Below are 57671 nucleotides of genomic sequence, written 5' to 3'. Positions count from 1 at the left end.
ATCAAAGTTGGGTAAGCACCTTTTATAGAAAAGAAAGGCATAAGAGAGTTATCTAATATTAAAAGTAATAACGAAATTAAAACTAAAATCCACTTCTTCATAAGCTACCCTCTAATTCTCATATTTTACTTCCCTAGTTTCTGTAGGAATAATAACAAATAAATCCTCAAGATTACTAAAGTCAACATACGGCTTTACTATTGCAGTCTTCATAACTCTAATATCATCTGTTTCTACTGACACTACTTCACCAATTCTGACTTCCTTAGGATAAATCTGTCCAAGCCCTGAAGTTAATATAACATCCCCTTCTTTTATAGCAGAATTAACAGGTAAATTGGTAACCTTAGTTAACCCATCATTACTACGAGTTACATATCCTTCTAATATACCTGTAGTTTCTCTAGTACTACTTACCATAACAGATACAGCTATATTTTCATTTAATAGGCTTTCGACTATTGCCCAATTAGACCCTGTACTGGTAACCTGTCCCACAAGACCTTTATCAGCAACTACTACCATGCCTTTTTTAAGTCCATGATTTTCACCCTTATTTATAACATATCCTTGAGTATAGCTTTCTCCGCTATATCCTATAATTTCACATCCAATATATTCATAACTGCTTTTAGAATCTGTAAAATTAAGCACTTCTCTTAATCTATCATTTTCTTCCTTAAGCTTATCATACTCTAATAACTTATTTTTAAGTTCAATATTTTCCTTTGTTAACTCTTTATTTTCATCTTTTACTTCTGAGAAATTAAGAAAAAAGTCTAAAGTTTCTTTTACCTTATCACTAATAGAGTAAACAACTTTTTGCAATGGATTTATTGTACTACCTGCACCACTTGACAGAGCACCTTTACTATCACTATTAACTGTGTAAATAATTATTCCTAAAAAGGCAACTGACAGCACTATTACAGTTACTGCCAGTTTATTCTTAAAGAGCTTCATTATTGACCTCTTTGAGTTCTACTTAGTTCATCAAAATTATCTAATGCTTTTCCTGCTCCTAAAACAACACAATCAAGTGGTGATTCTGCAATGTGAACAGGCATATTTGTTTCATAGTTAATTAGTGAATCTAATCCTCTAAGTAAAGCTCCGCCACCAGCTAACATTATTCCTTTTTCCATTATGTCTGCTGCTAATTCAGGTGGTGTCTTTTCTAAAGTTGTCTTAATTGATTCTATGATAGCATAAACAGGTTCCTTTAATGCTTCTCTAATTTGATCTTCTGAAACTTTAACAGTCTTTGGAAGACCAGTTATCATATCTCTTCCCTTTATGTCCATTTCTCTTACTTCATCATCTACTTTATAAGCTGAACCTAATTCCATCTTTACTTGTTCTGCTGTTCTTTCACCTATCATTAAGTTAAATTCTTTCTTTATATAAGCGATAATTGCTTGGTCTAATTCGTCCCCAGCAACTCTTAATGATTTGCTTGTAACTATTCCCCCTAAAGAAATTATAGCTACTTCTGTAGTTCCTCCACCGATATCAACTATCATGCTACCAGTAGGCTCTCCTACAGGAAGTCCTGCTCCAATAGCTGCAGCCATTGGCTCTTCCATTAAAACTACATCTCTAGCTCCAGCAAACTTTGCTGCTTCTTCTATAGCCCTTCTTTCAACTTCTGTTACACCTGATGGATAACATACTATTATTCTTGGGCTAGTAAAAGCACTTTTGCTAGCAACCTTTTCTATTAATTTCTTAAGCATTGTTTGTGCTATGTCAAAATCTGCTATAACACCATCTTTTAATGGTCTAATAGCAACTATATTTCCTGGAGTTCTTCCTATCATTAATTTAGCTTCAGCACCTACTGCTAAAGGTTTTCTAGTTGTACTATTTATTGCTACAACTGAAGGTTCACTTAAAACTACACCTTTACCTTTTACAAAAACAAGCGTATTTGCTGTTCCTAAATCTATTCCCATATCCTTATTACTACTGAAAAATCCCATTTGAATTCCCCTTTCGCTTATATTATTCCTTTTTCTTTCAAACTTACATACTGATTTTTTCCAATTATTAAATGATCTAATAGATCAATTCCTATTATCTTACCACATTCTTTTAACCTAATAGTTATATCAATATCTTCCTTGCTTGGAGTTGGATCCCCTGAAGGATGATTGTGACAAACTATTATACTAGAACTACTTCTTTTAAGAGCTTCTTTAAAAATCTCCCTTGGATGAACTATTGACGTATTTAAACTCCCAACAAAGACATCCTTTAGTCCTATTATGTTATTCTTAGTGTCTAGCATTACTAATCTTAAAACCTCTTGCTTTAAAAACACCATATCCTTCATTAAAATTTTTGCTATATCATTTGGAGAAGAAATCTTATCTCTTTCTTTAAGTAAAGCTGCTTTACTTATTCTCCTAACTAGTTCTCCTACAGCTAAAATTTGACTAGCTTTTTTATTTTTAATACCTTTTATCTTAGTTATTTCTTCAATACCAGCATCTAATAAACCTTCTAGTCCATCTAATTCAGATATTATTCTATTGCTCAAAGTGATTATATTTTCCTCTTTAGTCCCTGTCCTTAAAATAATTGCAAGAAGTTCTGCATTATTTAAAGATTCAGGCCCACTAATTAAGAGCTTTTCAACAGGTCTTTCCTCTTCTGGCATATCTATAACTTTAACATTACTCATTTTACACCTCAAAATTGTAATTTATTATAAATATTGCCAAATTACCTATTCCTTAATCTTTTTAAGCATTTTATTTAAAAGGTTCAATGGTAATCCTACTACATTATAGTAGCATCCATTTATACCTTCAACAAACACTCCACCGAATCCTTGAATTCCATAAGCTCCAGCTTTATCTAGTGGCTCTCTAGTTATTATGTAATCTCTTATTTCCTCATCTGATAAATTAGATATTCTAACCTCAGTATAAAGAGAAGCTTCCTCTACCTTATTATTGTACATATTTATAAGTACTATACCTGAATATACTCTATGAGTTTTACCACTTAGATTTTTTAACATATTATAGGCATCTTCCTCATTTTTAGGTTTTCCTAAAATCTCATCTTCTAGTACAACTATTGTATCTCCTGCAATTATTATTGCATCTTCTTGAAGACATTCTTTAGTGCTTAAAGCTTTTCCTTTAGCTAAATTTATTACATATTCTTCAACATTCCCATTAAAAACAACAGAGTCCTCATCAAAATTACTTACTAATATTTCAAAGTCATCTACTATCCTATGTAATAATTCTTGTCTTCTTAAAGATCCAGAAGCTAATACATATTTCAAACTTATCACTTCCTAAATTGTGCATATTTTTAGTCTCTACAAAAGGTTTAACTAAAACACAAAAACAAAGACAAAGATATTTGTCCTTACCTTATATCTAATATAGTTTATCATTATATAAGCTTTGAAACAAGTAGCTTTGCCCCTCTTTATTCAATTTTTATTTAATTGTAATAGTTTTGTTATTTTTTTCTAAAATGACATTTTTATACTTTTATTTTACTTAGTACTGAATAAATATACTCTAGTTCAGCTGCTATATTTTCCTTACTAATATTTTCATTTAATGTATCTATATGTGCCTTATATTCCTTTAATATTTCTATTTTTTCTCCTTCAGATAACGCTGGAAGTTCTTTGGACCAAGCTTTAAAGTCATTAGTATTAACTTCCTTAACATCATCCTTTTTTGCAGTATTTAATATTTCTAAATATCCTTCTGTAATTGCAAGTATTTGTCCTTCAACTTCATTATTTTTATCTAATGGTAAATTTACTTTGATTGCCTCAAGACCCTTTCCTTTTAATCCTTCAATAACCTCACTACTATCTGATTCTTTTGTTATTCCTGCTATTACTCTATACTTTCCATCTGAATCTTTTGCAATAAAAGAGTCATAATCTGAAGGAATCTTCCCTAAAACTTGCTTTGCATTTTCTTCCTTAGAGAAGTATCCACATTGAATTAAAGAGTAATTTTCAATTTCTTTCTCATTATTGCTTACATTTTCTTCTATAGGGATATTAGCATCTGCAGCTTTTAATTTATTTAAGTCAGGAATAATTTTAAGTAAAAGCCAAGCTGCTATTAAACCTATAGCAATAGCTGATAGAGTAGTTATCATTAAAGAAGTAAGAAGTTTCGCTCCATGATTCTTCCTTTTGTAATTATACTTTGTGTACTTCATTTTACCATCCCCCTCTTTCTATACTTATATATATTCCTAGTGCTCTTATTATATTCATTATGTAAAACAAAAAAATATTGATGTAATTTTTTCCTAATCACATCAATAATTATTCATTTTCATTATCTCTATTTGTGCAACAGTGCCATCCTATAGCTAATTACCCTAATTAATTTAATTCTTTTAACACTTCTAATAAATAATCCCAAAGATTTTCAACTGATGTTATGCTCATTAATATTTACTTTGATCCCTAGAATTATATTTCTTCTATACTACAAACTCCCTCTGCTTTTCCTAGCAACTCTATAACATCCACATATTGAGTTTTTTCAAGTAATTTCAATGTAAATACTCCACCTACTATAGTTTCAGTTAACTCATTAGATTTTATTAATTCTAACTCAACAACTTTCATATTATGATGTTTTACATACCCTAAAAAGGCACTTAAGTTCTTTATGCTAGAAAACTCTATATATACCGTAACCTCTTTAGTCAATAATGTAATTCTATTATCAACTCCATGTAATAATGCCATAGCTATATAAATCATGCCACATCCTATTATGGCTCCTGAATAAAAACCAACACCTATAGTAAGACCTATACATGCTGATGCCCACAGTCCTGCTGCTGTAGTTAATCCTGTAACTTTATTTCTACCAGTTACAATAATTGTACCTGCCCCTAAAAAACCAATTCCACTTATCACCTGAGCCCCCATTCTAGAAGGATCTCCTGTAGAATACATATCGGCTATATATTGATTAGTAATCATAACCATAGCAGATGCAACACAAACCAACATATATGTTCTAAATCCTGCTGGCCTATTTTTCTTCCCTCTTTCAATCCCTAAAATCCCTCCACAAATTAAAGCTAATAATAGCCTAAAAAATGTTGATATCATATTTATTTCATATAAACCTTCCATAAGCACCCACTTCCTTAATAATTAAAATATTTGTCTCCATATTCTTTTAAAAGACTTGAGCAGTCTGTTTAGATTATATAAATTTTCTTAACACCTTTTAAAAAAAGACTTTGAGAAAATATTAATTATAATATTTCGCAAAGTCCATTTTTATTTAGCAATCTTATTAAATTATTTTAATTCTTTTAATACTTCTAATAAATAATCCCAAACATTTTTAACTGATGTTATGCTCATATGCTCCTCTGGAGTATGAACATCATAAAGGTTAGGTCCAAAGCTTATCATATCTAGCTTACCTAATCTTTCATTGAATAATCCACATTCAACACCAGCATGAATAGCAACTATTTCAGCATCTTTTCCATACATTCTCTTATATACTTCTTGGCATATCCCTCTAACTTTTGATTCGCTATCATATTGCCATTCTGGATATCCTGCTGTAGTTTCAAATTCAGCTCCAAGTAAATCTGCTATAGTCTTACTTCTAAGTACTATTTCATCCTTTAAAGATGCTACTGAACTTCTAATAGCACTATCATACTCTACAGTATCACCATTAGTAATTACTACTCCTAAGTTAGTTGAACTTTCAACTAATCCAGCTATTTCAACACTATTAGTATTAATGCTATTTGGTATTAAGTAAAGTAAGTTTACTGCTTTTTCAGTATCTACTCTTGTAAATACCTTTTCAACCTTTTCTGTATCTTCTAAAATTGATACTTTAACTCCTGGATCTTGAGTTTTTAACTCATTTAATAAAATTGGATTCCATGAATTAATTATTTCTTTAGCCTTTTCTAAATCAGCTGATTTTAATGCTATGATTGCATCAGCTTCTCTTGGAATAGCATTATTTTTAGATCCACCATGAACCTCTGCTAGCTTATAATCTAATTCTAATAAGGATTTAAGAATTCTACCCATAATCTTATTAGAGTTTCCTCTTTCCTTATTAATTTCCATTCCAGAGTGGCCACCCTTTAGGCCTCTTACAGCAATATGTAAGAAATTGTTGTATTCATTAACTTCTTCTAAGTTTGCCTTTAATAAATGCTTACTTCTTACTCCACCAGCACAGCTTACTAATAAATGGCCTTCTTCTTCATTATCTAGATTTAGAAGTATCTTACCAGTAACATTTTCCTTAGAAATAGCCATAGCTCCAGTCATTCCTGTTTCTTCATCTGTAGTTACTAAAACCTCTAATGGTGGATGAGGAATATCTGTAGAATCTAATATTGCTAGTGAATAAGCAACTGCAATTCCGTTATCAGCTCCTAATGTAGTATCTGTAGCATACACCATATCATCTATAACTCTTAATTTTAATGGATCTTTTTCAAAATCATGGTCAGTTCCCTTATTTTTTTCACAAACCATATCCATATGTCCTTGAAGAATTACTGTAGGTGAATTTTCATAACCCTTAGTTCCTGGCTTTTTTATTATTACATTTAATGCTTCATCTTGAATTACTTCTAAACTTAACTTCTTGGCAACTCCTACTAAGTAATCACTTATAGCTTTCTCATTTCCTGATCCTCTTGGTATTTGAGAAATTTCCTCGAAATATTGAAAAACCTTTTTAGGTTCTAAATTTTGTAAAACATTCATAATCTTCTCTCCTTTGCTTCCTAATATATGTTAGAATTATATTATAAAATAAGTATATCATAGTATATATGATACTTAAATTTTATTTTTTTATTATACTTATTCAGAAAATTCCTAATTTTTAATAATCGAGGTGGTATTATGCAAAAAACCAAAATGATCTTTACTATTGGCCCAGCCAGTGATAATGAAGAAATCATCAGAAAATTTATCAAAATAGGTATGAGTGCAGCCAGATTAAACTTTTCTCACGGTACTCATGAAACTCATAAGGATAAAATAGATTTAATAAAAAAAGTAAGAGAAGATTTAAACTCTCCTACTGCAATAATATTAGATATTAAGGGTCCTAAAATTAGAACTCACAACTTTGTTAATGATGGAGTTGAGCTTGTAGAAGGCCAAGATTTCTCTTTCATATGTGGAGATGAAATCCTTGGTGATAAAGAAAAATGTTCAGTTTCATATAAGGATTTGTATAAAGACGTTAAAGTTGGTGGAGAAATCTTAGTAGACGATGGTCTATTAAGATTTAAAATTAAAGAAGTTAATGGAATTGAAATTAAATGTGTAGTTACTGTAGGAGGATTAATTAAAAACCATAAAGGTGTTAATGTTCCTAATGTTAGGATTAATCTTCCCTCAATAACTGAAAAGGATAAAGAAGATCTTATCTTTGGTTGTGAAAATAAAATAGATTTTGTAGCAGCTTCTTTCATAAGAAAAGCTTCTGATATCCAAGATGTTAGAGATGTTTTAGAAGCTCATGGTGGAGATTATATTCAAATAATAGCTAAGATAGAAAACCAAGAAGGTGTAGATAATATAGACGAAATAATAGAAGTATCTGACGCAATAATGGTTGCTAGAGGTGATATGGGGGTTGAAATTCCTATAGAGAAAGTTCCTATAATTCAAAAGAACATCATTAGAAAATGTAATGAAGCGGGTAAGATAGTTATAACAGCTACTCAAATGCTTGATTCTATGATAAGAAATTCTCTTCCAACTAGAGCTGAAGCTTGTGACATATGTAATGCTATCTTCGATGGAACTGATGCCATTATGTTAAGTGGAGAAAGTGCAAGTGGTAACTATCCAATAGAAGCTGCTGAAACTATGTCAAGAATATCAATAGAAACTGAAGAAAACCTTGATTATAACTATTTAAATAGAAGACTTAAGGAACCTTCACTTACTTCCTTCTCTGAAGCTATTAGTTACTCAGCTTGTAGAAGTTCAAACCTTCTAGATACAAAGGCAATAGTAGCAGCAACTAGTAGTGGTGCAACTGCAAAACTTATTTCAAAATATAGACCTAAGTGTCCAATAATTGCAATAACTCCTCACGAAGAAGTAAGGAGAGGATTGAACTTAAACTTTGGTATATTCCCACTTAAATGTGAGATGTTCACTACAACTGATGAAATATTAGTTGAAGCTAAAAAGGTAGTAACTACATTATCCTTTGCAGAAAAAGGTGATGATATAGTAGTTGCAGCAGGTATGCCAAATGCAGTAACTGGTGGAACTAATATGTTAAAAATAGAGAAGTTATAAAATTCTAAGCATTTTATAATGAAAAAATTATTATATAAAAAATGAGGCTTTGCAGTGCAAAACCTCATTTCTTCATTTTTTCATTGTGCGATAGCACTTTCATTCTTTCATTATTTAAAAAAGTCCTTGAATAGGTCTCCTAAAGAAACTCCATCATCAATATCATTATATTTTAAGTATTCCTTAGATTTTTCTTCTGCATCTTTTATAGTTAAAGATACTCTCTTATTTGTCTTATCAACATCTAAAACTTTAACCTTTACTTTTTGACCTAAAGTTAAAACATCAGAAGGTTTAGCTATGTTTTCATCTGTAATTTCATTTATATGAACTAGTCCTTCAACTCCTGGATATAATTCAACAAAAGCACCGAAGTTTAAGAATTTAACTACTTTACCTTCAATTACAGCTCCTATTTTTAATTTATCTTCATTAGTAGTCCAAGGATCTTCGTTTATATCTTTTAGGATTAATGATACTCTTTCATTCTTAGCATCTACTTCTCCTACAAATACTTCTACCTTATCTCCTTCTTTAACTACATCTTCAGCTCTATTTACTCTTCCCCAAGATAAATCAGTTAAATGAATAAGTCCTGTTATTCCTCCAATATCAACAATTGCTCCTGCTTTAATAAGCTTCTTAACAACTCCTGCTCTCTTTTCACCAGACTTTACTGATTTCCATAATTCCTTCTTGTTATTTTCAAAGATAGCATCTTCTAAAACTCTTCTTGAAGCAACTATTTTTCTTGATTTGAAGTCTAATTCTATTATTTTAACTTCTAATTCTTTTCCTATTAAATCAGATAAGATAACTCTTTCTCTAGATGCTAAGGATGCTGGTATAAATACTCTTATATTTCCATAATAAGCTACTAATCCACCCTTTACTTCTTCTTTTACATATACCTTTATAACTTCATCATTATTAAAAGCCTTCTTTATATCTTCTCTTTCAGTAATTTCTAAAGCTTTAACTCTTGATAACTGAACATATCCTTCTCCATCATTAGGTGATAAAACATACACCTTAAGCTTATCTCCTTGCTGCACTACTTCTCTTGGATCCTTATCAATGTTTGTTAATTCAGCTTTTTCTATAACACCATCAAAGGCATAATTAATATTTACTGTAACTTCCTTATCGTTAACATCAATAACCTCTCCATCAAGAATATCTCCAGATTTAATTCTTTTAACATCAAAGTCCTGTAATAAAGCCCCCATGCTTTCTTCTATATTTTGATTTGTCATGTTTCTTCACTCCTTCAAAACTAGTATCTATGTTTCAATAAATAATTTACATCTTGTATATTATAAAATTTAAAGTAAAAAAATATTTATAAAGTAAACTACATCAATTGAAATCATCGATCTTTTAATTTTTATATAAGTTATAATAAATTAATTTTAGATTATTCTGATATTGATTACAAGTCAAATTGTTTTAAATTGCGCAGGAGTTTTTAACATATTATGCTCGGACTCCGTCGCCAGCTCCAAGTCGTCTTACGCACAATATGTTAAAAACTCCTTGAATAATTTAAATTTATGGATGTAGGTCAACTAAAGGAAGAAATTCAGACGAGCTGAATTTCAATAAAAATTAGTGTAATCGCCTAAAATATTTTAAATGCTGAATTACTAGCAAGGATAAATTGACGGTGAAATAAGCATATGGCGAAAAATTAGAAATTCTTGGTGAAGTAAAATCTGCTGGACCTTAGAGTTGTTGGTTTGTCTGAGCGCATGCGAGTTTTACCAAAACTCTTGGTCTAGTAGTTTTTACGAGCCTATAACTTCTTTTTGCAGCCATTTGTCTTATGAGCCGTCCATTTATCTTTGCGGTTATATTCGCATTTTAAAGCTATTCCTCATCTATTTTTTATCAACTATGATATAATAAATAATAAAAGAACTTTGATTTAAATTAACAGTTATTAATTAACTCTTAATAAGATAGTATTAACTATTAAATGATAGATAATAAACGATTTACTTAGATTGATTTATCTATTTAGGTAAATATTACTTATTTGATTATAATTTAGACTTAAATGAAGTTTGTAAATTATATATTTTCTATATAAAATAATATCATAATCTTTTTTCTTGGGGGTGAACTTTATAAAAAGAAACAATAATAAAAAAATAATATTTACTTTATTTTTAGCCTTTATCTTTTTAACTTCTAGTTTCCTTATAGATACTATTCCTATTTTTGATAGTATTACTCAAGGTGAAACCGTAGTACTAGCAAAATCAAAGGGATCTAGTAGTTTTAAAAGTTCAGGAGGATTTAAAAGTTCTAGTAGTAAGAGTTCTAGTAGTAGTTTTAAATCAAGTGGAGGAAAATCTAATGTAAGCAAATCTACTAGTGGTTTTAAAAGTGGTTCTTTTAGTAGCGGTAGTTCTAATAAAAGTTCTAGTTCTTCTAGTAGTAATAAAAGCTCTAGCTCTTCTTCCAGTAATAACAAGAGCTCTAGTAGCTCATCTACATCTGGTAACTTCAAAAGTGGATCTTTTAGCTCAAGCACAGATAAAGGTAAGTCTGGGACTTCAAAAGCTTTTTCTTCAGGGTCTTACAGTTCTACGAATGATACAAATAAAACTCAAGACAAAGATTATAATAACAATACTAGCTACGATGATTATGACGATTCAGGTGGTTCATTCTTTGGAGACATGATGTTTGGTCTTAATTCCTTAAGAATGTTTGGCTTTGGTTCTAGTAGGGGGAGTGGATTCTCTATAGGATCAATTGTAATAATGGCAATCATCTTTATGGTTGTAATCAGACTAATAAGATTATATTTAAAAAATAGAAAATACTAATTAATTCTAGGAGGATGGATATGGGAATATTCACAAGAATGTCAAATATGTTAAAATCAAAGGTTAATTCTACTTTAGATGAAATGGAAAATCCAATTGAATTACTAGATCAAAAAATAAGAGATATGGAATCACAATTAAATACAGCTAAGCTTAACTCTGCACAAATCATCGGTAATGCACATGAAATCAAGAAAAAACTTGATGCAAGTGAAATTGAAGTTAAGGATTACGAAGATAAAGTTAAACTTGCTCTATCTAAAAACAATGAAGATTTAGCAAAAAGAGCTTTAGCTAGAAAGATTGAATCTGAAAAGAAACGTGACTCATTAAAGACAAGTTATGATGCTGCCAGAACTCAAGCTGATGCTATCAAGAAAAACTTAGCTGCTTTAGAAGCTGAGTTAAATAAAACAAGAAATTACAGAGATGAAGCTGCTGCAAGATATAGTAATGCTGAAGCTAGCCAAAAAATCAATGAAGTTCTTACTAATGTACAAACTAAATCTAATTCAATTCAAATTGATAGCATAGAAAGAAAGATTCAAAAGAAGGAATCTTTAGCTAATGGCCTAGGTGAACTTAGAGATATTGATACATTTGATAGTGAATTTGAATCTTTAGATGCAGTTGACTTAGATTTAGAACTTGAAAAATATAAGAATAATAACTAGGTGCTTATATGGCTAATACAATTGAATTTATAACTAAAGAAAGGGAAACTGTAGGTAAAACTTATACAGATGTAACTTATGCTATAAGTGAAGTTTCACCCTTTCTTGATGACAGTATATTAAAGAAAAGAAAGTATTATTCTAAGTTGCCTATCTTAACAAAATATATAGAATTGCTTAATGATGCTGAATATAAGGATAAAAATAAAAAGTTTAGTCTTTTTAAAAAGGATGATACAGTATCTCAATTAACAAGATATAAGCAAGATAATTTAGAAGCTTTTAACCAATTAAGCAATTGTTCTAAATGTACTTGCCTAAATTGTATAAAAGAATGTAGTTTTAGAAGCTGCAGTGGTTGTAGATCAAGCTCCTTTATAAAAAGTTGTGATAAATCTAAAATTAACGTTAGACTTCATAAAGACTTTATTTTAAACTTAACTAACAATGATACTGGGAGATCTAGTAGATATAAAGTATTAGCTACAATTGAAAACTGTGAATTAGATAGACTATATATAGCTCTTGAAAACTTAATGGATTCAAATGATAAGCTAATATTATATTACTATCCTGGAATCTCATCTGATGACTTCGGTGAAATCACTGATGAAGATGAATTCAACTTAGTTGTAGAAGCATATGAACAAGCGTCATAAAATGCGAAGCATTTTATGGATGAAAGAATGAAAAAATTAAAAAATGAAAGAATGCCTATAAAAAATCCTTACAGATTTTTTATAAGTAAATCTTTAAAACAAAAGAGGTTTTGCATTGCAAAACCTCTTCCTTCATTTTTTCATTCTATTAATTTTTTCATTTTAAAATGCTAAGCATTTTAAAACTATTCCCTAGTAAATACTAGTTCCTTCTCTGTAGATAGTTCTTCATTGAATGCATAGTTATCCACATCAAACTTCTTAAGTTCTTCAATATCTTCTATTTCATTTTGAATTATATATCTACTCATCATTCCTCTAGCTTTTTTAGCATTAAAGGCTATTATCTTATATTCATCTCCTCTAAGCTCTTTAAAAACTGGAATTATAATATTAACATTAGGATTATTTTCTATATTTTCTACTGACTTAAAGTACTCATATGAAGCTAAATTGATAATAGTCTTATTCTTATGATTTTTTAAATCATTTACTAAACATTCTACTAATTCATTTTTCCAAAATCCATATAAATCTTTTGAATCATTTACTTTAAGTTTAGTTCCCATTTCTAGTCTATATTCTTTTATTCCATCAAAAGGTCTTAATACTCCATAAAGACCCGATAATATTCTTAAATGATCATTTGCATAAAACAAATTGGAATCACTAAAGCTTCCTACATCCATCCCCATATAAACATCACCTTTAAAGGCTAATAATGCTTGTTTAGCAGTATCTAAAGATGGTGTCCATTTCCCAAATCTTTCTTCATTTAACGTAGCTAACTTTGTACTTATTTTCATAAGTTTTTCTAATTCATAGCTACTGTAGTTTTTTATTTCATTTATTATTTCCTGCGATCTTTCTAAAAACCTAGGTTCAGTCATAGGTAAATTACTATTCTTTTCTTTAAAGTCTAAAGTTTTTGCAGGAGAAACAACAATTATCATAATTAATCTCCTTTTATTCTCTATTATTTTTTCTTATTCATTTCATTGTAGCAATAATTTATTATATCACTTCTTTTTATTATTCCAATAAATATTCCCTCATCATCTACTACAGGGACGAAATTTTGGCTTGTTGCAAGTGAAATAAGACTTTCTACATTTGAATTAATTGAAACGCTTTTATGTTTTCTTTTCATTGGTATATCTATTATTCTAACATTTTCTGTATTCTTAAAGTTTAAATCTGGAGTATTCTTAAGCTTCCAAAGTAAATCTCCCTCAGTTAATGTCCCAACATACTTTCCATCCTTATCAATTAAAGGAATTGCTGTATACCCGTGATGTTCCATTCTTTCAATAACTTGTCTCATGGTTGCATCTAAATATTCATATATAACCTCATTTTTAGGCGTTAAAAAAAATGCTATATTCATATTTCATCATTCCCCCATACTCTTATTTAAAACAAAGTCATATAAGTTGTAATAAAGCTTATACTTTTTATTAATTTATTTTTTATGTTAAAAGTATTCAATATATAAAGTTATCTTAACAACTTATATAGAATCAAAAGATATAGTTTCAATTGATATAATTTACTTTTAAAATATTTTTTACTTATAATTTATAAAATTTAAAGCGTAGATTATTAATTGAAACTTATCTCTATTTTAACATATTTACAATGTAATTGTTTTATGCTCACTGAATTTTAAGATTTAATTAATTTATTGTCCACTTTTTTAACTTTATAGTTATAGTTCATATATTCTATTTCATCTACAATAGTAGAAACTTCTTTATACACTTCTTCTCCACTAAAGGTCTTTTTAACTACAATCTCATTAACAACTCTATTATTGCACTTGGGACATTTTCCTATAGATAAAAATCTCCATTTTAATGGAACAAAATCATGTTCAATTTCTAGATTCACATTACACCTTGGACACTTTGCTATTATCTTTTCTCTATCTAACTTATATTCATTTATATTCTCAATATCTACTGCTGGCATATTATAAATATCTTTAATAATATAATTTTTCAATACCCTAGAGTTATAAATTCTCTTAAATACTTCTGAGGTATATACTGCATCATTTAAGGCATCATGTAATTTGCTATTATCAACTTTAATTTTTAATTCATCTAAAGCACTTTTCAAACTTAATGATTTTTTCTTTCCTAAAATCTTTGTAGAGTACTCTTGCAAATCTAAATAATTTTTTAGCCAATTTAAATTATTATACTTAAAGAAAACTGCATTATTAATAATTTCAATAATATCATCCTTTGCCCAAGAACATATAATATCACCTTCGTCTATTAGCTCCTGGAGTTTTTCTATTCCCTCTTCGAATGTTAATCCATCTTTTAAATCATCTTCGGTAATATTTGTTATTTCAGAAATTTTAGGATTAAGAATTGGAATTACCTCAGGCTTTATATACGCCTTAAATTCCTTTAAAGGTTTCATATAGTTATCTAATTTAATTGCCCCTATTTCTATAATTTCATTATCTAACTCTAAACTTTTCAGCTCAGGTTTTTCAGCAAAAATATTTGGATAATATCTATGTATTCCCTCTAAGTTGTTAAATTCTAAATCAATTACTATAAATGCCATCTTTATACCTCACATACATTACTCATATGTATATTATGCCATATTTTTCAATTTTCTTCACTTATTTTTGCATAAATCCTCTAAAAAAATAAAAGAAGTTGTTGATAAGGAAGATAATCCATTATTCAACAACTCCAATATTTAATCATTTAAAATCTATTCCTGCTAATTTCATTAAATGAACTGCATTTTGAGTTTCACTTCTACCTTCTCTAAGTTTATAATCGAACTTAATATTATTATTTTCATAATGCTCTTGGAAGTTATAATTCTTAAGCCATGGCCTTGTTAGCTCTAAGTCACATAACTCCAAATCATGTGTGGATACTAATCCCATTGCCTTATTATTCACTAATTGATTTATTAGAACCTTAGCACCTTCATGTCTATCCTTAGAGTTAGTTCCTTTAAAAATCTCATCTAGTAAGAAGAATACTTTTTCTCCATTTTTAGCTGCTTCTATTAATAATTTTATTCTTAATATTTCAGCATAGAAAGAAGATATACTTTCTTCTAAATTGTCCTTAGTCCTCATGCAAGTATATATATTAAATATCCCACAGCTAAATTTATTAGAGCAAGTTGGCGCTCCTATATAGCTTAAAACTAAATTTAATCCAACAGTTCTTAAGAAGGTACTTTTACCAGACATATTGGATCCAGTAATTAAAGCAACCTTTCTATACTTCCCATTTACCCTAGCTAATGAAAAGCTATTAGATACAGCCCTTTCACCAAGCATTGGATGAGCCATTTTAGTCCCCATAACTATATCAGTATCTTCTATAGTAGGGTAAGACCAACTTTCAAAATCAAAATCTAAATTTGCAATACTACTTAAAGCCTCAAACTCTCCCATTATCTTAAGCCAAACTTCAAGCTTCTTACCATTTTTCATTCTCCACTCTTCAAGGTTTCTTAATATAAATGCATCTGATAATATAGTTACATTTAATAGTAAGTAGTAAGCATTAGCACTACTATCCCCTATCCAATCAACTAAACTCTTTAATCCTTGCATCTCCTTATAGCTTGGAGTTCCTTCTACTTTTAATTCTTCCTTTAAGCCCTTTAATAGCTTTGATTCAAAATTTTCATCTTCTATAAGCTTTAATAAATTAGTAAAGGCTTCTATATCTTTTTTATGGCTGCTAAATAAATTTATAACGCTTTTTAAATCCTTAGTTATAACATTAACTACAGCATAATTTATAATAAATACTAGTATTAAATAACTTACAGGTAACATTCTTAAAATAACTAGAATAATAGATGCTACAGTAAGTGCAATAAACATATATGGAACTATCTTAAACCACAACTTAACTGGACTTGAATTTTTGCTCCACTCTATTAAATCACTTACATCCTTAACTCCACTTTTTCTTAAAGTAGCTTGAGCTTCAAGATTTTGTCTCCATTTAACTTTTTTCCCTAGCTCTTTTATGGCTTCTTGTCTTTTATTGATTTCTTCTCTAGAAACTTTATCCTTAATGGATAGTATTTCAAATAATTTATTTCTACCAAATTTAGTTTTAGTCGAATTAATCATTTGGAATAATGAATTCCTTCCGAAGATATCTAAATCACTAGTAAAGTTATGATCATCATTTATAAATTCTTTTCCCTGATCTTCTTCTTTAAAGTTTCCATTAATTCTATTTATTCCTCTTTTATTTATAGCTAAAAATATTTCTTCATAATTTTTCTCATTAATCTTTTTATTGTGGAAAAATGCAACTACAATAAAAATTAAAAATCCAATTATTATTGCTGCCCCCATGAATAATAAATTCTCTTGTTTATAAAAATAATATCCTGCCCCCACTATTAAAAGCATAATAATTAACCTTAAAATAGATAATTTAGATATTATTGAATTTAACTCATTAACCTTCTTTTCACCCTTTAATATTTCTTCTTCATAAAAATTAAGAGCCTTACTCATATTCTCACATCACCTCACTGTAGTTATTTAAGCAAATTTTACATTTCATCTAACACTATAGTTATTTTACCATATTTTATATTCTATCTAATAGTTAATTTAAATTTTACTTTATAAAGTGGTTCTTATCTTCAGGTGGAGTTTTCTTAAAAAGTAGATAACCAAAATCTTGTATTTTGTGTGAATCACTTTCACAGAGTACAGGATGCCTACTCCATCTGAAGGTTAGAAGAACTAATCCCCTACTTATAGATTATTGACAATAAACTAAAAATTAATAATAAAAAAAACTAGAATAATGGATAATTGATAATTATGATGCATTAATGATAATTAACAAAAAAAACTCCCGAAGGAGTTTTTAAAATCAATATATTTTTCAGTAATTCCGTAGGAATTACCTCCATAATTATTCATTATTAATTTCTAATTGTTAATTGCTCAAGTTGCTGTATATAGTTTCAAGATTATACTTCATGCCTTCTAAGTAGCTCATATTATCTTCCTTAGTTTCTAAGCTATATATCTTAACTACCTTTGCTCCTACTTCTTTAGCTAATGTCTCAGCTTCTTTTTCACTTGCTGTAGCTTCACTAAATATAGTTTTTACATTATTAGTCTTAGAATAATTAATTAAAGCTTCTAAGTTCTTAGGAGTTAATTCACCTTCTCCAAAAACATCAGCTATACTTTTTTGAGTTAGACCAAAATCCCTACAAAGATATCCAAAAGCTGCATGTCCAGTTACAAAGTCCTTGTTAGTTAAAGTATTAAACTTATTAACATATTCACTATTTAAATCTGTAAACTCTTTTTTTAACTTTTCGAAGTTATCTTCATAATAGTTTTTATTGTCTGGATCTACTTCAACAAAAGCGTCTTTTATGTTTTCAGCTTGCTTTATTGCATCAATTAAGCTAAGCCAAACATGGGGGTCTTTTCCTCCATGATTATGTTCTTCTGAAGATTCTTCATCCATATCTTCATGAGAATGGTCATCTTCTTCTGATATGTTCATAGCATCTATATTTTTGCTAGTTTCAACTATTTTTATATCTTTTCCTTCAATTGTTCCTAATACCGAGTCTATCCACTCTTCCATTTCAAGACCGTTATATAAAAACATATCTGTATTTATTAAATCCTTTAGGTCCTTAGGTTTTGGATCAAAGCTGTGAGCATCACTACCATCTGGAATTATAGAAAAAACTTCTACCTTATCTCCACCTATTGCTTCAGCAAAATCTTTAAGTGGATTAATAGTTACTCCAACCCTTAATCTTTCTCCATCATTTTTTTCTAAATCTTTACTTTCACATGCTGATAATGAAAATAATAGTACTAGTATAAACCCAAGGCTTATAATTTTTTTCTTCATATTACACCTCTTTGCAAATGATTTGCATTTTCTAATATAATTCTATAATCTTTGCCTCTTCTTGTCAATACTATTATTCCCATTATTATAAATTAATATAATTGAATTTAACCTTCTTATTATTAAATATATTTTCTTCTCTTTGCTGACATGTAAATATAATTAGCTGAGCAAAATTAGTACTAAGCAACATATCTAATGCTCTTTCTATTCTAAAATCATCATATTGAACGAAGGCCTCATCTACTATAAGAGGATATTCTACCCCCTTATAAATCATATCAATAAATGAAAGTCTTAAAGATAAGTATAGCTGATCATTAGCTCCATTACTTAATACCCCTCCTGGAAGTATTTCTTTTCCTTTTCTTACTTTCATATCATAAGAATCTGCTACCATAACATCGCTATATTCATTATTCGTTATCTTTTTAAAGTAATCTATAACATTAGAGTTTAAAACACTTCCAAAGTTCCCCCTAACTTCTCTTATAGTTTCATTCATATTTTCAATTGCTATTTCACAGGATTTTAATAGTAGTTCTAGCTTCTTTATTTTATCTTTAACTTCATTTATTTCTTCTTCAATTTGAGGTATTGTCCTCTTCCCAATAAACCTATTATTTAAATAATTTTCAACATCCTTAATTTCTTTTTCTATTTCTATTAAATCATTAGATTTTATAGAAACTTGATTATCTATTTCTTCTTCTGATGAGTAAGAGTAATTAATATTTTCATTAATTATATCTTTTAGCTCTTCTTTTATAGAATCTATATCCTTATCTTTAGTTAATGCTTCATAAGCAGCATTTATACTTTCTAAGCTTTTTAATATATCTTCTCTTTGTTTAAGCTTTTCCTTTAGCTCTAATAATTTTTCTTCTACTTCAGATAATTCTATATCAGAAAGTCCAACATTATCTAATTTTTCTCTTATTCTCTTTTCCCTTATATCTAATTCATTCTTTAACTTCTCAATTGATTTTTCTTCTTTTTCTATATCTATTTTTAAAGCCAATACTTCCTTATTTACTTCCTCATACTTGGCAAACATAAGTATAACTTCATTTATATCCTTTGCCTCTGATACTTCCAAAATATTACTTATATATTTTTCATTAATTAAAAAATTCTCTTTAGCCAGGTCTATATTTAGTACACTAATTTGTGCTTCTTTTTCTCTTATCTTTACATTTTGCTTTTCAACATATAAATTGTAATCATCAAAAAGCTTTAACTTCTTAATAAAGTTTTCATAGGAACTAGCAGAAACTAACTTAGTATATTTAAAGATTTCTCTTTCTAAGTCTTCTATTTCATCTTTTAATTCTTTAATACTAATATTAACATTATTCTTACTACTAGAATTAATTTTTAAGGATATTATTCTAAATAAAACTAAGGCTAATGCCCCTAATGATCCTATTGAAATAAATATATTTATCTTAAAAATAATAAGTACAGCTGAAATAATAACTAGTACTACTGCTAAATAGGTAAGGTTTTTAGAAGTGCCTACAGAACTACTGGCTTCTTCTTTATTATTATAACTTTCTGCCTTAAACTTAAGCTCTTTTAATTTTTCCTCATACTTAATTAAAACATCTCTAATTTCTTCTCTAACATCCTTAAAATTTATAGACTCCCCTATTAACTTTTCTTTATTTCCTATATCATTTTTTATTTCTTCAATAGACTTATTTAAAACTTCAAATGTATCTATTTTTTCTTTTAATGCATCCCTCTCCATGGTTGCCTTTATAAACTTATTTTTTTCTTCACTAGTTAAACTATCTATAAAAGATAAGCCTTTAAAACTTTCCATAGTATTAGAATACATTTCTTTATTTTCTTTTAATTTTCTTTCTTCTTCAGCCTTCATATCTAATAATCTTAAGTATAAAGAATTTTCATTTTTTATATCGCTTATTATTCCCTCATCAATTATTCCACTTCTTGATGAAATGCTCTTTTCAATTGACTTCTCTTTTAATTTTAATTCTTCTTTTCTTCGTAAATACTCTGTTATATCTTCATACTCCTTACGAAGTTTCACTTTCTTTATATATTTTTTATAAATATCTAGATTATTTATTTCTCTTCTAGTTTCTTTTCTTCTTTCCCTTAATGATATTAAAAGTTCTTCCTTATCTATATTTTCTTTTGATAATCTATATCCCTCGTACCTTTCAGTATTTAATGATTCAAGCTTATTTCTTAAAATATCTAACTCTCCAGTCTTCCTTGGTGTAGTTATAGACTTTCTTATAGCTTCAAGCTTTTCAAGAGCTTTTTGTACTGATACATTATCACCATCACTATTTAGTAAATTTGCCGCCTTATCTATTATTTCTTCTTCTTTATCCCTAGATATTGATACACCTAACTGATTAATAAATAATGTTTTATAAAAAGTTTGAGAATTTACATTGAAAAAATATCTTCCTGGTTCATCCTTAGGAATATCTAATATTTCCTCTCCTGTTTCAAAGTCAATAATTTCAGAAGTATCTTCCTTCTTAGTTGCTCCAAAACTACGACTAATTATATAACTTCTATTATTATGAGTTATATAAAGCTCACCTCTTATTTTCTCTCCAGTTATAGGCATAAACCTAAGTCTATCATTGCTTTTTATATCCTTTGTTCTTTTAGAATTCATTCCATAAAGCCAAATTCTAATAAAGTTTTGAATAGTACTTTTTCCTTTTTCATTTTCTCCATATATTAAATTAACATTGTCTGTTAATTCTATTACCCTATCCTTTAACCCACCAAAGGAAATAATATTTAACTTATTTATAATCATTTAAATTCACTTCCTCCTGTGATAAAGATTGTATTCCAAGCTTTAGTGCCATTTTTAATACTTCTTTTTCAGATTCCTCTTCTTTAATTTGCTCTAAAAGTTTCTTAGCAAAAACTCCTTTAATAGAATAATCCTTAGCTATTTCATCGAAGTTTAACTTAATATCAGTCTTGTCAATTACCTTTACATAATAAAAATCATCTTTAATATTCTGTAATATTACTTCTTCATTAATTCTTAAATAAGTATCCACTTCACCTTTTAGAGTTATTTTATAGAAGTTATTTTTTCTTTCTTCTTCAGAAATTGAAGACAGTATTTTCTCTCTGATTTCATGGTATCCCTCTAAATTACTTATATCTATTTCTCTAATATAGTAATTTCTCTTAGAAGTCCTTAAAAACTCTAGATTTACAGCTCCCTTACTTACTTCACCTATTATAATTCCCTTATCCTCTAATTCATCAAAGCCTCTTCCTTGAGGACATCCTGCATAACCATAAAAAGTATTTCCTTCTCTAAGTATTCCACTAAAATTATGTCTATGACCAATAGCTATATAATCAAGCTTACTCTCCCTAATATCCTTTAATGTAATAGGATTATACTCATTGCCTTGTTCAGTATTAGATATATCCCCATGAATAACCATAATATTTGTATATTTCTCATCTATTCTTATATCTTTAATTAAGCTTTCTCGTACATGATGACTATTAAAGGCAGCTCCCCATATAGCTAAATTAAATTCCTCTAATAATACACTTTCTAAGCCACCTTTAAATATATAAACATTGTCTGGCCAGCTAATCATTTTATAAAAGGACTTTGCAAAATAAGGATCATGATTACCTGGTGAAATAAATACCTTAATTTTATTAAGTCTCTCTAATTGATTTTTTATAAATATAAGAGTCTTCTTATTTACTGTCATATTATCAAAAATATCACCAGTTAATAATAAGATATCCACAGCTTCCTCTATTGCAATGTCAATAATTCTTCTAAAAACTTCTAATAATTCCTCTTTACTTACAGCAGATATATTTTTATCTAAATCTTTAAATGGCGTATCAAAATGTAAATCTCCAGCTTGTAATATCTTAACTTTTTTCATTTCATCACCTTAATTTCTAACGAACTTTTGTTCTATTTTATCACTCTTTAGTCCTTTATACAATAAAAACAGCGCCCTTTAATTAAAGAATGAAAAAATGAAAGAATGAAAAAATGTTAAGTAAAAACTCCTTCATTCCTTCATTCTTTTTAATCTCTTATTTAATTACCTAAAGACTATTAATAATTAATTTCTAACAGTAACGTTTCCAAGCCCAACTTCTAAGTCAAAGGTATATTTTCCCTCATTAGATGTTTTAGCCTTAATATTTGCATCTCCTAATCCTGATTTACTATTAATACTAATAGGTGCATCTACAGGGACTTTAAAATCTGCGCTACCTACTCCACCTTCAAACTTAAGATTTCCATTGATATTTCCAAGTTCAACATCAACTTCACCTACACCACCACTTATATAAATGTCTCCTGTCTTTTCCTTAGTAACTAAAGAAACAGATCCTACTCCACTTTCTAAGTCTAAACTATTAAAACTTATACCATCTAAGCTTACGTTACCAACTCCAGCTTCAACTTCAACATTATTTAATACTAAATCACTAACATTAAAAGTTCCTACACCAAAATCTAATTTTAAATCACCATTAAAACTCCTAGGTATTTTTATAAGAAGCTCACTATAATTATTAGATCCTAAGTTCGTAGATTTCTTTGTTTCTTCTACTATTTCAAAAGTACTTCCACTTTTATTTACATCTATTCCCCTAGAATAACTGCTTAATTCTCCAGTTATCTCAACATTACTTCCATCATGATAAATTACATTTAAATCACTTACATCAATTCTCATGCTAATTTTATTAACATCACTTATATCTTCACTTAAGTTTACTTCTTCCCTAGCTGAGTTTGAAGATGAGCCTGATGACCAGTTTGAAGATCTTCTGCTCTCTACTCCAAAAGAAATTCCACAACTTGTAAGCATGGTAGCTAAAGATAATGCCATTATTATTTTTAATACATTTTTCATATCAATTCCCCCTAAATTATATCTAGCTTCTTATCTAGATGATATATTGCCATATAAACTAGTACTCCTGTCCATGCCAGGCTTAATAAGGTTTTAATAAGGTCTACTTCTATAAGAGTTCCAACCCTCATATAAACATAAGGGAATACTCTTGTAACTGCCCATATAACTCCTTCAACTATACTTTGTATAAATCCCCCACCAAATATTACAGCTAAGGTTACTAAAACAACATTGCTAAAATAAGATGAAAAAATAACTGTAAAAGAAGCTATAAAAATATATGCTACAATAGTTCCAAGGGCTGTAGAAATACTTACTAGTCTTACCAAGCTAGATACTGAATTTGCTGATATTAAGGAAAACAAATAAACTATCACTGCAAACCCACCTTGAATTATTATAAATTCAATAAATTTAGCCATAATAAACTCCCAAGATTTAATTGGAAAAGTAAATATAAGCCTTCCTTCCTCTCTAGAAACTTGCTTATAAAAAATTACTATTGATGTTATAAAATTCACTGCTAAGAATGTTGCTACAAAACCTATATTTATAAAAGAAAGTATCTCAGATACATAAGGTATCCTTGTAAAAGTACTTATATTAACTAATAAAATTAATATAAGTCCAATAATATAGAAAACTTTTCCTACTCCCATATTATATTTAGCAAAGTTATATTTGATTATATTAATTATATTTTTCATATTATTACCCCTTATCTTTATTCAGAAAATATTTTTCTATAAACTTCATCTATAGAAGCATTATACTTTGCTCTTAGGTTTTCAGCTTCATCATATTCTATAATTCTTCCATCTCCTAAAAAGGCAACATCATCAAATATTCTTTCTAGCTCTCCAATATAATGTGTTGTAATAATCATAGAGCTTTCTTCAGAAAGATTCTCTAATATTGCATCTAATATTTTTTCTCTAGATACAGGATCTACACCTGAAATAGGTTCATCTAATAAATATAGTTTAGCTTTTCTACTTAAAACTAATGATAAATTAAATTTTTCACTCATTCCCTTTGATAAATCTTTAATTTTAGAGTTTCTATCTAAATTCATAAACTCCAAATAATAATTCATTTTATCAACATTAAAATCTTCAAAGAAATTTCCATACAAAGAAATAGCTTCTTTTATTTTCATTGATTTAGGAAAAATATTTTTATCTTGTAAATATGCAATACTTTCTTTAGAATTGGTGTTTATAGCATTTCCATCTATAAAAATCTCACCTTTATTAACTTTCAAAAAACCTTGTATTACATTTAATAACGTTGTTTTTCCTTGCCCATTAGGTCCCATAATCCCAAGAACCCTTCCTTGTTCAACACTTAATGTAACACCATTTAAAATCGACTTTCCTTTTATTCTTTTGTAAACATTATTGACCTCTAAAACTTTACTCATATTACTCCTCCTAATATCTCTCAGATATTATTGCTATAATCTTATCTTTGGTAAAACCTAATATCCTTGAATCCTCAATAAATTTATCTATAGCTTCATTAAATAATTCTTGTCTTAAATTATTTACTGTATTTTCATCTTCAGTAACAAACTTTCCTATTCCTCTTTGAGTGTATATTAAGTTTTCATTTTCAAGTTCAGAATAGACCTTTTGTATAGTGTTTGGATTAACCTTTATTTCACTGGCATATTCTCTTACTGACAAGATTCTTTCTCCTCCCTTTAGCTCTCCTGATACTATTTTCTTTTTCATATATGCAATAATTTGAAGATATATAGGCTCTTTAGAATTTAACTCAAGCACAAATTTTATCTCCTTCCATTCTGTATTAGTGTACTAATAGTATAATACACTAATGCAGTCTTTCTTGCTATTTTCATTTTAGTTCATATATCCCCAAATTCATTCATTACATTAAATTATCTCATTATTCCGTTAAATAACTATATTTTCCATCCTATATAAATATATTTACTTACACAAAAAGAAAGAAGCCCCTTGTAATAAAATTTACTTTTATTACAAAAAAGCTTCTCCCTTTTAGAACGGTGTAACTACTAAATTCTTTGGCGGTATATCCATCCTATTAATTACCTTAGTTACTAATACGATTCTGTGGTTACTTTATTGAATTTTCGTATTGTTCCACCATTCTTTTAACCATTTCGCCACCAACGGAACCACATTGTTTTGATGATAGGTTTCCATTGTATTCGCTAAATGGAACTCCTAACTCTGCTGCAACTTCATTCTTGAATGCGCTTAATCCTTTTTTTGCTTCTGGAACTAATGTTTTTGCCATTTGTAATTCCTCCTTTGGCTGATTAATTCGTAAACAGCTTTTAATAATTTTTATTTAAAGCTTTGATGTTTACACTATTATCTTAACCACAGCCTGTTTTTATATTCCTAGTAATTCATGGATTAGTTAGCACATTTTTAAAATGCGAAGCATTTTAAATGAAGAAATGAAAGAATGAAAAAAGAGGTTTTGCTATTCAAAACCTCTTTTACTCTAAAGATTCCCTTATAAAAAATCTATAAATATTTTTTATAATCATTCTTTCATTTTTTAATTTTTTCATTCTTTAATTAATAGAACACTTCGAATTTCCTTATAACTATATATAGAGGATTCCTAAAAATATAGCTACATAATGTAATGCGCTGCCTGTAAGTACAAATAAATGCCATATGAAATGATTGTAGGGCATCTTATCTGCTGCATAAAATATACATCCCACTGTATATGCTATTCCGCCCAGTACTATAAACATTAGAATATTAAATGGTACTAGAAGAAGTACTGTTTTAATATTAATTACAATTATCCATCCCATTAAAATATAGAGAATAGTTGAAAATAGATTAAATCTATCTACCCAAAAAGCTTTGAATATTATTCCAAGTAAAGCAATTCCCCATATTACTAGTAATAATTGCATTGATTTTTTATCGCTATTCATTAATATTAAAATAATTGGAGTATAAGTTCCTGCTATTAAAAGATATATAGATGCATGATCTAATATCCTAAGTACTCTTTTTACCATCTTCCCTGGAATACTATGATATAAAGTAGATCCTAAATATAATATTATTAGAGAAATACAATATACCCACACACCAGTTAAAGCATATCCATTTTTAGTTTTTGCTGCAGCAATTATTAAAAATACACTTCCTACTATTGCAAGTATGGCTCCAACTCCATGAGTCACTGCATTTGCTATTTCCTCTCCCTTTGTATAAAAGTTATATAAAACTTCATTTTTTTTACTATCCATAAATTCCTCACTTTCGAATAATATCTATGTTCAAATTAATTCCTTATATCAATATATTCTTATAAACTTAAAAGTTAATGGAATTATTTTAATAAAATATCAGAAATTTAAAACATATAGTTTAATTACTTTCCATTTTCAATTATATTATTCTTATCTTTCTCATGTATTTCCACCTTATTTACTTCTCCTGAAGAAACTTCAGTATTATTTTTAAAGTAAATAAATTTATCTTTACTAAGCCCTTTAAAAATTACTGGTATAATTTGAGATGTAGCTTCATCCCTTAATACATCAAGTGAGAATTCAATTAAATCATCACCTGGTTTAACTATATCTCCCTCTTGAACAAAGGCTTTAAAGCCTTTTCCTTTTAGTTTTAAACTATCTATACCTACATGAATTAAAATATCAAAGCCCTCAAGAGTTCTAATAGTTACTGAATGCATTTCCTTTGAAAGAGTTATTATCATACCTTTTACAGGTGATTTTAATATATTTTCCCTTGGGTCTATAGCAAAGCCATCACCAATTAATTTCATAGAGAAAATTTCATCAGGTACCTCTTCTAATCTTATAATCTTACCTGAAATAGGAATATATATTTCTTCTTTAGTTTTAACTCCACTTTCAATTTCCTTTATTTCTTTTTTCTTTTTAACTACTATTTCCTTACCATCCATTATATCTTTTATTTGCTCTTTTAACATATCTGATTTTGGTCCAAACACAGATTGAATATTATTACCAATAGTCATAAAATCTACAGCCCCAAGGGACTTTAGTTTAGTTTTATTGACTAAGGATAATTTTTTTACTGTTACTCTTAATCTTGTTATACAGGAGTCTAAATATTTTATATTTTTAGCTCCACCTAGAGCCTTTAATACTTCTGCTGCCAAAGTTCCATCAGATATATCTATATTTATATCCTCATCTTCATCTTCCCTACCAGGAGTTCTTAAATCTAACTTCCTTATAATAAATCTAAAGCCAAAATAATATATTATAAAAAATGCTGCTCCTATAATTAGAACCCACCACCAATTAGTTCTATTGGGAATTACTCCAAGAAGAATAAAATCTATTAATCCCCCTGAAAAAGTTACAGCAATCTTTACATTTAGAAGTTGCATTAACATAAAAGATAAACCTGCAAAGACACAATGAACAGCAAATAGTAATGGTGCTACAAATAGAAACATAAACTCTATAGGTTCTGTTATTCCAGTTATAAGAGATGTTAAAGCCCCACTAAGTAGTGCTCCAGCTACTAATTTCTTCTTACTATCATAAGCTTCATTATACATAGCAAGAGCTGCTGCTGGTATTCCAAACATCATAAATGGAAACTTTCCAGTCATAAAAGTACCTGCTGTAAATTCAACTCCATCCTTTAATTGAGCAAAAAATATTGCTTGATCTCCAACTACTAATTGTCCAGCTGAATTAACATATTCTCCAAATTGATACCAAAATGGAGTGTACCATATGTGATGAAGTCCAAAAGGTATTAAAGCTCTTTCTATTAATCCAAAAATAAAAGCTGCAATTGTTTCATTTGTTCCTATCATATATCTAGAAAAACTTAATAATCCACCTTGGATAGGAGGCCATATTATAGCTAAAATTATTCCAAGTACTACTCCTGAAATAGCTGCTATTACTGGTACAAATCTCTTCCCTGAAAAGAATCCTAAAAATTCTGGTAACCTTATATTATGAAATTTTTCATATATAATTGCAGATGTTATTCCAATGAGAATTCCTCCAAATACCCCTGTTGGAAGAGTAGGTATTCCTAAAACAGTAGCATACATTGGATTAGTTCCAACCTCAGTTATATCTACCCCTGCCATTATTCCAGTTGTCATATTCATTACTAAAAATCCTACTATAGTTGCAAGGGCTGCTACTCCATCTCCTGAAGACATTCCAATTGCAACTCCTACAGCAAATAATAATGGTAAGTTATCAAATACTATACTACCAGCTGATGACATAATATTGGCTATAAGTTGAAAGCCATCACTTGCAAATATGGGAAAAGCATTTAGTATATATTGATTTTCAAGTAATGTACCTAATCCCATTAATATTCCTGCTACAGGTAGCAGAGCTATTGGTAGTGTTAAAGATTTTCCTATTCTTTGTAACACACCAAATGATTTTTTTAGTAAGGTTACTATTCTCATTTTATCCTCCTAATTATTTATGAAATCTAATTTTGAAATTGCACTCAAAAAAATTATTATATTATCTTTTGTTGTGAAATCTTTTTAAATTTAAAATTACATTCAAAAAAAAGAACACCTATATATAATATTTATCCATTATAGGCATTCTAAAACTTTTTACATATTAGACTTGGCTTCTTAAAACAGATATAACTCTATGAATATGCATTGTTAAGTATACTAGCTCATCCTTATTTACTATATAATCGTAGTTTGCCTCTATATACTCCTTTATCTTCTCTGCACAGTCATAAGCTTCGCTATAACTATTTTTAGCTATTTCTAAAAATTCTCCACTACTTTCTTGATTTTGATTGTTTGATACTACTCTCTTAGCAAAATACTTTAAATGAGTTAGTAATCTATCATAATTTAAATCATCCTCATTAAATTCAACAGAGTAATAATATCTAATTATATTTAAAATACCTTTAACTATCTTAGTACTAATCATAGATTCTTTTGCTGTTTCCTTATAGCTTGCATTTACTAAATGAAGAGCAATAAATCCTGCTTCATCCTCTGGTAGATTTATTTTAAGCTTCTTATTTAGATTCCCTACTGCCCATAAAGCTACTTTAAATTCCTCTCTATGAATTCTTCTTATTTCATCCAATAAGTCATTTTTTATCTGAACATTATTTCTATAACGTTTTATAGCAAAGGCTATGTGATCAGCTAATGATATATAAATTTGATTATCTAGTTTCCTATTTAATTCTTTTTTAGAATACACTATTATTTCATGAGCAAGCTCAAAGATTCCATCGGGAATTTGATTTATAAGCTTCTTTATCTTATTCCCCATTCTTTTATCATCTATTACAAATATTTTTTCTATCTTATCTTCCTGAATTTCTTGACCTACTCCCCTATTAAAAGCAATTCCAGATCCCATAATAATAACTTCTTTTTTCGTATTAGGATCTATTGATACAACTACATTATTGTTCAATACTTTCTCTACTATCATTTATCCGTCTCCTTGCTTTAAGAAAAATAAAATACCTAAATTAGGACAAAACCTCTATCCTAATCTAGGTATTACCTAACTTCAGTAGCAATCTACCTTTTCTTAAGAAAATAATAACACTGTGTAATTACACTGTCAACTTATAACTAACCTTGCCTAACTGGTAATATAATGATAAATTCACTACCTACTCCAACTTCACTTTTTACATATATACTTCCATTATGTAATGTTACTAACTGTTTTGTTAATGTTAATCCTAATCCGCTACCTCCATATTCTTCTGATATATTATTATATGCTTGTCCAAATCTATCAAATATGGATTCATAGTGGGATTTATCTATTCCTATACCTGTATCTTTAATGGAAATCCTAACACTATCCCCAAGATCAGCAATCTTTACTTCTATCTTTCCGCCTTCTTCTGTAAACTTAATTGCATTTCCAACTAAATTTATTACACACTTTTCTATTTCATTTTTATCACATTCTATAATCTTTTCTTCAACATCAGGGTCTATAATTAACTCTATACCATTTGCTTCGATATAATCCTTCATTGACAATACTATTTCTTCTACTAAATATACTATGTCATATTCTTTTATTATAAGCTTATATGAACCTGATTCTATTTTAGAAGTATCTATAATATTATTTATTAAATTAAGTAGTCTGTCTGAATTTCTTCTTAAAGTACTCATATAATATTCTAATTTTTCCTTGGAAACTTCCTTTTTATCCTTACTCAACTTGGATAAAAGCTGTTCAATAGAAATAATTACATTTAAAGGTGTCCTTAATTCATGTGATAAGTTAACAAAGTAATTATTTTTATATTTTTCAATTGTAATTAGCTTATCATAAAGCTCCTTATTCTCTTTAAGCTTATTATTTAACTCATAGGTTCTTTGATCAACTAGACTATCTAGTATCTTAACCCTATTCCAGATTAAATATATTACTAAAAACAGTGTAATTCCATAAGTTATATAAGCTAAGGGTGTCTTCCATGGCTTTTGCCTTACGGTAAATGTAACAGTTTCAGGATCACTCCAATCTCCTGATTTGTTTCTTGCTTTTACCATAAATGTGTATGTTCCAGCATCTAAATTAGTGTAGCTTGCATAATTCCTATTTTCAGCCATTACCCATTCTTCATCAAGCCCTGCTAATTTATATGCATATTGAATTTTCACTACATTTCTATAGTCAGGTAAAAAGAAATTAAATTGTATATTACTATTTTTATAACTCAAATTAATATTTTCAAATTCTATATACTCATTATCATTGCTATATATACTATCTATTTGAACTTTTGGTAAATAACTTTGTTCCTTAAGCTCTAATGGATTAAAGTATGTTAGTCCATTAACACCACCAAAAAACATTTCACCACTCTTATTTTTATAATAAGAAAATCCATTAAATTCATTACCTTGAAGGCCATCAGTTACATCATAATTAATAAATTTTCCATTCGTAATATCAAACTTAGATATTCCACTATTGGTACTCATCCATACATTGTCATCTTCATCAACTAACACACCATAAATAAAGTTATTTGCTAGTCCATCCTCTTCAGTATATCTAGTAAAATTTTTTCTTTCTTTATCTAACTTATTGAGTCCATATTGTGTTCCTATCCAAATATTATTTTCACTATCTACTGCTATAGATTTAATTGCATTAAAGCTTATACTTTTATCATCCTCTTCATTATTTCTATAAATCTTAACTTCATCAGTATCTATATCCATGCTTATTAATCCCCCATTTAGGGTGGATGCAATCCAAAATACCCCATCTTTATCTTGAATTATATCTGAAAACATGGTTTCTCTTATTCCATTCTTTAAAAATAACTCCCTATAAGATGTAAACTTCTTATCTCTATCAAAACTACATATTCCATCTTTTGTTGCAATCCATAGAATTCCCTTATCATCTATATAAAGACTTCTTATATCATTAGAGATTAATGAATTCTTATCATTTCCTTGGAAATAATCTGTGAATTTTTTTGTATTTTTATCATATTTTGCTAAACCCTCTTCTGTAGCTATCCATATTTCATTGTCTATTCCTGTTATATCCCTAATATTATTGTTGCTTAATGAATTATCATTATCTGAGCTCTGATGTCTTAAGAATTTACCATTTTTTCTATCAATAACATTTATACCTTCACTTACTGTTCCTACCCAAAGAAGGCCATCATTATCCTCATATATGCCTGCCATCATATTACTGCTTAATGAATTAGTTTCCATAGGATTATTTCTGTAATTTTTGAAAGCCGCCTCCATATTAAACAAGCTAATACCATCATATGTACCTACCCATATGGTTCCAGATTCATCCTCAAATAAGCTTAATATATCATTGCTAACTAAACTTTGATTATCAAAAATATTTGAGTCATAATTAACAAACTCTGTACTTCCCTCATCCATTCTGCTTAATCCATTATCAGTTCCAAACCAGAGAATATCTCGACTATCCTTTAAAATATATCTTATTGAATTTCCAGCTATTGAATTAGGATTCTTATCATCATGAGTGTAACTTTCCATAGTATATGTATCTAAATCAAGCTTATTTATACCTTCATCATCAGTTCCAATCCATAAATTATTAAGATCATCTATAAATAACTTGTAAATAAAATTATCATTTATAGCTAAGTTCTCACTGTTTTTATAGAACTTTGTTATTTCACCTGTTTCTTTATTTACTCTATTTAACCCATCAATAGTTCCAACCCACATATTATTATCATTATCTTCAACAATACTATAAATAAATTGACTAGTTAAATTATTATCTCCCTTTTCCTTATCATATGGATAAAGGTTAGTAAAGTTATTAGTATCTTCATCATAAACATTTACTCCATTAGTAGTTGCCACATATACTCTTCCATCCTTACCTATTAATATTTCCGTAACATTATGATCAGAAATATTGCAACCATTAATTCCTGGTAAATAGCTTTCAACTTTCTTAGTCTTAGCATCAATCTTATTTACCCCCCTAGAAGTTCCAACCCATATGTTGCCCTTAGAATCTTCATTAATTGCAGATACATAATTGCCACTAATACTAGTATCTTTTTCTTTATTATATCTGTATACCTCAAACTTATTTCCATTATACTTATTTAATCCATCAATAGTACCTATCCACATATAGCCTTTACTATCTTGAAATATATATTGAACAGAGGTTTGAGATAAGCCATTTTCAGTAGTTATTTTCTTAAAATTTATATTTTTCTCATTGTTTATTATTGCAAGTGCCTCAATACTAGTATTTAGTATCATAGTCATTACAAAAGAAAAACAAACTATTACTTTAACTATAGACTTCTTCATAAACTATCCTCTTTTTAATATAAAATTTTCCATAAACGCATTTATATTATATCAAACATCTTGGTAAATAATATATATAAATTGCCATTTATTCAATAAATATGTCATGTAATATCGGAAAAATAATAAATCATTCAAAATTATCAATTGAAATTCATATATTATTAATATTGATATCGTTATCAATAAACTATATTAATAGACCTCTATTATTAACTGAGAAATTTAATTTTCTGCATAAAAAAAAGACATAGATTAAATACTATGTCTTTTTGGCAGGGGCAGTAGGAATCGAACCCACAACCAACGGTTTTGGAGACCGCTACTCTACCAATTGAGCTATACCCCTTCGCAACAATTGTTATTATATATTATGTTTTTACAAATGTCAACACTATAAATTCTATTTTTTTATTGCTTCAATTATCTTGTTGACATTTGATTTTAAAACATTTTCACTATTATCTAAACTTAATCCAATATATTTATACTCATTCTTAATTTCACTCTTTAAGTTATTTATATCTTCTAAAGCTTCATCATAGAAGAATATAACCTTCGAAGGGTCATTCAAATATGCTAAATCATTACTATCCTTAACTTTTGTTATATAAATACCAAGATCTCTAAATAAGTAATCGAACTTATCTGTATTAGTAATTATAGTATAGTCTTTATAACCTTTTATTTCTTCCTTTGACTTAGCTGAAAATTTATCTATTTCCTTAATTACGTTATTATAATTTTCTTCATAGTAACTTCTATTTTCTATATCTCTTTCTTGCATAGCCATCTTTATATTATATAAGGCAATTTTATATTCACTAAATCCTAGTAAATAATATGGATTTTCTTGTCCGCTTTGTAATAATTCATAGCTTAAAGGTCTTATTCCTCTACTTAAATTTATTACTCCAAGATCTGAACCTCTAATATTATTAGAAATATCATTAATCCAACTTTCATATCCCAAGCCATTATATAAAAGTAAATCTTTATTATTAATGTTATTTAAAACTGCGTCAGTAACTTTAAATGCAGTCATTTCTTTTTCATTTTTAAATAAGTACTCTACATTATGTTTTTCACCGACTATTAGTTTAGTCATATCATATATGTCTTTATTTACTGTTAATATGTTTAAATATATCTCTTTCTTTTCATCAAGTTCATCTGTTGTATTTGCCATTAAAGGATTATAGGAAAAAGTTAATCCTAAAAATAAAATAGAAGTAAAAATAACTAAAATATAAGTTAATTTCTTCATTACCAGTTCCTCCAAGGAATTTTCTTTGCTTATATATGTTTCAATTAGTAATATATATTTTAAAACTTATAGAATTATAAGTACAAAAATTATTTTAAAGTAAATCTTATTAATTGAAATCATATATTTTTTTAATTTTTATATAAGTTGATTATATATCTCTCTAATTAACATATTTCACATATAAAGTATAAGGTAATAAGCTAAAGAAACTTTATTTCAACTTATATATTATAATATCTTATCATCTCTTAAAAAGAATTACAAATCCATTACATATTAATTAAATTTATGTATAAACATATTTTACCATGCACAAATATCCTTTACTATACCTTATATAATTATTTTTCTTTATTTTTTCATTTAATTTGATAGAATATATTATAGGATATTAAGAAAGGAGATATTTTATGCAGTTTTTAGTTAAAAATGTAGAAGAAACTACTGAGTTAGGCTTTTCTATAGGTAAACTTTTAAATTCTGGTGATATAGTTTGTCTTACTGGAGATTTAGGTACCGGAAAAACCCATATAACTAAGGGAATAGCTAAAGGTTTAGGTATTGATGACCATATAACAAGCCCAACCTTTACTATAGTAAATGAATATGATTCTGGCAGACTTAAACTATATCATTTTGATGTGTATAGAGTAAGTGATCCTGATGAAATTTATGCTATAGGCTTTGATGATTATATATTTTCTAATGGTGTATCGATAATTGAATGGGCAAACTATATAGAAGAAATTTTGCCTAGTGATTATCTTCATATATTAATTGAAAAAGATTTATCTAATGGTGAGGACTACAGAAAAATCACTATTACTCCTTATGGAGAAAGATATGATTATATAAAAAGCCTCTCATCAAAATAAACTTTTAAAATAATGTGCTTTTGCACAATATTTAGTTTGAATTTTACTCAAAGGAGTTAATATAATGAAAATTTTAAGTATTGATTCAGCTTCAAAAGTTGCTACTGTTGCTATATTAGATGATAATAACTTAATTGCTGAATACACACTAAATAACAAATTAGAACATTCTACATTAATAATGGATATAGTTGATAAGCTATTAAAGGATTCCGATTTAGATATTGATGATATTGATGGATTTGCAGTTTCTAAAGGACCTGGTTCCTTTACAGGATTAAGAATTGGTATGGCTACTATTAAGGGTCTTAGCTTAGGTTCAAATAAACCTTATATAAGCATATCTAGCTTAGATGCTCTAGCACATTCACTTGTTAATTTTGATGGAATCATATGTCCCATGATGGATGCTTTAAGAAATAGCGTATATACATGCTTATATAAAGGTGAAAATGGTAACTTAGAAAATCTAATAGATTATTCTGCTCTAGAAATTGAGGAATTAGTAGCTTTACTAAAAGAAAAAAATGAAAAAGTTATATTTACTGGTGATGCTGTAAATAAACATAAGGAATATATTATGGAAAACCTACCTAATGCTATATTTGCACCAATACATTTAAGTATAATAAGAGCATCTTCCCTTGGAGAATTAGGTATGAAAAAACTTTTAAATGGTGAGCAAGATGATTTAAATTCATCACCTTTTTACTTAAAGAAACCTCAAGCTCAAAGAGAATTAGAAAAGAGGCTGGCTTTAAAAAATGAAAATAGTCTATAATTTAATTAAAGAAGAGGATGTTGATGGAATTTATAATATTTCAAAAGACTCTTTTTCTATACCTTGGAGCTTAAATTCTATAAAAAGTGAAGTGTCTAACCCTTTAGCTAAATACATAGTTGCAAGGGATATAGATTTAAATATTGTTGTTGGTTTTGTAGGAATATGGATAGTAGCTGGAGAAGGTGATATTACTAATATTGCTGTTCACAAAGATTATAGAAGATTAGGTATAGGAAAAAGCTTACTAGAATATCTTATAAACCTTTGTAAAAACTTAAAATGTAATACCATAACTCTTGAAGTTAGAGAGTCTAATATAAAAGCTCAAAATCTTTATAAAAGTTTTGACTTTATCATTGATGGTATTAGAAAAAATTATTATGAGGATAATAAGGAAAATGCTATTTTAATGAGCAAGAAAGTCTGATTAATTCCATAGGAGTCTTTAACATATTTTACTCTGTTGACCTTGCAAGCCCAAGTCGACCTACTCACAATATGTTAAAGACTCCTTGAATAATTTAATCTTGTAACTGCAAGGATACTGAAGGAAGAAATTCAGACGAACTGAATTTCAGGAATTATTGTTGATTAAGTGTCATAAAATTTGAATATAATCACAAAGCTAAATTTAATATGAATAAATTAAAGAATCAAAGAAGGAGATTTTGCTATACAAAATCTCCTTCTTTTTATAGAATTTTTTTCATTCCTTCATTTCTTAATTCTTTCATTATTTTGCTTTGCAAAATGCTACTTCTTATGAAATATCTTTGATCCTATTTACCATATCTATTTCAACATCTTCGTCCTCTACTTTTTCAGAACTCGTACTTCTCATAGTCTTTACTAATATAGCTACTGTAATTACAGATGAAATAACATCACTTAGTGGCTGAGCTATCCAAACCCCATTAACTCCAAGGTTAAATAATCTTGGAAGTATTAATATAAATGGTATTAGTAAAATAACTTGTCTAAGCAGACTTAAGAACATTGCTATTTTTGCTTCACCTATAGATTGAATATAGTTTGATCCTGTAATTGATATTCCTACTATTGGTAACATTAATAAGTAAATTCTTAATCCCTTAACTGAAATATCCATAAACTTTGGATCTTTATTAAATATTCCTATAATCATTTCTGGGAAGCTTTGAACTAGTACAAATGCTACACATAATATTATTGTTGCAACTATTAATGATATCTTATAGGCCTTTTGAGCTCTATCTATTTGCTTTGCTCCATAGTTAAAACCTATTATAGGTTGTGCACCTTGATTTATTCCAAATATAGGCATTAAACACATTAAACTAACTGATGATATAGTTGCCATAGCTCCAATTGCTATATCTGTTCCATAAGTTCTTAAAACATTATTTGCTATTACTTGCACTAAGCTTGCTGCAATTTGCATAGCAAAAGGCGCAGCTCCAATAGCTAAAATTTTTGAAACTATAGCCTTATCTAATTTAAGAGTTGATTTTACAAACTTTAAATTAGATTTACCACTAACATAATATCTTAAACCTATTACTGCAGTAATTAACTGTGAAATTACAGTTGCTATAGCAGCTCCTTGTATTCCTAGATTAAATACAAAAATTAAAACTGCATCTAATACTATATTAGTTAGACATCCAATTATCATAATAGTAGCTGCAAGCTTTGGATTACCATCACCTCTTATAGTGTTATTTAAAGCAAAAGCTACCATATTAAATATATTACCAATTAATATTATGTAAATATAATCTTTTGCATATTGCATAGTACTTTCACTAGCACCAAATTTACTTAATATTAACTCTCCAAATACTAATCCAATTATAGTTAAAACTATTGCAATTATCGCAGACAATGTAATTGCATTTCCTATTACTTTTTCTGCCTCTTCTCTTCTTCCTTGCCCCAGCCTAATAGATATTGTAGTTGTTGCTCCAACCCCAACTAGCATAGAAAATCCTAATATTATAGTAGTTATTGGAAGGGTTACTCCAACTCCAGTTATAGCTAAAGATCCTACTCCAGGTATATTACCTATAAAAATTCTATCTACAACGTTATATAACGCATTAACTAACATCCCAATAATGGCTGGTACTGAATATTTTAATAATAACTTCCCTATTTTCTCTTTTCCTAATAATTCCTGATGACTCATTAAATCCTCCTTATATACACTTTTTTAATAATGATATCATTGTTTCTTTTTCTTCTTTTGTTAAATTCTTAGTAAGATTATTTTCCCACTCTTTTGCAACTTTATATATTGCATCTCTATGATGAATTCCCTTATCAGTTATAAATATTCTATAAGCTCTCTTATCATCTTTATCTTCTTTCTTAATTATAAAACCTTCAGCTTCTAACTTCTTTATAGCCCTAGCTGTAGTGCCCTTGTCTATATTAAGTTTTAAGGTTAAATCCTCTTGCCTTACTCCATCTTGCCTATAAAGCTCCATTAAAAAATTAAATTGTCCATATCCTAGACCAAGATGGGATAGTTCTTTTAAGAAAAATATATTTCCTTTTCTTTGTATTTCAGATACATATTTAGCTATGTTCTCACATTTATAGTTATCCAAGGTTACTCTCCTAATTTTAATTAATTTATATTTAACTATTCTATTATATCACTTTTAGTTGCATATACAACTAAACTTTCCGGGTATTTGATAATTATTTTCAATAAAAGTTATATAGTGGTAATTAATCTGTATTATGTGAATTTTAAAAAGCTACGATAGTTATAAAAAATTATAACTATCGTAGCTTTTATTTATATCTATATAGAGCTTAACTTGCCCTTCTTTACACTATCAAAATTTGAATCTACATCGAAAATTATACTTGCAACCTTCTTATATACCACATATGTTATACCACAGACCATTATAGCTTTTACTCCATTAAACGGAAGTAGCCCTGCAGTAACATAATTTACAATTTCATTAGGTGCCATTTTCATACCGTAAGCTGGTAACAAGAAATATACATTAGCAATTATTCCTATTACTTGCATAGATAAACTTCCTACTAACATTCCAAGGAATGCTGTTTTCTTACTCTTATTTTTATGATATATCCAAGCTGCTGGGAAAACTAATGATGCTCCTATAATAAAGTTAGCCATTTCTCCAACAAAGCCAGTTCCAGTTCCCTTTACTATTAAAATAAGTAAGTTCTTTAATAATTCTATCAATACTCCTGCAACAGGACCAAAAGCAAATCCACCCATAAGTGCTGGAATATCGCTTAAGTCAATCTTTAACCATGGAAATGGTAGAAAAGGTATTGGAAAATCAAAGTACATTAGCATTACTGCAATAGCACTTAAAAGTGAAATTTTAATAAATTTGTTTAGGTTTTTTTGATTTTGATAATTCATTTTATTTCTCCTCCCAAAAGCTATCCTCTGGGGCAATAGTTAAATATTAAATGATATTATTTTAACGAAATTAGTTATAATCTCTATTATTTCTTATGTTTTAAAAATAATAAAAAACCCTGATGTAAATTAACATCAGGGCAATAAATTCATAAGAAATAAGATTTGCAAAATTAAAATAAATCAAGCAATATCTAACGCCTTACCTTCTTTCATCCAGACTATACTGTCGGCCTCGGAGTTTCACCGAATCATGCTAAAAAATTAGCTCGCGGGCTTTACCGCCGGTGGGGAATTACGCCCCGCCCTGAAGATAAATTATTTTTATACTTTTATTATATGCTTATTTTTTTTATTTGACAAGCATATTTTTAACAATCTTTTTCTTTTATATATATTTTTCAATTAATAATCTGCATCCATAGTTTTATATCATTATAAATTAAAAATGATTCTTTAGTAAATTATCTAAATTGAAAGAATCAATTTTTTAATTTAAATATAAGTTGTTTAGATAACTTCATATATTAATTATTTTCAACACGAATAAAACTTCATAAAACCTAAAAACTTAATTACAACTTATATTCCTTTCATAGATAAGGATATTCTATTTCTCTTACTATCTACTTCTAAAATTCTAACCTGAACTATGTCTCCAACCTTAACTATATCTAAAGGATGCCTAACAAACCTATCTGCCATTTGACTTTTATGAACTAACCCATCTTGGTGAACTCCAATATCTACAAAGGCTCCAAAATCAGAAACATTTCTTACTGTTCCCATAAGTACCATGCCTTCACTTAAATCTTTTAAGTCTATTACACCAGTCTTTAATATAGGCTTTGGCATATCTTCTCTTAAGTCTCTACCTGGCTTTTTTATTTCTTTTATAATATCAGATAAAGTTAACTCTCCAACTTGTAACTTTTCTGCTATATTTTTAATTCCTTTTTCATTAACTCTTTCTTCAATATCTTTAATATTGTTATTTTTTAAATCATTCTTAGTATATCCAAGTAACGCTAAAAGGTTTCTTGCAACTTCATATGATTCAGGGTGAACAGAAGTATTATCTAAAGGTTCACTACTTTCCATAACTCTTAAGAACCCTGCACATTGCTCATAAGCCTTTTGTCCAAGTCTCTTTACCTTAAGCAGTTCCTTTCTACTTTTGAATCCGCCTACTTCATCTCTATACATAACTATATTATTTGCTATACTTGCATTTATACCAGAAATATAATTTAGTAATGATGGTGTTGCTGTATTTAAATCAACTCCAACTTTATTAACAGAGTCTTCTACTACCCCTGTTAATGATTCATCTAACTTCTTTGCAGCCACATCATGTTGATATTGACCTACCCCTAAAGATTTAGGATCAATTTTAACTAGTTCAGCTAAAGGATCTTGAAGTCTTCTACCTATAGAAATAGCTCCTCTTACTGTAACATCTAAATCAGGGTATTCCTTAGTTCCTAATTCAGATGCTGAGTAAACAGATGCCCCTGCCTCAGATACTATTACATAAGATATTTCCCTACCATCTTCTTTTCTTAATTCAGAAATAACTTCTGAAATTACTTCTTCTGATTCTCTAGAAGCTGTACCATTTCCTAAAGATATAACTTCTACATTATGCTTCTTAATTAATGATTTAAGTACTTCCTTAGCTTCCTTAACTTTATTTTGAGGTGCTGTAGGATATACAGTAGTATTTTCTAAGAATCTTCCTGTACTATCTAAAACTGCGATCTTACATCCAGTTCTAAATCCTGGATCATATCCTAAAACTACTTTTCCCTTTATTGGAGGTTGCATTAATAATGCTTTTAAGTTTTCTTTAAATATTTTTATTGCTCCCTCTTCCCCTATATCAGTAAGTTCATTTCTAACTTCTCTTTCAATAGATGGATATATAAGTCTTTTTAAGGAATCCTTAATTGATAATCTTAGATATTCATCAGTTATATTGTTTCCTTTTAATATCTTATTTTCTAAAAATGTTATTAATTTATCTTCATTAATAGTTATTTTAACTTGAAGTATTTTTTCTTTTTCTCCTCTATTTATAGCAAGAATTCTATGAGGAGGTATTCTTCCAACATCTTCACTATATTCATAATACATTTCATAAGGTGTATGTTCTTCACTTCCACCCTTAGTTTCAATTTTTCCTTCTCTAAATACTAAGGCTCTTATCCACTTTCTATAACTAGCTTCGTCTGAGATTTCTTCTGCAATTATATCTAGTGCTCCATTTATAGCCTCTTCCTCTGAAGAAACTCCTTTTTCCTCATCTATGTATTTAGATGCTTCTACCTTTAAGTCACCTTTATAAGAGCCACCTAAAATTAATTCTGCAAGAGGTTTTAATCCTTTTTCTAAAGCTATAGTTGCTCTTGTTCTCTTTTTTTGCTTATAAGGTCTATAAATATCTTCTACTTCTGTTAAAGTAACTGCTCTTTCTAGTGATTTTTCTATTTCTTCTGTTAGCTTTCCTTGCTCATCAATAAGTCTTAATACATCTTCTTTTCTTTCCTTTAGATTTCTTAAGTAAATAAGCCTTTCTTGAAACTTTCTTAAAACTTCATCACTTAAAGCTCCAGTTTGCTCTTTTCTATACCTAGATATAAAGGGTACAGTATTTCCATCATCAAGTAGTCCAATTACATTATTAACCTGAGTTATACTTATTTTAAGCTCCTCAGATAACCTTCCAACTATATCAACCAAATTTTTTTACCTCCTATAAAATATGTCTAAACTCATTATATATATGTTTTAATCAATAATCTACAACATTGGTAATAAAATGCGAAGCATTTTAAAATGAAAAAATTAAGAGAATGAAAAAATGAAAAAATGAAAGAAGATGTTTAGCAATGCAAAACATCTTTTGTTTTAAAGATTTCCTTTAAAAAATCTGTAAGGATTTTTTAGGCATTCTTTAATTTTTTAATTTTTTCATTCTTTCATTAATAAAATGCTACGCATTTTATTGCTAATATCAAATAACTGTCTTGATATTATGTTAATTTAGGGTTATAATAATTGTAAAATATTTACAATTAGGTGATTATATGAATAAGCTTTATACAGTTATAAATAAAATTATTAATATCCTCCTAGTATTCTTTATTATCTCTTTAATATTAAATCAGTATTATATTATTGAATTTTCTACAACTATTAAATATATGTTATACTTTTTAACTCTAATTTTAATTCTTATATCTTCAACAAAAGAAATAATAATTAGTAAATCTGGATTATCCAAATTTATAAATTGTATAATTTTATTTAGCTTTATAGTTGGAGGAATTTTTTCAATACTTTCTAATCAAATAAATATGTTTATTTATATATGTATATTATTCTCTTTAATACATGGATTTATAGACCTTGTTTATAAAAGAGCCTAGCACCTCTTAATTATATTTTTTCATATTTTAATGCCTTAAATAATAGTATTAAGTATAACTATTATTTGAGGTATTTTTATGAGAAAGAAAATTATCTATTACTCATGTCTTGTTTCAACCTTTATATTATTAGCTTTATCATTATTTTCAAATTTTACATACTCACCTTTTAATGCTGATAATGTAAAAGAAAATATAACCTTATTTTCTTCTGATACGTATAAAGGTAGATTAGCTGGCAGTAATGAAAACACACTAGTTGGAGAAATAATAAAAAAGAACTTTACTGATAATAAATTAATTCCACTAAATGATGAATATAAGGAAGGCTTTAAAGTATTATCTCCTGTGAATAATAATACTTCTCCTTACTTAAAATTTTCTTATGATGATGGTTACTCCGAATCTTTAAAATATGGAGTAGACTTTAAAGAAGATATGATTAACTTTAGAAAAACTAATTTTACTTTTAGTTCAGAAGATAAAATAAATGTTTTTTCTAGTTATATTGAAGTTGTAACTTCTGAAGGAACTTGCTTATTTTATCTATCTCCTAAAGATGACTTTTCTTTTAGAAGTTCATTTATATCTACCTTCCCTTATGACATGATGGTATTAATAAATACAAAAACTTATAACAAAATATTAGATTCTATTAGGGATGGTGCTGAAGTTGCTATTAATATTCCTTTCTCAGTTGAAGAAAAAGAAATATATAATATAGTTGGAGTGATTAAGGGAAGTTCAAATAAATTGCCACCTTTAATCTTAACTGCTCACTATGATCACTTAGGAGCTGACGCCTTAAAGAATACTTATTATGGAGCCTTAGATAATGCTTCAGGAACTTCATTTTTATTAGAAATAGAAAGAGCATTATCAACTTACGGAAAACCAAAAAGAGATATAATATTTGTAGCTTTAAATGCTGAAGAATTTGGTCTTTTAGGTTCTAAAGACTTTGCTGAAAAGAATTTAGATAAGATTAAAGATGGTGAAGTAATTAATTTTGATATGATTGGTAGTGATGGCTATCCCCTAACACTAATGCTAGGAGCTTCAGCTAAAGATAAGGAATCTAAATTACTTGATTCAATAGAAAAAATAGCTAAAGATAAAAATGTAGAAACAGCAGTTTCTTATGAAAACTCTAGTGATCATGCAAGTTTTAATGATTTAGGTATTGATGCACTAAGCTTTTCGCATAGTGATTTAACTAAAATTCATACCCCTAATGATAAGGTAGAATTTATAAGTACAAATGCTATCAATAACGCTTATAGTGTAATTGAAGAAAAGATATTTAACTCTTCTTATGGAGTAATAACTAAGTTCTTCTATGGAAAAACTTCATTATTTATCTTTTCTATATTATTTGCTTTTGTAGTTTCTTCTCCAATTGTATCCTATATTAAAAGGAGAAAAACAAACAAAATATAGATAATTACTTATTAATTTGTTTTAATCAAATAGTTTTAACTCATAAAAATAGGATGTATCCATTGTAGATACATCCTATTTACTAATTATTTTCTTTTAAGTAAGCTGTTATAAAGTTATCTATTTCTCCATTCATAACTGCATTTAAGTTTGCAGTTTCTTCTCCTGTTCTATGGTCTTTAACCATATTATATGGATGGAATACATAAGATCTTATTTGACTTCCCCATCCCATATCTTTAAGTTCACCAGTTAAGTCTTCTATTTTTTCTTTATGAGCTCTTTCTTTAAGTTCAATAAGCTTTGATTTTAACATTCCCATAGCTGTTTCTTTGTTTGAAAACTGACTTCTTTCACTTTGACATTGAACAACTATACCAGTTGGTATATGAGTTATTCTAATAGCTGATTCAGTTTTATTAACATGCTGACCACCAGCTCCACTTGCTCTATAGGTATCTACTTTTAAATCATCACTTCTTATATCTATATCTTGATCCTTAGTTAATTCAGGTAATACTTCTACAGAAGCAAAGGAAGTTTGCCTTTTACCATTTGCATTAAAAGGAGATATTCTAACTAATCTATGAACACCTTTTTCAGCCTTTAAATAGCCATATGCAAATTCTCCTTTTACCTTTAATGTTACACTTTTGATTCCAGCTTCATCGCCTTCTAAATAATCTATAGTTTCAACACTAAAGCCCTTCTTTTCACACCATCTAGTATACATTCTAAGTAACATTTCGGTCCAGTCATTTGCATCACTTCCACCTACTCCAGCATGTAATGTTACTATAGCATCATTTCTATCATATTCACCTGATAATAGAAGCTCTATTCTATATTCTTCTACATCTTTTTCTATAGCTCTTATTTCCCTTATCATCTCATTAATAGATTCTTCATCATCTTCATCTATTAATTCTCCTAACACTTCTACATCTTCAACTCTAGTAACTAACGAATCAAATCTATCTATCTTATCTTTTATTCTTTTACTTTCCTTAGTCACTTCTTCTGCTCTTTTTATATCATCCCAGAATCCAGACTCTTGCATTTGAAGATCTAACTCTTCCACTTGCTTTACCAGTGCTTCCTTGTCAAAGAGAAGCCCTCATTTCTTCTATGAATTTGTTAATATCATTAAGCTTCGCTAATTCTGCTTCTAACTTAATTATCATTTTTATCACACCTTTTTTACAGTTAACAGTTAACAATTAACAGTTAACAATTATTGTTGAAATCCAGCAAGCTGAATTTCTTTTATTTAAAATTTTAACAATTATCAGTTAGCAATTAACAGTTAACAATTGTTGTTGAAATTCAGAAATCTGAATTTCTTTTATTGTAATTTGGAACAAATTACTTCCTTAATTGTTAATTGACACTTGTTAATTGTAATTAGGCTGCCCTAAGGCAGCCTAATTACTATACTTCTCTTCCACAACAGTTTTTATATTTCTTTCCACTTCCACATGGGCATGGATCATTTCTTCCTACTTTAGGTTCATTTCTAACTGTTTGATTTTTAGCTTCTCCTTCATCTCCACCATGACTAGCAGAAGTTTCTTCAGCTACTCTTTCTCTTTCAACTGGCTTTTGAATTTGGATATGGAATAAGAACTTAAGTGTATCTATCTTAATTCCTTCTATCATTTCCTCAAACATAGCACTACCTTCCATTTGGTAAGCTTGAATTGGATCCATTTGCTTATAAGCTCTAAGTCCTATACCTTGCTTTAAATGATCCATATTATCTATATGATCCATCCATTTTTGGTCAACTACTCTAAGAAGTATTACTCTTTCTACTTCTCTAAAGTGTTCTTCACCAAACTCTTCTTCTTTTGCATGGTATGCAGTATTTAGTATATCTATTATTTTATCAATTATTTGATCATTTGATAAATCTATTAATTCTTCTACCTTTAATGAATTATGAGGAAGACAAATATCTTCTAAGTATCTAAGTAATTTTTCAATTTCAGCTTCAAAGTTTTCATTAACATTTTCTAAATGTCCCTTAACAGCATCTGAAACTAATTCCTTAATCATACCTTGAATTTGCTCTCTTAAGTCCTTACCTTCAAGTACTTCAGATCTTTGTTTGTATATAACTTCTCTTTGCATATTCATAACATCATCATAACCAATAAGGTTCTTTCTGATATCAAAGTTATTTCCTTCAACCTTCTTTTGAGCATTTTCAATAGCTTTACTTACCATTTTATGATCTATAGCTTCGTCTTCTTCTAATCCTAGCTTATCCATTAAGCCTTGTATTTTTTCAGATCCGAAAATTCTCATTAGGTCATCTTCTAATGATATATAGAATACTGATTCACCAGCATCACCTTGACGACCAGATCTACCTCTTAATTGGTTATCTATTCTTCTTGATTCATGTCTTTCAGTACCAATTATCTTAAGACCACCAGCTTCTTTAACACCTTCTCCAAGCTTAATATCTGTACCTCTACCAGCCATATTAGTAGCAATTGTAACACTACCTAACTCACCAGCATGAGATATGATTTCTGCTTCTTGTTCATGGTATTTAGCATTTAATACTTGATGCTTAATTCCCCTCTTCTTAAGAAGTGCAGATAAGTATTCTGATTTTTCAATACTTACAGTACCAACTAACACCGGTTGACCTTTTTTATTACATTCTATTATATCTTCAATAATAGCATTATATTTTCCCTTAGTATTTTTGTAGATTAAATCACTCTGATCTATTCTAGCTATATCTCTATTTGTTGGTACAACTATAACGTCTAATGCATAAATTTCTCTAAATTCATTTTCTTCAGTTAAAGCAGTACCTGTCATACCAGAAAGCTTTTGATACATTCTGAAATAGTTTTGGAATGTAATAGTTGCTAAAGTCTTAGACTCTCTTTCAATCTTAACTCCTTCTTTGGCTTCTATTGCTTGGTGAAGACCATCAGAATATCTTCTACCTTCCATAAGTCTTCCTGTAAACTCATCTACTATAATTACTTGGCCATCCTTAACCATATAATCCTTATCTATTTTCATTCCATAGTTAGCTTTAAGAGCTTGAGTTATATAGTGTTGTAATTCTAAGTGATCTGCATCAGCATAGTTATCTATTCCAAATGCTCTTTCTGCCTTAGCTACACCTGCATCAGTAAGCATTACTGATTTAGCTTTTTCATCTATAGTATAGTCTTCATCAGCTAATAATTGTTTAACAAAGTTATCTGCTACATTATAGAATTTAGTAGATTTTTCTCCTGCTCCAGAAATAATTAATGGTGTTCTAGCTTCATCAATAAGAATAGAGTCAACTTCGTCAACTACTGCAAAGTTCAGTTTTCTTTGAACTTTTTCTTCTTTGTAAATTACCATATTATCTCTTAAGTAATCAAAACCAAACTCATTGTTAGTTCCATATGTTATATCTGCTGCATAAGCTGCTCTTCTCTCATCTGACTTTAACCCATGAACTATGCATCCTGTAGTTAAGCCTAGGAAATTATATAATTGTCCCATCCACTCAACGTCTCTTTTAGCAAGATAATCATTAACAGTAATTAAGTGAACACCTTCTCCTGTTAATGCATTTAAGTATAAAGGAAGAGTTGCAACTAAAGTCTTACCTTCCCCTGTTTTCATTTCAGCGATTCTACCTTGGTGTAGTACCATACCCCCAATTAATTGAACTCTATAGTGTTTCATACCAAGAACTCTTGATGAAGCTTCTCTACATACTGCAAATGCTTCTGGTAGTATATCATCTAAAGTTTCTCCATTTTTTAGCCTTTCCTTAAATTCAAAAGTCTTAGCTGTTAATTCTTCATCAGTAAGCTTTTGCATGCTTGAATCTAAGGCTTCTATTTTATCTGCAATTTTTTCTAATTTCTTTACTTCTCTCTCACTGTATGTGCCAAATAGCTTTTCTAAAAATCCCATTCTTCTTTTCCTTCCAATATTATATTTTAAATAATTAAAAGTTTTCGATTTTCATTAATAAATTATACCATTTTATTAACAATTAATTCAACAAATATGTTACATATTAATAAAATTATAACTAAAAAGGAAGTGCATTGCACTTCCTTTTTAGTTATATATTGAATTTACAATGATTTTTTATATATAGTCAGGTTCTAACAAACCATAATCTCCGTCTTTCCTTTTATATACTACAGCTATTTTATTTTCATCTGCGTCTTGGAATACAAAGAAATTATGTCCTACTAATTCCATTTGAAGTATTGCCTCTTCTACTGACATAGGTTTAATACCAAATTTCTTAGTCTTAACAACCTTACCATTTTCCTCGATTAATTCATCTTCAACAGCAACTTCATCAAATGTTTTGAATCTTAATGATTCATTATTTCTTCTAGATAACTTTGTTTTTTGTTTTCTTATTCGTCTTTCTAATTTAGCTACTACTAAATCTATAGACTTATACATATCATCTGTAGCTTCTTCAGCCCTTAGAACAACTCCATTAAATGGTATAGTGATTTCCACCTTTTGCTTATTTTTTTGAACTGATAATGTAGCCTTAGCTTCTACTTCAGGATTAAAGTATCTATCGACCTTAGATAACTTCTTCTCCACCATATCCTTTAGTGCTGGTGTTGCTGTCGTATTTTTTGCTATTACTGAAACTCTCATAAAAGTTCATCCCCTCTCAATATGCTTCTTAAAGTTAATTAGTAGAAACACTTTGTTATATTTATATTATACCATTAAGTAATCGTTTAAATCAAGGATAATATATCCATACGTTATCTGTTTAAAATTATTTTGTTACACTTTTCATTAAATTAATAAAAATATTTATTTTAAATTTTGTAAATATTAATTTAGACAATAAAAAATAGCCATTAGAATACTAATAGCTACTAGTTGTAAAGCTAGCTGACCTGGATTTTGCCCCCACACTCGCCTACTGGAGCTTTTGCTACTAGGAATTACCCCCTCACTACTAACCCTCTCAAAATTTTTGGTAGGACTTACTTCTATACCGCACCATGCTCATAAGGAATTTTTCCTAACTTACGTGGATCGTTTTGCCTGCGACTAGCATCGACTTTCATCCACAGACCTAATCTTTACTATATTATTATATAAAACTTTTGGCAACTGTCAATATATTTATTGAAGCTGCTCCAGCTTCTTTTAATATTTTTTCACATTCAAATATAGTGGCACCAGTAGTTACAATATCATCTAATAAAATTATTTTCTTTCCTTTAACATTGTTTCTATCTCTAATTTTAAAGGCATCTTTTACATTTTTCATCCTATCTTCTTTTGATAATGTTTTTTGTTCTTTTATATTTTTAGCTTTAATTATATCTCTATATATTTTTATTTCTAATTTTCTGCTTATTTCTTTTGCTAAAAATTCACACTGGTTAAATCCTCTTTCTTTTAATGCTTTTTTACTACTAGGTATAAATAATATAGCTTCTGCATCTATATTATTTTCCTTAATTAATTTATAAATATAGTCTGCTAGCACCCTACCTGCAGTAAAATTTTTCTTATATTTAAATTCAAGTAAAAGCTTCTTTAGTGCTCCCTTATAATATCCATATGAAATTATATTTCCATCTCTAATACATCTCTTTATACTAGTATTGCAAATAGGGCATATACCTATAAATTCAGCATCACATACAATACACTTACTTATAGGCGGATATATTATATCTAAAATTTCTTCCTTAATCTCATTTAATAATTTAATAATCCCTTTTCCCATATTTTCTTATTATAACCCCTTGCCATTTCCTTAGCTATATCCATATCTTCAGTTATTTCTCTCCCTACTAGTAGCACTTCCCCATACTTTTTATCCTTCATATATTTTCCTACATCCGCACAAAAATATAATATTCTTTTATAAGTATATATTTTATCTTCTGAGAATAATATCACTATATCTATATTACCTTCTTTAATAGAATACTCTCTAATATCATTAGTTATTATAAATACACTATTTTTGTACTTATAGATATTTTCTAGCTCTATAGTAGAATTTTTCTTAAAATGTTTCATCACTTGTACATCATCAATTTCCAGCTCTTTTGTATAATAATTATATAACTTCTCTATTTTTTCCTCGTTAGGTACATATATTATCACTTTTCTATTATTGCTTTTAAACCACATTAAATAATCATATAAAGTATATGGCATATCTTCATCTAACCTTACTCTTGTAGTAATTATTCTTGGCTCTACAAAAATCTCATTTCTAATTAAATCTGAAATCTGAAATGTCATTCCCATATTTACTATTCTTTCAATAGAATATACTATTATCCTCTTTGAAAATAAGTATAAGTTCTCGATATACTCTCTTATTATTTCTTTAGAAATATTTGAGTAACAGCTAATATCATCTATTATGCATAAATCATATGCCCCTCTTACATCCTTTACTGATTTAAAATCAATAAAGTCTATATTACTCTCACTATCTTTATGATTATTAGAATATCTTATACTGCTTTTTTGCTTTAATCCATTAACTATTTCTTTATTATATTTATTACAATTATGAACATAAAGTATTTTCTTTCCTGCTAATAAAGTATCTTCTATAATATTTAGAAAAATTAATGGTGTATTATATGGATTAGTTACTATAGTTAAAAGTTTCGATTGCTTGTTATACCATTTATTAATTTTAGATGTACAATAATTAAATTCTTTTAAATTAGTTATCCTATTATCCTCTAACATGGAAAATCTCCTATTCGCTCAATACTTCACTATCAGTAATATCTAAAATTCTATTTTTAAGAGAAGAGTATCTTTCAACGCTTCGCGTATTAGTAACCATATATTGTAACGCCTTTGGAAGCCCAACAACTACTACCAGCTCCTTAGCTCTAGTTATTGCTGTATACAATAAATTCTTGTTCATAAGAAATGGTGATCCCATAAATGCTGGAGTAATTATAACTTTAAATTCACTACCTTGACTTTTATGAATAGTAATTGCATAAGCTAGTTCCAATTCATCTAAATAAACATAGTCATACACTACTCGTCTTTCATCATCAAAGATTACAGTAATATTTTTTTCTTCATCATTTATGCTTTCAATATATCCCATGTCTCCATTGAAAACACCTACACCTTCATTATCTCCATCGCCATTAATTCTAACCCACTTAAGAGAATAATTATTTTTAGTTTGCATTACTTTATCGCCTTCTCTAAAAATAACTTCTTTTAATTCTTTCTCTTTTTTATGCTTAGCTTTAGGGTTCAACACTTCTTGTAACTGATTATTTAAATTTTGAACTCCAAGGACTCCTTTTCTAGTAGGTGTTAAAATCTGAATATCTCTAAAGTTATCCCATTTCTTATTATAATTAGGAAGCCTTCTATTAATTAAATCGATAATAGTTCTAAGTATTTCATTTACATCCTCTTTATTTTCAAAGAAGAAATCTCCATCTCTCCTATTTAACACTGGCATTTCTCCATTATTTATCTTATGAGCATTTACAACAATAAGACTTTCTTGTCCTTGTCTAAATATATCTCTTAATCTAACTACTTTTATAAAGTTACTTTCAATTAAATCCTTTAATACATTTCCTGCACCAACTGATGGTAATTGATCTACATCTCCAACTATTATTAATCTAGTTCCAAGCTTAATTGCCTTTAATAAACTATTCATAAGCATTACATCTATCATAGATGCCTCGTCTATTATAATAACATCAGCCTCTAAAGGTTCATTCTCTCCCCTTTTATAATAGGATTTTCCATCATCATTGACACCCATTTCTAATAACCTATGTATAGTTTTAGCTTCTCTTCCAGTTGATTCACTCATCCTTTTTGCTGCTCTTCCTGTAGGAGCTCCTAGTACAACCTTCATATTATTATTTTCATATATTTCTATTATCGCTTTTATAATTGTTGTCTTACCCGTTCCTGGTCCTCCAGTAATTATTTCTATACCATTCTCAAAAGCACCTACTATGGCTTCCTTTTGTGAATCTGCAAACTTCATATTATTCTTTTTTTCAAAAACTCCAACTTCAAACTCTACATCTGCGTTTATACTTCTGAAATTTTCTAAACTTAAAGTTATTATTCTATTAGTAACTCCTAGTTCACAATAATAATATGGAAGAGCAAATACAGATTCTACTCCATCTATCTTTTCCACCTTAACCCTAGAATCTACAGTTAAATTATATAAAGCACCATCTACTAATTCATTAGTAGCTCCTAGTAATTTTATAGTTTCTTTAACTAATTCATCCTTAGGCATATATGTGTTACCTGAGGAAGAAAACTGATTTAAAATATATATTATTCCACTCTGTATTCTAAATTGAGAGGTAGGCTCAATTCCTATGCTTTTAGCTATTCTATCAGCGGTTATAAAGCCAATCCCTGTTATTTCATCAGATAGTATATATGGATTGTTAGCTACTATATCTCTCGCATTAGCTCCAAAAGCTTTATAAACCTTAATACACTGATTAGTAGTCATTCCATGTCCTTGAAAATAGAGTATAATATCTTTTAGTTCCCTTTGTTCATTATAGGACTCTTTAATTATCTCAAACTTTTTCTGTCCTATACCTTCCACACCTTTAATCTTATCTATATCATTATCTAAAACTTCTAATGTTTTTTCTTTAAATCTTTCAACTAATCTTTTAGCAGTAATAGGGCCTATTCCTTTAACAATTCCTGTTGATAGATATCTTTCTATTCCTTTTATGGAATCAGGTAAAATTTCTTCATACTCTTCTATATTAAATTGTTTACCAAATTGTTTATGAATTACCCATTCACCTTTTAATTTAACATTTTGGCCTTCCTTCATAAAAGGAACTATCCCAACAGCATTAATAATTTCTTTTTCTAAGTTTATTTTAGAAACTACATAACCCGTATCTTCACTTTTAAATACAATAGCTTCAACTATTCCATTTAAATATTCTGCCATATTATCTACTCCAAACCTTAATTATATTTTTAATACTCCTATTTTTATTATATAATATATATTGAGTAATACATAATAAAGATTATACAATTTTAATGTGATATAATAAAAATAGTAAATAATGGAGGTGTAATTATATGTTAATTAAAAATTGTAATATAATTTACTTAGACAAAATTGAAAAAGGAAATGTGTTAATTGAAAACAACAAAATTAAAGCAATTAACCCAAGTAGCTATGATGATACAGAAGTTATAGATGCTGAAGGCTTATATTTATCACCTGGATTTATCGATGTCCATATACACGGTGCTGGTGGCCACGACACTATGGATGGAACTTTTGAAGCTATTAATGAAATTTCAAAGGTAATAGTTAAGCATGGGACTACTGCTTTTACACCAACTACTATGACTGTTGCTGTAGAAGATATTAAAAAATCAATGGATGTTATTAAAGAAGCTAAAGAAAACGGAACTGATGGTGCTATAGTTTTAGGTGCACACTTAGAAGGACCATTTATCAATCCTAAAGCGATTGGTGCTCAAAATCCAAACTTCTTAATTCCTCCAACTCTTGAAAACTACACTGCTATGGTCGGAGATGCTGAAGATGCTGTAGTATCTATTACTATTGCTCCAGAAGTACCAGGTGCTAAGGAATTAATAAAAGAATTATCTAAAAGAGGTGTAGTTTGCTCAATAGGTCATACTAGAGCCACTTATGCTGAAGCAATGGAAGGAATTGAATGTGGATGTGGTCACTCAACTCATCTATTTAATGCTATGACTCCATTTGCTCACAGAGAGCCTGGAGTAGTTGGAGCTATATTTGATAGTGAAATTACTACTGAAACAATTTCAGATGGTATTCACGTGTCTTATCCATCACTTAGAATAGCATATAACCAAAAGACTCCTGATAAAGTTTTATTAGTAACAGATGCTATGATGGCTTGTGCAATGCCTGATGGTATGTATGCTTTAGGCGGTCAAGATGTTGAAGTTAAAGATGGTGCTGCTAGATTATTAAGCGGAAGTCTTGCTGGATCAATTTTAACTTTAGATAAGGCAGTTAAAAACGTTTATAAAAATGTAGGTCTTCCTCTACATGAAGCTGTTAAAATGGCTGCTTACAATCCTGCTAAACACTGTAAAGTTGCAGATAGAAAAGGATTAATTAAAGAAGGCTATGATGCAGACTTATTATTATTTGATGATGAAATTAATATTAAGAAGGTAATAGTAGGCGGAAAAGTTTTAGTATAGAAATTATTAAAAGGAGCTGTCGCCATTGTGCGACAGCTCCTTTTTTATCTATATTTCACTTACTTAACAGCTATCCTCATACGATAGCAAAAATCTACTTCAAATTTATCCTCACCAAAAATATCTAGAATTCTTTTTTCAAAAGAATTTAAATTAGAATTAATTTCATCTATATTTGATTTAATAATAGATTGTAGTCCTCCTTGGCTCAAAGCAATTGTAATAAATCTTCTAGCATCACATAGTTCAGTATTGGAAAATACTATTTCTCTTACATATCTGAAATGTTCACTTTTCTCTATATTAGATAAATGATTATCTTTACTCCATTTAATAAACTTTTTATTAGCCTCTAAATACTTTAATTCAACTTCATTTACTTTTTCAAAAAGCTTATTATATTCAAATTCTGCTTCCCAGTTACATACTGGTGGCCAATCACAATCATAAACAGCAAAGACTCCTCCATTCTTTAATAATCTATCTGATTCTTGCAAAGTAGTTTCTGGATTCATCCAGTGAAAGGATTGAGAAGCTGTAATTATATCTACAGAATTACTTTCTAAACCAGTATTATCTGAAAATGCAGAAATAAACGTCACATTATCTAATCCTAATGACTTTTCTCTTGCTATTTCAATCATATCAGGGCTTGGCTCTATTCCTATAACTTTCCTACTTATATCGCTCCAAATCCTTGTCGAAAGCCCTGTACCACACCCTATATCTACAACAAGAGATGGTTTACTACCCATGTATTTTAATATTATTTCTTTAACCTTTTCAGGACATTTAGGTCTAGCACTATCATACAGATCTGCAAACCCCATAAACCTATCAGCATTAACCTGCAAATTTTCTCCCATAATCAATCTCCCCCTTTTTATAAATATTATATCATTAACCACCTCCTTTAATTTACTTATTATGTAATATATTTGTAATTATTACTACAAATCAATCTAACTTAGTAAACTCTATTATTATCTACACAAAAAAGACCACTAGTTTAAACTAGCGGCCTCTACTTCATTCATATGCTATTTAGATATTTAAATTGTGATATAGTTACAAAGATAAATAGAATATGTGAAATAAGCATATGGCTAGAACTTCTTTTTGTAGCCATTTATCTTATGGAGCATATTCTATTTATCGCCGTTATATTTGCAATTTAAAGGAATTTCTTTATTTCTTCTACCTTGTTTAATTGTTCCCAAGGTAAGTTTAAGTCGTTTCTTCCAAAGTGTCCATAAGCTGCTGTTTGCTTGTATATAGGTCTTCTTAATTCTAAGTCTCTAATTATAGCACCTGGTCTTAAGTCAAATACCTTTTCTACTATAGCAACTATTTCTTCTTCTGATTTCTTACCTGTTCCAAAAGTTTCTACTTCGATTGATACTGGTTTAGCAACTCCAATAGCATAAGCTAATTGAATTTCTAACTTATCAGCAACTCCTGCCGCAACTAAGTTCTTAGCTACCCATCTAGCTGCATATGCTGCTGATCTATCAACCTTAGTTGGATCTTTTCCTGAGAAAGCTCCACCACCGTGTCTTCCATATCCACCGTAAGTGTCAACAATAATCTTTCTTCCTGTTAAACCACTATCTCCTTGTGGTCCACCAACTACGAATCTTCCAGTTGGATTTATATAATACTTAGTGTTTTCATCTAATAATTCAGCCGGTACAACTTCTTTTATTACATATTTCATTAAATCTTCTCTGATTTGTTCTTGAGTAACATTTTCGCCATGTTGAGTAGATATTACTATAGCATCGATTCTAACAACCTTATTATCATCATACTCAACTGTAACTTGAGTCTTACCATCCGGTCTTAAATAAGGTAAAGTACCATTCTTTCTAACTTCTGATAACTTTCTTGATAACTTATGAGCCATAGCTATTGGTAATGGCATAAATTCTTCTGTTTCATTAGTTGCAAAACCAAACATCATTCCTTGGTCTCCTGCTCCAACTGCTTCAACATCATCCTTTTCGCCTGCTCTTGATTCTAAAGCTTCATCAACACCCATTGCTATATCACTTGATTGCTCATCAATTGAAGTTAATACAGAACAAGTTTCACAGTCAAATCCATATTTAGCTCTATCATAGCCAATTCCTTTAACTGTTTCTCTAACTAACTTTGGAATATCCACATAACAATTAGTAGATATTTCTCCCATAACTAAAACCATTCCTGTTGTTACAGCTGTTTCACAAGCAACTCTAGCTGATGGGTCCTTAGCTAATATACTATCTAATACTGCATCTGAAATTTGGTCACAAATTTTATCTGGATGTCCTTCTGTAACTGATTCTGAAGTAAATAATCTTTTCATATTAATATCTCCTTTCATTTTTTTGATATTAATTCTAGGCTATTTTATAAAAAATCTTCCATGAGACTTTAAGTCATAGATTTTTACGTATCTAGTTCTAATAGCTTTCATTACGTATTTTTATTTTTTATTCTTTAGAAAATAATATTCCTAATTGATAAAATATTTATAGTTATCCGTAATATTATTTAAAATAAAATTTCTTTAAGAATAAAAAAAATCTCCTCGATAAGAAGAGATACAAAATCTTAATCTTTCTTATCTTGCAAAAACTTGCTGGAATTGGCACCACACTCAACTTAATGAAGCAGGTTGCCGGGTTTCACAGGGCCCTTTTCCCTCCACCTCTCTTGATAAGAACTAATATCAAATTTTACTTACAAAGTATATCATCTCTAATATTAATAGTCAATAATAAAAGGTAATTTTCTTGCGCATTAATAGTGATGATCCTTTTATAATTTCAAAGACAATAAAAAAAGACAAGTAACCTTGTCTTTGTGGTGGGGGAGGACGGATTCGAACCATCGAAACGAAACGTAACAGATTTACAGTCTGCCCCCTTTGGCCACTCGGGAACTCCCCCTTATTTATGGAGCTGGCAATAGGAATCGAACCTACAACCTGCTGATTACAAGTCAGCTGCTCTACCGTTGAGCCATGCCAGCATATT

47 protein-coding genes, 3 tRNA genes and 2 riboswitches (1 of these 52 running past the window's edge) are annotated in these 57671 nt (G+C 28.7%); of the genes, 9 read left to right on the top strand and 41 right to left on the bottom strand.

The window, feature by feature from the left end; translation table 11 throughout:
* The 8 genes from mreD to E5347_RS07180 all read right to left on the bottom strand — a co-directional run.
* Positions 1-101, bottom strand: partial view of a rod shape-determining protein MreD gene (mreD, locus tag E5347_RS07215; RefSeq protein ID WP_136005951.1) — the start only. 391 nt of this gene lie to the left of the window's left edge; 101 of the gene's 492 nt are visible here — the first part of the coding sequence; its start codon is at positions 99-101; its stop codon lies off the left edge, out of view.
* 10 nt (positions 102-111) lie between these two features.
* The gene (gene mreC / locus E5347_RS07210) at positions 112-963 is read right to left on the bottom strand and encodes a rod shape-determining protein MreC (RefSeq protein WP_136005949.1); all 852 of its coding nucleotides are present in this window, start codon (positions 961-963) and stop codon (positions 112-114) included.
* Positions 963-1982, bottom strand: coding sequence for a rod shape-determining protein (locus E5347_RS07205; protein WP_136005948.1), 1020 nt, complete (start codon positions 1980-1982; stop codon positions 963-965). Before E5347_RS07205 ends, mreC begins: the two co-directional genes overlap by 1 nt.
* Before the next feature lie 17 nt (positions 1983-1999).
* Positions 2000-2686, bottom strand: coding sequence for a RadC family protein (radC, locus tag E5347_RS07200; RefSeq protein ID WP_136005947.1), 687 nt, complete (start codon positions 2684-2686; stop codon positions 2000-2002).
* Between the two features lie 45 nt (positions 2687-2731).
* Complete coding sequence (locus E5347_RS07195) at positions 2732-3301, bottom strand: Maf-like protein (protein ID WP_136005946.1); 570 nt, start codon at positions 3299-3301, stop codon at positions 2732-2734.
* A gap of 206 nt (positions 3302-3507) precedes the next feature.
* Positions 3508-4209, bottom strand: coding sequence for an SPOR domain-containing protein (locus E5347_RS07190; protein ID WP_136005944.1), 702 nt, complete (start codon positions 4207-4209; stop codon positions 3508-3510).
* A gap of 259 nt (positions 4210-4468) precedes the next feature.
* Complete coding sequence (locus tag E5347_RS07185; protein ID WP_136005943.1) at positions 4469-5146, bottom strand: MgtC/SapB family protein; 678 nt, start codon at positions 5144-5146, stop codon at positions 4469-4471.
* Positions 5147-5317: 171 nt separating this feature from the next.
* Positions 5318-6769 carry an aminoacyl-histidine dipeptidase gene (locus E5347_RS07180; RefSeq protein ID WP_136005941.1) on the bottom strand — a complete coding sequence of 484 codons (1452 nt, stop codon included), beginning with the start codon at positions 6767-6769 and terminating at the stop codon, positions 5318-5320.
* A 141-nt stretch (positions 6770-6910) separates the two neighbouring features.
* On the opposite strand from E5347_RS07180, the gene pyk reads away from it, so the two are divergent.
* Positions 6911-8329 carry a pyruvate kinase gene (gene pyk, locus E5347_RS07175; protein ID WP_136005939.1) on the top strand — a complete coding sequence of 473 codons (1419 nt, stop codon included), beginning with the start codon at positions 6911-6913 and terminating at the stop codon, positions 8327-8329.
* A gap of 110 nt (positions 8330-8439) precedes the next feature.
* Here pyk and rpsA read toward each other — a convergent pair whose 3' ends face one another.
* Positions 8440-9585, bottom strand: a complete 1146-nt coding sequence (rpsA, locus tag E5347_RS07170) for a 30S ribosomal protein S1 (protein WP_136005937.1) — start codon at positions 9583-9585, stop codon at positions 8440-8442.
* An 864-nt stretch (positions 9586-10449) separates the two neighbouring features.
* Between rpsA and E5347_RS16845 the strand changes: the two genes are divergently transcribed.
* Genes E5347_RS16845 through E5347_RS07155 form a run of 3 tightly spaced genes read left to right on the top strand, consistent with a single transcriptional unit; the run spans position 10450 to position 12499 of the window.
* Complete coding sequence (locus E5347_RS16845) at positions 10450-11166, top strand: hypothetical protein (protein ID WP_168354924.1); 717 nt, start codon at positions 10450-10452, stop codon at positions 11164-11166.
* 20 nt (positions 11167-11186) lie between these two features.
* Positions 11187-11840, top strand: coding sequence for a PspA/IM30 family protein (locus tag E5347_RS07160; protein ID WP_136005935.1), 654 nt, complete (start codon positions 11187-11189; stop codon positions 11838-11840).
* Positions 11841-11848: 8 nt separating this feature from the next.
* A complete protein-coding gene (locus E5347_RS07155) occupies positions 11849-12499 on the top strand; it encodes a DUF1292 domain-containing protein (RefSeq protein ID WP_136005933.1) in 651 nt (216 codons plus the stop codon).
* 185 nt (positions 12500-12684) lie between these two features.
* Here the strand turns inward: E5347_RS07155 and yaaA are convergent, their stop codons facing one another.
* From yaaA to E5347_RS07065, 18 genes are all read right to left on the bottom strand, one after another.
* Complete coding sequence (yaaA, locus tag E5347_RS07150) at positions 12685-13452, bottom strand: peroxide stress protein YaaA (RefSeq protein WP_136005932.1); 768 nt, start codon at positions 13450-13452, stop codon at positions 12685-12687.
* A gap of 23 nt (positions 13453-13475) precedes the next feature.
* Positions 13476-13886, bottom strand: a complete 411-nt coding sequence (locus E5347_RS07145) for a CBS domain-containing protein (protein ID WP_136005930.1) — start codon at positions 13884-13886, stop codon at positions 13476-13478.
* Positions 13887-14164: 278 nt separating this feature from the next.
* A complete protein-coding gene (locus E5347_RS07140) occupies positions 14165-15082 on the bottom strand; it encodes a 3'-5' exonuclease (RefSeq protein WP_136005928.1) in 918 nt (305 codons plus the stop codon).
* 145 nt (positions 15083-15227) lie between these two features.
* On the bottom strand, positions 15228-17030 hold the full coding sequence (locus tag E5347_RS07135) for a MutS-related protein (RefSeq protein WP_136005926.1): 1803 nt from the start codon (positions 17028-17030) through the stop codon (positions 15228-15230).
* A gap of 433 nt (positions 17031-17463) precedes the next feature.
* Positions 17464-18408, bottom strand: a complete 945-nt coding sequence (locus E5347_RS07130) for a metal ABC transporter solute-binding protein, Zn/Mn family (protein WP_136005924.1) — start codon at positions 18406-18408, stop codon at positions 17464-17466.
* An 85-nt stretch (positions 18409-18493) separates the two neighbouring features.
* Positions 18494-21220, bottom strand: coding sequence for an ATP-binding protein (locus E5347_RS07125; protein WP_136005923.1), 2727 nt, complete (start codon positions 21218-21220; stop codon positions 18494-18496).
* Complete coding sequence (locus E5347_RS07120; RefSeq protein WP_136005921.1) at positions 21207-22337, bottom strand: metallophosphoesterase family protein; 1131 nt, start codon at positions 22335-22337, stop codon at positions 21207-21209. Before E5347_RS07120 ends, E5347_RS07125 begins: the two co-directional genes overlap by 14 nt.
* Positions 22338-22523: 186 nt before the next feature.
* Positions 22524-23327, bottom strand: coding sequence for a DUF4097 family beta strand repeat-containing protein (locus E5347_RS07115; protein ID WP_136005920.1), 804 nt, complete (start codon positions 23325-23327; stop codon positions 22524-22526).
* Between the two features lie 11 nt (positions 23328-23338).
* On the bottom strand, positions 23339-24037 hold the full coding sequence (locus E5347_RS07110; RefSeq protein WP_136005919.1) for a hypothetical protein: 699 nt from the start codon (positions 24035-24037) through the stop codon (positions 23339-23341).
* Between the two features lie 17 nt (positions 24038-24054).
* Entirely contained in the window at positions 24055-24753 is a 699-nt protein-coding gene (locus tag E5347_RS07105; protein WP_136005917.1) for an ABC transporter ATP-binding protein, read from the bottom strand.
* Between the two features lie 10 nt (positions 24754-24763).
* Complete coding sequence (locus E5347_RS07100; RefSeq protein ID WP_243109751.1) at positions 24764-25117, bottom strand: GntR family transcriptional regulator; 354 nt, start codon at positions 25115-25117, stop codon at positions 24764-24766.
* Between the two features lie 316 nt (positions 25118-25433).
* A complete protein-coding gene (locus E5347_RS07095; protein WP_136005916.1) occupies positions 25434-25616 on the bottom strand; it encodes an alpha/beta-type small acid-soluble spore protein in 183 nt (60 codons plus the stop codon).
* 319 nt (positions 25617-25935) lie between these two features.
* Positions 25936-26601 carry a PAQR family membrane homeostasis protein TrhA gene (gene trhA / locus E5347_RS07090; protein WP_136005914.1) on the bottom strand — a complete coding sequence of 222 codons (666 nt, stop codon included), beginning with the start codon at positions 26599-26601 and terminating at the stop codon, positions 25936-25938.
* 125 nt (positions 26602-26726) lie between these two features.
* Positions 26727-28796 carry a glucose-specific PTS transporter subunit IIBC gene (ptsG, locus tag E5347_RS07085; RefSeq protein WP_136005913.1) on the bottom strand — a complete coding sequence of 690 codons (2070 nt, stop codon included), beginning with the start codon at positions 28794-28796 and terminating at the stop codon, positions 26727-26729.
* Positions 28797-28962: 166 nt separating this feature from the next.
* Complete coding sequence (gene licT / locus E5347_RS07080) at positions 28963-29811, bottom strand: BglG family transcription antiterminator LicT (RefSeq protein WP_136005911.1); 849 nt, start codon at positions 29809-29811, stop codon at positions 28963-28965.
* 146 nt (positions 29812-29957) lie between these two features.
* Positions 29958-33197 (bottom strand): ligand-binding sensor domain-containing protein, encoded by a 3240-nt coding sequence (locus tag E5347_RS07075; RefSeq protein WP_136005910.1) that lies wholly within the window; start codon positions 33195-33197, stop codon positions 29958-29960.
* 273 nt (positions 33198-33470) lie between these two features.
* Positions 33471-33546, bottom strand: a tRNA-Trp gene (locus E5347_RS07070).
* Positions 33547-33600: 54 nt separating this feature from the next.
* Complete coding sequence (locus tag E5347_RS07065) at positions 33601-34464, bottom strand: metal ABC transporter substrate-binding protein (protein ID WP_136005908.1); 864 nt, start codon at positions 34462-34464, stop codon at positions 33601-33603.
* Positions 34465-34877: 413 nt separating this feature from the next.
* On the opposite strand from E5347_RS07065, the gene tsaE reads away from it, so the two are divergent.
* The 3 genes from tsaE (at position 34878) to rimI (ending at position 36553) form a co-directional block, all read left to right on the top strand.
* On the top strand, positions 34878-35342 hold the full coding sequence (tsaE, locus tag E5347_RS07060; protein ID WP_136005907.1) for a tRNA (adenosine(37)-N6)-threonylcarbamoyltransferase complex ATPase subunit type 1 TsaE: 465 nt from the start codon (positions 34878-34880) through the stop codon (positions 35340-35342).
* A 64-nt stretch (positions 35343-35406) separates the two neighbouring features.
* A complete protein-coding gene (gene tsaB, locus E5347_RS07055; protein ID WP_136005905.1) occupies positions 35407-36123 on the top strand; it encodes a tRNA (adenosine(37)-N6)-threonylcarbamoyltransferase complex dimerization subunit type 1 TsaB in 717 nt (238 codons plus the stop codon).
* The gene (gene rimI / locus E5347_RS07050; RefSeq protein WP_136005903.1) at positions 36107-36553 is read left to right on the top strand and encodes a ribosomal protein S18-alanine N-acetyltransferase; all 447 of its coding nucleotides are present in this window, start codon (positions 36107-36109) and stop codon (positions 36551-36553) included. The genes tsaB and rimI overlap by 17 nt, the downstream gene beginning before the upstream one ends.
* Positions 36554-36886: 333 nt before the next feature.
* Here rimI and E5347_RS07045 read toward each other — a convergent pair whose 3' ends face one another.
* The 4 genes from E5347_RS07045 to E5347_RS07030 form a co-directional block, all read right to left on the bottom strand.
* Complete coding sequence (locus E5347_RS07045) at positions 36887-38293, bottom strand: MATE family efflux transporter (RefSeq protein ID WP_136005902.1); 1407 nt, start codon at positions 38291-38293, stop codon at positions 36887-36889.
* Between the two features lie 10 nt (positions 38294-38303).
* Positions 38304-38717, bottom strand: coding sequence for a MarR family winged helix-turn-helix transcriptional regulator (locus E5347_RS07040; protein WP_136005900.1), 414 nt, complete (start codon positions 38715-38717; stop codon positions 38304-38306).
* Between the two features lie 200 nt (positions 38718-38917).
* On the bottom strand, positions 38918-39520 hold the full coding sequence (locus E5347_RS07035; RefSeq protein WP_136005899.1) for an ECF transporter S component: 603 nt from the start codon (positions 39518-39520) through the stop codon (positions 38918-38920).
* Between the two features lie 200 nt (positions 39521-39720).
* A riboswitch (FMN riboswitch) is annotated at positions 39721-39839 on the bottom strand.
* Between the two features lie 263 nt (positions 39840-40102).
* Positions 40103-42262, bottom strand: a complete 2160-nt coding sequence (locus tag E5347_RS07030) for a Tex family protein (RefSeq protein ID WP_136005897.1) — start codon at positions 42260-42262, stop codon at positions 40103-40105.
* 767 nt (positions 42263-43029) lie between these two features.
* Here E5347_RS07030 and E5347_RS07025 point away from each other — a divergent pair.
* Positions 43030-44391, top strand: coding sequence for a M28 family metallopeptidase (locus E5347_RS07025; protein ID WP_136005896.1), 1362 nt, complete (start codon positions 43030-43032; stop codon positions 44389-44391).
* Between the two features lie 82 nt (positions 44392-44473).
* Here E5347_RS07025 and prfB read toward each other — a convergent pair.
* From prfB to recD2, 6 genes are all read right to left on the bottom strand, one after another.
* Positions 44474-45575 (bottom strand): peptide chain release factor 2 gene (gene prfB, locus E5347_RS07020; RefSeq protein ID WP_136005894.1). Its coding sequence is split into 2 segments (ribosomal slippage): positions 44474-45496 and positions 45498-45575, totalling 1101 coding nucleotides; the frame shifts between segments, so codons are not numbered across the junction.
* A 247-nt stretch (positions 45576-45822) separates the two neighbouring features.
* The gene (gene secA / locus E5347_RS07015; protein WP_136005893.1) at positions 45823-48336 is read right to left on the bottom strand and encodes a preprotein translocase subunit SecA; all 2514 of its coding nucleotides are present in this window, start codon (positions 48334-48336) and stop codon (positions 45823-45825) included.
* A 180-nt stretch (positions 48337-48516) separates the two neighbouring features.
* Positions 48517-49053 carry a ribosome hibernation-promoting factor, HPF/YfiA family gene (hpf, locus tag E5347_RS07010; protein WP_136005892.1) on the bottom strand — a complete coding sequence of 179 codons (537 nt, stop codon included), beginning with the start codon at positions 49051-49053 and terminating at the stop codon, positions 48517-48519.
* A 451-nt stretch (positions 49054-49504) separates the two neighbouring features.
* Positions 49505-50149, bottom strand: a complete 645-nt coding sequence (locus tag E5347_RS07005; protein WP_136005890.1) for a ComF family protein — start codon at positions 50147-50149, stop codon at positions 49505-49507.
* Complete coding sequence (locus tag E5347_RS07000; RefSeq protein ID WP_136005889.1) at positions 50122-51138, bottom strand: hypothetical protein; 1017 nt, start codon at positions 51136-51138, stop codon at positions 50122-50124. Before E5347_RS07000 ends, E5347_RS07005 begins: the two co-directional genes overlap by 28 nt.
* A 10-nt stretch (positions 51139-51148) precedes the next feature.
* Positions 51149-53380, bottom strand: coding sequence for an SF1B family DNA helicase RecD2 (recD2, locus tag E5347_RS06995; protein WP_136005887.1), 2232 nt, complete (start codon positions 53378-53380; stop codon positions 51149-51151).
* 137 nt (positions 53381-53517) lie between these two features.
* Between recD2 and nagA the strand changes: the two genes are divergently transcribed.
* Entirely contained in the window at positions 53518-54648 is a 1131-nt protein-coding gene (gene nagA / locus E5347_RS06990) for an N-acetylglucosamine-6-phosphate deacetylase (RefSeq protein WP_136005885.1), read from the top strand.
* A 59-nt stretch (positions 54649-54707) separates the two neighbouring features.
* Here nagA and E5347_RS06985 read toward each other — a convergent pair whose 3' ends face one another.
* The 4 genes from E5347_RS06985 to E5347_RS06970 form a co-directional block, all read right to left on the bottom strand.
* Positions 54708-55514 (bottom strand): class I SAM-dependent methyltransferase, encoded by an 807-nt coding sequence (locus tag E5347_RS06985; RefSeq protein WP_136005883.1) that lies wholly within the window; start codon positions 55512-55514, stop codon positions 54708-54710.
* Between the two features lie 308 nt (positions 55515-55822).
* On the bottom strand, positions 55823-56998 hold the full coding sequence (gene metK / locus E5347_RS06980) for a methionine adenosyltransferase (protein WP_136005881.1): 1176 nt from the start codon (positions 56996-56998) through the stop codon (positions 55823-55825).
* Between the two features lie 255 nt (positions 56999-57253).
* Positions 57254-57358, bottom strand: a riboswitch (SAM riboswitch).
* A 141-nt stretch (positions 57359-57499) separates the two neighbouring features.
* A tRNA-Tyr gene (locus E5347_RS06975) sits at positions 57500-57584 on the bottom strand.
* Between the two features lie 7 nt (positions 57585-57591).
* Positions 57592-57666, bottom strand: a tRNA-Thr gene (locus E5347_RS06970).
* Between the last annotated feature and the right edge of the window lie 5 nt (positions 57667-57671).

Origin of the sequence: Clostridium sartagoforme, from assembly GCF_004794105.1 — a bacterium.
In the GTDB taxonomy this organism is placed as follows: domain Bacteria; phylum Bacillota; class Clostridia; order Clostridiales; family Clostridiaceae; genus Clostridium; species Clostridium sartagoforme_B.
The sequence above is the reverse complement of the archived record's forward strand: the minus strand, read 5'-3'. Positions and strand labels throughout refer to the sequence as shown.

Coding starts and splice junctions, on each gene's coding strand:
- mreC (WP_136005949.1), bottom strand. CDS start 963: ATGAAGCTCTTTAAGAATAAACTGGCAGTAACTGTAATAGTGCTGTCA.
- E5347_RS07205 (WP_136005948.1), bottom strand. CDS start 1,982: ATGGGATTTTTCAGTAGTAATAAGGATATGGGAATAGATTTAGGAACA.
- radC (WP_136005947.1), bottom strand. CDS start 2,686: ATGAGTAATGTTAAAGTTATAGATATGCCAGAAGAGGAAAGACCTGTT.
- E5347_RS07190 (WP_136005944.1), bottom strand. CDS start 4,209: ATGAAGTACACAAAGTATAATTACAAAAGGAAGAATCATGGAGCGAAA.
- E5347_RS07185 (WP_136005943.1), bottom strand. CDS start 5,146: ATGGAAGGTTTATATGAAATAAATATGATATCAACATTTTTTAGGCTA.
- E5347_RS07180 (WP_136005941.1), bottom strand. CDS start 6,769: ATGAATGTTTTACAAAATTTAGAACCTAAAAAGGTTTTTCAATATTTC.
- pyk (WP_136005939.1), top strand. CDS start 6,911: ATGCAAAAAACCAAAATGATCTTTACTATTGGCCCAGCCAGTGATAAT.
- rpsA (WP_136005937.1), bottom strand. CDS start 9,585: ATGACAAATCAAAATATAGAAGAAAGCATGGGGGCTTTATTACAGGAC.
- E5347_RS07160 (WP_136005935.1), top strand. CDS start 11,187: ATGGGAATATTCACAAGAATGTCAAATATGTTAAAATCAAAGGTTAAT.
- E5347_RS07155 (WP_136005933.1), top strand. CDS start 11,849: ATGGCTAATACAATTGAATTTATAACTAAAGAAAGGGAAACTGTAGGT.
- yaaA (WP_136005932.1), bottom strand. CDS start 13,452: ATGATAATTGTTGTTTCTCCTGCAAAAACTTTAGACTTTAAAGAAAAG.
- E5347_RS07145 (WP_136005930.1), bottom strand. CDS start 13,886: ATGAATATAGCATTTTTTTTAACGCCTAAAAATGAGGTTATATATGAA.
- E5347_RS07140 (WP_136005928.1), bottom strand. CDS start 15,082: ATGGCATTTATAGTAATTGATTTAGAATTTAACAACTTAGAGGGAATA.
- E5347_RS07135 (WP_136005926.1), bottom strand. CDS start 17,030: ATGAGTAAGGCTCTTAATTTTTATGAAGAAGAAATATTAAAGGGTGAA.
- E5347_RS07130 (WP_136005924.1), bottom strand. CDS start 18,408: ATGAAGAAAAAAATTATAAGCCTTGGGTTTATACTAGTACTATTATTT.
- E5347_RS07125 (WP_136005923.1), bottom strand. CDS start 21,220: ATGATTATAAATAAGTTAAATATTATTTCCTTTGGTGGGTTAAAGGAT.
- E5347_RS07120 (WP_136005921.1), bottom strand. CDS start 22,337: ATGAAAAAAGTTAAGATATTACAAGCTGGAGATTTACATTTTGATACG.
- E5347_RS07115 (WP_136005920.1), bottom strand. CDS start 23,327: ATGAAAAATGTATTAAAAATAATAATGGCATTATCTTTAGCTACCATG.
- E5347_RS07110 (WP_136005919.1), bottom strand. CDS start 24,037: ATGAAAAATATAATTAATATAATCAAATATAACTTTGCTAAATATAAT.
- E5347_RS07105 (WP_136005917.1), bottom strand. CDS start 24,753: ATGAGTAAAGTTTTAGAGGTCAATAATGTTTACAAAAGAATAAAAGGA.
- E5347_RS07095 (WP_136005916.1), bottom strand. CDS start 25,616: ATGGCAAAAACATTAGTTCCAGAAGCAAAAAAAGGATTAAGCGCATTC.
- trhA (WP_136005914.1), bottom strand. CDS start 26,601: ATGGATAGTAAAAAAAATGAAGTTTTATATAACTTTTATACAAAGGGA.
- ptsG (WP_136005913.1), bottom strand. CDS start 28,796: ATGAGAATAGTAACCTTACTAAAAAAATCATTTGGTGTGTTACAAAGA.
- licT (WP_136005911.1), bottom strand. CDS start 29,811: ATGATAGTAGAGAAAGTATTGAACAATAATGTAGTTGTATCAATAGAT.
- E5347_RS07075 (WP_136005910.1), bottom strand. CDS start 33,197: ATGAAGAAGTCTATAGTTAAAGTAATAGTTTGTTTTTCTTTTGTAATG.
- E5347_RS07065 (WP_136005908.1), bottom strand. CDS start 34,464: ATGAAGAAATTAACTTATATTTTAGTTATTTTTACTTCTATTTTATTT.
- tsaE (WP_136005907.1), top strand. CDS start 34,878: ATGCAGTTTTTAGTTAAAAATGTAGAAGAAACTACTGAGTTAGGCTTT.
- tsaB (WP_136005905.1), top strand. CDS start 35,407: ATGAAAATTTTAAGTATTGATTCAGCTTCAAAAGTTGCTACTGTTGCT.
- rimI (WP_136005903.1), top strand. CDS start 36,107: ATGAAAATAGTCTATAATTTAATTAAAGAAGAGGATGTTGATGGAATT.
- E5347_RS07045 (WP_136005902.1), bottom strand. CDS start 38,293: ATGAGTCATCAGGAATTATTAGGAAAAGAGAAAATAGGGAAGTTATTA.
- E5347_RS07035 (WP_136005899.1), bottom strand. CDS start 39,520: ATGAATTATCAAAATCAAAAAAACCTAAACAAATTTATTAAAATTTCA.
- E5347_RS07025 (WP_136005896.1), top strand. CDS start 43,030: ATGAGAAAGAAAATTATCTATTACTCATGTCTTGTTTCAACCTTTATA.
- secA (WP_136005893.1), bottom strand. CDS start 48,336: ATGGGATTTTTAGAAAAGCTATTTGGCACATACAGTGAGAGAGAAGTA.
- hpf (WP_136005892.1), bottom strand. CDS start 49,053: ATGAGAGTTTCAGTAATAGCAAAAAATACGACAGCAACACCAGCACTA.
- E5347_RS07005 (WP_136005890.1), bottom strand. CDS start 50,149: ATGGGAAAAGGGATTATTAAATTATTAAATGAGATTAAGGAAGAAATT.
- E5347_RS07000 (WP_136005889.1), bottom strand. CDS start 51,138: ATGTTAGAGGATAATAGGATAACTAATTTAAAAGAATTTAATTATTGT.
- recD2 (WP_136005887.1), bottom strand. CDS start 53,380: ATGGCAGAATATTTAAATGGAATAGTTGAAGCTATTGTATTTAAAAGT.
- nagA (WP_136005885.1), top strand. CDS start 53,518: ATGTTAATTAAAAATTGTAATATAATTTACTTAGACAAAATTGAAAAA.
- E5347_RS06985 (WP_136005883.1), bottom strand. CDS start 55,514: ATGGGAGAAAATTTGCAGGTTAATGCTGATAGGTTTATGGGGTTTGCA.
- metK (WP_136005881.1), bottom strand. CDS start 56,998: ATGAAAAGATTATTTACTTCAGAATCAGTTACAGAAGGACATCCAGAT.